Raw genomic sequence first — 57,671 nt, 5'->3', positions numbered from 1 at the left:
TTTCATGGCCCTTACGTACTCCTTCGACGACTTCGCCGTAACCTTTTTTGTCACTGGGGGCGGTTTTTCCACCTTGCCCGTGGAGATCTACTCGCGCGCCCGCCGCGGAGTGTCTCTAGAGCTCAACGCCCTGTCCGCCCTTCTCTTCCTTCTGAGCTTTGCCTTTGCGTTCGGCTACTACTGGATTCAACGTCGGGAGATGCGTCCCCGGAGCGAGGCACGCCGCTAGTTCGCGCGCGATTGCCGCTTCCAGCACTCGGGTTTACGCGTTTTTGGCAGAAGTGCGAAGGGAAGTGAAGCCATGCGGACGCTCGTTCGCTTTTTTGCCTTCGTGGGGCTCCTCCTCGCCCTCGTCGTTTCCGCCCGCGCCGCCGTTACGGCAAAGTACCGAGCATACGGGGAAAACGTCCTCCACGTCTACAACTGGGGCGACTACATCGACCCTGCGCTCCTCGAACGCTTTCAGGAGGAGACAGGGATCCGAGTCGTTTACGAGACGTTCGATTCCAACGAAGAGATGCTGGCGAAGCTCCGCCAGGGCGGGACCTCGTACGACGTCGCCGTGCCCAGCGACTACGCGATCCAGCGCCTGATCCGCGAAGGTCTCCTCCTCCCCCTCGACCACGACCGACTTCCCAATTTGCGATACATCGATCCCCGGTTTCTCGACCTTCCTTTCGACCCGGGGAATCGGTACTCCGTTCCCTACTTCTGGGGGACGCTCGGCATCGCCTACCGCCCCGATCGGGTTCCTTTCGAGATTCGGAGTTGGCGGGACCTTTGGTCTTTGGACCTTCGGGGGCAGGTACTCCTCGTCGACGGCCCGCGGGAAGTGGTTGGCATAGGGCTTCAGACGTTGGGCTATTCTTTAAACGACGCGGATCCCGCCCACCTCGAGGAAGCCAAGGCGCTTTTGGACACCTTGGTGCCCAACGTAAAGGCCATCGTAGGCGACGAGATCCGCGTGCTTTTGGCGCAGGATGAGGCAAGCGTGGGCGTGATCTGGTCGGGCGACGCCAAGAGCGTCCTCGAGCACAACCCGTCCTTCGAGTACGTGATTCCCGAGGAAGGTTCGAACATCTGGTTTGACAACTTCGTCATCCCCAAGACGGCGCGCAACGTGGAGGGGGCGTACAAGTTCATCAACTTCTTCCTCGATCCGGAGGTCGCAGCCCAAAACGCGGAATACGTCGGGTACGCAACACCCAACCGTGAAGCCTTCGCCCTTCTCCCCGAAGAGGTCACCTCCGACGAACGCTTCTATCCTCCGGAGGAGGTACTGCGGCGCCTCGAAGTCTACCTCGACCTAGGGCGGGACGCCGTGGCACGCTACAACGAGCTCTTCCTCGAGTTCAAAATGCACCGGAAGTGATCCCCCGCCCCTTCGGCATGCCCGCCGAGTGCGTGCCGGAACGGTACTGCCGAAGCGATCCCCCCTTGACGCCGCATGTGTTCCGGAGTACAATTGCGTCCGACAAGGAGAGAATGTAACTTCCGCATATAAACGCAAGTGCGAACTTTGAGGAGGCATATTCTCATGTCTCCGCTGTTGAGGCGTGCGCCCATCGCGTGCGTCTCTTTTCCGGCCGCCGGGTCGGCCGGTTTGTCGTCGAGAGGGCGAATGTCCGGACGGCTTTCCGCGAAATCCGTGTCGGGGCGCAGGCGGTGTCCCGTCTCTTTTTTGTCTCTTTTGCCCTTTGCGGCCTTTCCCTGTATCTCTCCGTGCGTCGGAGAAGGACAACCGCGCTTTATGTGTGAACGCGCACCGCCGTCGGCACCCCGAGCGCATACTACGGCCGGGACGGCCGAACGCACCTCGGGCAAAGGGGAAAAGGGGGAAGCGAGTATGGGGGATGTGTGGATGATCCTCCTCACCCTGGCGAGTTTTGCCGCGTTCGTGCTTTGGATTCCGGGGATCGAGTGGATCCTCCGCGACGAAGGAGGGAACGGAAGGTGACGGCCCTCCTCGCGTTGACGGTACTTCTCTTCGTCTACCTCGCCTACGCGCTGCTTTTCGCAGAACGGTTTTAGGAGACTCGAGGATCGCCGCACCCGAAGGGTACAGGGGTTACATGAAGTCGCACCACTCGGGTATGGACAGGGAGGGGAACCCGTGAACGGTCCGGATTTTCTGGAGGTTTTGGTCTTCGTCCTCCTCGTGACGGCTCTCATGGTTCCTACGGGGAACTACCTCTACCGCCTCATGGAGGCAGGAGAAGGTCCGTTCGGTCGTGTGTTTCTCCCCGTGGAGCGGCCGCTCTACCGGCTTATGGGCGTAGATCCCGACGAGGAGATGGACTTTCGCGCCTATGCCAAGGCACTCGTGCTCTCTAACCTCTTCATGATGCTCCTCGGGTACGCCGTCTTCCGCCTTCAGGCGTACCTCCCCCTCAATCCCGACGGGATTCCAAACCAATCGCCGGATTTGGCCTTTAACACGGCGGCTTCCTTCATCACGAACACAAACTGGCAGTCGTACTCCGGCGAAACGGCGATGAGCATCCTCGGCCAGATGCTCGGCATCACCTTTCTCATGACCGTGTCCGCCGCCACGGGGATCGTGGCCGCCTTTGCCGCCATCCGGGGAATTCGCGGGGACCGCACCCTTGGGAATTTCTACCGCGACTTTACCCGCGTCGTGGTGCGCTTCCTCCTTCCCCTTTCCTTCGTCGTGGCGCTCCTCTACGTCGCCGAAGGCATGCCCCAAACCCTACTCGGGCGCGTAACCGTTACTACGCTCGACGGCGCCCAACAGGTAATTGCCCGTGGCCCCATAGCCACCCTCGAGGTAATCAAGCACTTGGGGACGAACGGGGGCGGGTACTTCGGGGCAAACGCCGCCCACCCATACGAAAACCCTACGCCCTTTACCAACCTCCTCCACATGCTCCTCATGATGCTCGTTCCCACCGCACTTCTCGTCACCTTCGGCCGGGCCACGGGGAGGATGCGGCTCGCCTGGCTCCTCTATGCGGGTGTGTTTGCGATCTTTCTCACCCATTTCGCCGTCGTCTACGCCGCGGAAACCTGGGGGACACCGGCGCTCCGCGAACTCGGAGTTCAGGGCGGCAACTTCGAGGGCAAGGAGTGGCGTTTCGGCATCGTCGGTGCCAGCCTCTTTACCACGGTGACGACGGCGGCCACGACCGGTTCTGTGGACAACATGCACGACTCCCTTACGCCCCTCGGAGGGATGATCCCGCTGTTTCAAATGATGCTCAACACCGTCTTCGGGGGCGTAGGGGCGGGGTTTCTCAACATCCTCATGTACGTCCTTCTCACCGTTTTCCTCTCGGGTCTGCTCGTGGGACGGACGCCCGAGTTTCTCGGCCGCAAGATCGAGCCTAAGGAAATGAAGCTCCTCGTGATCGCCTTGCTCATGCACCCGCTCCTCATCCTCTTCCCCACGGCCCTCGCCCTTTCCCTGCCCGGGCCGCGGGAATCCATCCTCAACCCCTTCTTCCACGGAATCTCCGAAGTTGCCTATGCCTATGCCTCCGGGGCGGCCAACAACGGATCCGCCTTTGCGGGGCTCAACGCCGACACGCCCTTTTACAACGTCTCCATCGGGCTCGTCATGCTCTTCGGCCGCTTTGTGTCCCTCCTCGCGCTCGTCGCCGTCGCCGCGTCGTTGGGCCAAAAGCGCGTGGTCCCCGAGTCTACGGGGACGCTCAAGGTAGACACCCCGCTCTTCGCTTCCCTCGTCGTCTTCGTGATTTGGGTGGTCGGGGGTCTCACGTTCTTTCCGGTCCTCGCGCTGGGGCCCTTGGCGGAGCACTTTACAATGCTCGTACAGGGCGTAGCCCCGTAAGAATCCGGTTTGCGGCCGGGACCGGGAAGCGACGGAGGACACCGGTGCGCCTTCCGACAAGCATCCCCTACGGGGGTAGGTGCGCGAAGGAGGTTTAGGTCGTGGTCGAACGCAAAGCGGTGCAACCCTACAGCCGGGAACTCTTAGGGGAAGCCGTCCGCATGAGCTTTGTCAAGCTCGACCCCCGCCAGATGGTAAAGAATCCCGTGATGTTCCTCGTGGAGGTTGGCGCCTTCCTCACCCTCCTCCTCACGATTTGGCCCGATCTCTTCGGGGCTTCCGAAGCCGGTCGTGGGTACAACTTCGCCATGTTCCTCATCCTCTTCTTCACCGTCCTCTTCGCGAACTTCGCCGAAGCCGTAGCAGAGGGGCGCGGAAAGGCGCAGGCCGCGGCGCTCCGCAAGACCCGTGGAGAGACGATGGCGCGCCGGCTGAAGAAGGACGGCGAGTTCGAATGGGTTCCGGCTTCCGCCTTGCGAAAGGGCGACGTCGTTCGAGTAGAGGAAGGGGAGATCATCCCCGCCGACGGAGAGATCGTTGAAGGTCTCGCCGCCATCGACGAGTCGGTAATCACCGGGGAGTCCGCTCCGGTGATCAAAGAGGCGGGCGGCGACTTCTCCTCCGTAACCGCAGGTACGCGCGTGATTTCCGACTGGATCGTCGTCCGCGTCACCCACGACCCGGGGGAAACGTTTCTCGACCGAATGATCGCCCTCGTGGAAGGGGCGAAGCGGAAAAAAACGCCGAACGAGGTGGCGCTTACCATCCTCCTCGTGGCGCTTACGCTCATCTTCCTCCTCGTCGTCGCCACCCTCGTCCCCGTTGCCGGCTATCTGGGGATCTCCTTTGACGCCGTAAACCTCATCGCCCTTCTCGTGGCGCTTATTCCCACGACAATCGGCGGTCTACTTTCGGCGATCGGCATCGCGGGGATGGACCGCCTGGCCCAGGCCAACGTGATCGCCATGAGCGGTCGGGCAATCGAGGCGGCCGGCGACATCGACGTGATCGTCCTCGACAAAACGGGAACCATTACCTACGGACACCGCATGGCCGCGGAGTTCATCCCTGTGGGTACGCACTCGGAGAGCGAGGTTGCGGAGGCCGCCTACCGCGCTTCGGTGCGCGACGAGACGCCGGAAGGGCGTTCGATTGTCGATCTTGCCCGACGCAAGGGCGTAGTTTGGGCCGAAGAGGCCCAAGCCCTCGAAGGGGCGACGGTGATCGAGTTTTCGGCGGAGACACGGAAATCCGGCCTCCGCCTCGCTTCGGGGGAGACGTTTGTGAAAGGCGCCGTCGACGTGATCCGCCGCGAAGCCGAGGCTAAGGGCTTGCCCGTGCCGCCCGACCTCGCTCCTAAGACGGAACGCATCGCGCGCGAGGGTGGGACGCCGCTTGCCGTGGCGGTAAACGGGGAGATCCTCGGGCTCATCTACCTCAAGGACACCGTCAAACCCGGGCTTAAGGAGCGTTTTGCCGAGCTTCGCGCCATGGGGATCAAGACGATCATGCTCACGGGCGACAACCCGCTTACGGCGGCGACGATCGCCCAGGAGGCGGGGGTCGACGAGTTCGTCGCCGAGGCGCACCCGGAGGACAAGATCCGTATCATCGAGCGCGAACAGCGCCAAGGGAAGCTCGTGGCGATGACCGGTGACGGGACGAACGACGCGCCGGCCCTCGCCCAGGCAGATGTGGGCCTCGCCATGAATTCGGGGACCCAGGCGGCCAAGGAAGCGGCAAACATGGTGGATCTGGACAGCGACCCGACCAAGCTCTTGACCGTGATCGCCATAGGAAAGCAGCTTCTCATCACCCGCGGAGCCCTCACCGCCTTTTCCGTGGCAAACGACGTCGCGAAGTACTTCACGATCTTTCCGGCGATTGTCGTAAGCGGGATTCCCGCCCTCGACGCGCTCAACGTCCTTCACCTTACGTCGCCTCGGACGGCGATCCTCTCGGCGATGATCTTCAACGCGATCATCATCCCCCTCCTCATCCCCTTGGCCCTTCGGGGTGTGCGCTACCGGCCGGCCACCGCCGACCAGCTCCTCGCCCGCAACATCCTGATCTACGGCTTGGGCGGGGTGATCGCTCCCTTTGTCGGGATCAAGCTCATCGACGTGTTCCTTACGTTCTTAGGCGTTCGCTAGGTCCGCACCTTTGCGGGTAAAGGAGTGGTGCACCGTGATTCCCGCTCTTCGGGCGGCGGTCGTCTTTGCCCTTCTCACGGGACTGGTCTACCCCCTCGTGACCGTGGGAGCCGCCGAACTCTTCTTCCCGTGGCAAGCCCGAGGAAGCCTCGTCGAGCGAAACGGCGAGGTCCTCGGCTCGCCGCTCGTAGGTCAGACGTATGCTTGGCCGGAGTTCTTTCACCCTCGGCCAAGTGCGGGGGGCTATGATCCCCTGGGTACGGGGGGTACGAACCTCGCGGTCGCGAGCCCGAAGTACAAAGAAAGTTTGGCCCAACGGGTCGCCGAAGTCCGACGAGAGGAGGGCGTTTCGGGACCGCTTCCCGCGGACTACGTGACGGCTTCCGGTTCGGGGCTCGACCCCCACATTTCCGTTGCCGCCGCCGAGCTCCAAATCCCCCGCATCGCTCGCGTGACGGGGATTTCCGAGGCAGAACTTCGGGAGATGGTGGCCCGGCACACGCTAGGGAAAAGTTTCGGGATTTGGGGAGAGCCACGCGTAGAACTCTTTTCCCTGAACGCCGAAATCGCCGAGCGTCTGGGCCGCCTTCCGCAATCCGGTACTTCTTCGCCCTGACGTGAAGGTGCCAGGTGCGTTGGGGATCCTCGCCCGGAATTTCCAGAAAACGATTTTGGGCTCCGGCTCTTCCGGAGCCCTTGTTTTTGGCGCGTCTTCTTTTGTACACCGCGGTGTTTCCGCGTTACGATAAACGAAGGACGTACCTCTTTGGGGTGGGTGGGAACTACATGGGGTTCGAAAATGGAGGTCGACGGCGTACCCCTCAGGAAATCCTCGAGGAAATTCAAAGGAGCAACCGCGGGTACCTGAAGATCTTTCTCGGTGCCGCCCCCGGCGTCGGCAAAACGGTGGCCATGCTCCGGGAAGCGAACGAGATGCTCCGTCAGGGGATCGACATCGTCGTCGGCATCGTGGAAACCCACGGCCGCAAGGGGACGGAGGAGGCAATTGGCAACCTCCCCGTACTTCCTTTGAAGCCGATCGAGTACAAGGGGCGCACCTTTTATGAATTGGACGTAGAAGGGGTGCTTCGTCGGCGGCCACAATTCGTCGTCGTCGACGAGCTCGCCCACACGAACGTCCCCGGCAGCAAAAACCGCAAGCGGTACGAGGACGTCCTCGAGATCCTCGAGGCGGGGATCAGCGTCCTCACGACGATGAACGTCCAACACCTGGAAAGCCTGCACAATACGGTCGAAGAACTCACGGGCGTTACCGTAAACGAACGGGTTCCTGACTGGATTCTCGACGTCGCGAACGAGGTCCAAATCGTCGACATCTCGCCGGAAAAGCTCATCGAACGCCTCAAGGCAGGCCAGGTGTACCCCGATCCGCGAAAAATCGAGCAGGCCCTGCGAAACTACTTCCGGCCGGAAAACCTCACGATCCTGCGCGAGCTCGCGTTGCGGGAACTGGCCGACGACGTCGACGAACGCCTGGAGCAGCTCACGGGGCGCACGGGGGAAGAAGGTGAGGAAGAACACGCCCCCGTATGCCACCGAATTCTCGTGGCGGTAGACAACGACAAGAACGCCGAACGCCTCATCCGCCGCGGTTGGCGCGTGGCCAAGCGGCTCAAGGGGGACCTCCTCGTACTTCACGTGATCACCCGTTCGAATCGCCGCCACGCGGAGGAGGAGAGGCGGAAGCTCCGGAAGATCGAGGAAATCGCCAAAGACCTCGGCGCGAAGTTTTACGTGGAGTACAGTTTGGGGAAAAGACCTGTAGACGTCATCGTCGACTTCGTGAAAAAGCACGGAGTGACGCAGGTGATCCTGGGCGAGAGCGCGCGTTCGCGCCTCAAGGAAATCCTCTTCGGTTCGATCGCCACGCACATCCTGCGCAAGACGAAATACGTGGATGTGCTCATCGTCGCCGACGTCCCCGAAGAAGAACGCGAACGCGAAGCGCCGTAGAGCCGAAAAAAAATGCCCAGCGGGGTTCCCCGGACTGGGCGGTAGGTGGAGATGGGTGAAGGTGGTACCCATGGGCGCCGGCGCGCCCGAGGAAGGTCACCGGAGGACGACGCCCCCTGCAAGGGATTTTTCGGGGGTGAGTTTTCTGCGGTGGCCTTCTTCGCGCGTGCCCTCGCGTTTGTCTGACTGTAGTAGCAAAGGTTGAGTCTGTTATACAAAAAAGGGGGAACGGTTGTCAAGAGGGAAGGGATGGCGCCTACGGGATTTCTTCCGAGGCCCGCGGGGGCAAGAAACGTTCGGAGTTTGGGCAAATTCCTCCGGAAAAGGTTTGTGTTCTCTCCCGGAGCTGCTGTACAATTAGGAGCGGATTTCGGCACTTTGAATCTTTTTGTTCGGCAGGGGTGAGGGCGATGGCGAACGTGGGGACGGACGTCCGGTCTTTGGGTGAAGCGGAAGCTTACGTGGAGCGCGTCCTCGAGGACGTCAAACGTCGCAATCCGGGGGAACCAGAATTTCACCAGGCGGCCGAGGAGGTTCTCACCTCGCTCGTACCCGTCCTCGCGCGACGTCCCGAGTTTCGCCGTTGGGGGATCCTCGAGCGCCTCGTCGAACCCGAGAGGCTCATCGTGTTTCAGGTGCCCTGGATCGACGACGGCGGCGCAGTTCGCGTGAACCGCGGGTTTCGCGTGCAGTTTTCGAGCGCCCTCGGCCCCTATAAGGGTGGACTTCGCTTTCACCCCTCCGTAAACGCCGGCGTGATCAAGTTCCTCGGCTTCGAGCAGATCTTTAAGAATGCCCTTACGGGACTTCCGATCGGCGGCGGGAAGGGCGGATCCGACTTCGATCCGAAGGGAAAGTCGGACGCGGAGGTCATGCGCTTCGTACAGAGCTTCATGACGGAGCTTTATCGCCACATCGGTCCCGACGTAGACGTCCCCGCCGGAGACAACGGCGTGGGGGGCGCGGGAAATCGGGTACATGTTCGGTTGGTATCGCCGCGTAACGGGGCGGTACGAAGCGGGCGTCCTTACGGGCAAGGCCCTCGGGTATTGGGGGAGCTACGCGCGTAAGGAAGCTACGGGATACGGCTGCGTGTACTTCGTAGCCGAAATCCTCCGGGAACGAGGCGAGGACTTCCGTGGGAAGCGCGTGATCGTTTCCGGTTCGGGGAACGTAGCGATTTACGCCGCGGAGAAGGCCGCGGAGCTCGGGGCGACCGTGGTGGCGATGAGCGATTCTTCCGGGTATGTGTACGACCCCGAGGGCATCGACCTCGAGGTGATGAAGACGATCAAAGAAGTCGAGCGGGGGAGGATATCCGCCTATGCGGAACGCGTTCCCAGGGCCCGCTTTGTACCCGATCCCCGCGGGATTTGGGGGGTAGGCGGAGAAATCGCGCTTCCGAGCGCCACGCAAAACGAAATCGACGTCCCTGAGGCGGAAGCGCTTCTCGCGGGTGGAGCGATCGTCGTCGGGGAGTGCGCGAACATGCCCACCACGCTCGCTGCCCTCCGGATCTTGCGCGAGCGGGGCGTCGTCGTCGCCCCTGCCAAGGCGGCAAACGCAGGGGGGGTGGCGGTTTCGGCGCTGGAGATGGCGCAAAACAGCATGCGCCTTCAGTGGACCTTCGCCGAGGTAGACGCAAAGCTTCGGGAGATCATGGTCCGCATCTACCGCACCGCCCGAGAGACCGCGGAGGCCTACGGCGCACCGGGAGATCTCCTCTTGGGGGCGAATACGGCGGGGTTCCTTCGCGTTGCCGAGGCGATGCTCGCCCAAGGGGTGTAGGCCGAAAAACCGATAGAACGTTCACCCTTTCTACCGCCCGGGAATCTCCCGGGCGGTTTTGTGCTGGGAAGGAGACCCGTGATGCCTAAACCGCCCTGAGAATCCGGCCGATGCAAAGAGAGAAAAGAGGATTGGCCGTGCTTTCCCGGGTAGGCGTCGCGGGCCAAGGAGTGCGGGCCGCGCGTCTCTCTGCGGGGACCCCTGGGTCGAAGGAGGCTTTGGGCATTTCGAAGGAGGAGTCCATTCTTCCCAGAACCAGATCTTCGTAGGAAAGGGTGAGTTCCGCGATGGAGCCGACTTCCGGGCGTGTGACGCAGGAGGGAAAGGGCTTTCGCCTCATGAGCCTCGAGGTCAAGGTCTTTTTCTTCATCCTCGCGAGCCTCATTGTAAGCGCTATCCTCACGTTTTTCCTCATGTCCCAGTTGCACGGGTTTATTTCTCGACTCGGACTCGGGTACGCAGAGACCATCATCAACACGTTGGTCAACCTCGTCGTGATGATGGTCATGATCCAGATCTTCATCCAGTGGCTTGTGATCAATCCGCTGAAGCGTGCGGTGTACGCCCTGGAAGAGGTCGCCCGAGGCAACCTCGATGCGACGTTTCAACACGCTTCGCGGGACGAGCTCGGCCTTTTGTCCGTAGCTTTCGAAGACATGCGGGGGAACCTACGGGAAATCATCGAGAACCTCCTCGCGCGGACACGCGAAGCGGAGGAACTCGGCGAGATGGTAGAACATGCGTCGCGGGAAAACGCCGAAGCTTCGGAGAGCATCGCCCGCGAGGCGGAAGGAGTTGCGATGGCCGCGAAGGCCGACCGCGAACGTCTTGCGTCTGCTGCTCAGGAGGGGGAGATGGTACTCCGCGCCGTGGGACACATGCGGGAGGCGCTGGCCGGTGTCGAACGGGCGACGCGAAGCGTAGAAGAGGCGGTCGCTGGCGGACGGGAGGATATCGCCAAAGTCCTGCAGGAACTCGAACACCTTAAGGAGAAGGTACAAAGTTGGACCTCTCTCGTCGGGCGCCTGGGTCAGGAAATGGCTTCCGTGGACGACATCGTGCGCTTCATCACGGACCTCGCCGAACAGACCAACCTGCTCGCATTGAATGCCGCGATCGAAGCGGCGCGCGCGGGCGAGCAGGGCCGCGGATTCGCCGTCGTCGCCCAGGAGATTCGCAAGCTCGCCGAAGCTTCGGGGCGGTCCGCCCAGGAGATCGGAGATCGTCTAGCCCTCCTCCGTCGGCAGGCCGACGACGTGGTAGGCGCGATCACCCGGGGCGTAGAAGAACTCATACAGACATTTGGCGGGATATCGGAAGCCGAAGAGGCGTTCGTGCGTATCGCCGATACCGTGAAGGACATGGCCGACGAGGTTCGCTCGGCGGGGGCGGCCCTCGAGGATGTAGAAGACAAGTCCCAGGAATTCATCACGGTGTTTCGCGAAATCGAAGCTTCCCTCGCGAAATCTATGGGAGCGATGGAGGCTATCGCGGGCCTCACCGAAGAACAGACGGGAAAGGCGGAGGAAATGCTTGCGGCCCTCGAGCACATGCGCAAGGCGATCAGCAAACTTGGCGAGGAGGCACACCGTTTCGTCCTCAGCGACTCCGAATTCGCGAAAGGGAAACGCTTGAGACCCGCAGTGGCGGCGTAGGGAGATTTCTCGACCGTTTCGAATGGGGATCCATCGCGGACGGCACACTGCCGGCCCGGAAAGGGCCGGCAGTTTTCTTTCTCTCGCAAGATCGTCACACACCTTGCCGTCCTCCGTGGTATACTACCTCCGTGCGGGTGGCAGAAACGAAGGAACATAAACAAAAAAACACAAGAGAAACTTCGTAAAAAAGTGCGGTGCGGTGGATTGCCGAGCGGGAGGGAAGGAAATGACATCCCTCGAACGAAGGGATGCAGTTGCTGCAGGGGTTGGGGAAGAGGGACTTTCCCGGCCCTTTTGGGGTGTTGTGGGACGTAAGGCCTCGAGGTTCCCTCTCAACTTTGCGTCGTTCGTCTCCGGAAATCGCCCCCCTCACCGCGAGGGCGGGGAAAGGTACCTCTTGTGGTTTACCGGGGAACTCGAAAATGCAGGAGTTCTGCGGAAAAGGGCAAACGTCGAACCTCTTCCCGCTTCGCCCTCGGACGAAGGAGGGCAGGAGAGGCTCTTTCTCTCGGTGTGGAAGACCCTGGGAAAGGAAGGTCTCTCTCTCCTCTCGGGTTCCTTTGCGTTTGCGCTCGTCGACCTCGAGGAGGGGCTTGTCTACCTCGGCGGCGATCCGTTCGGACTTCAGACGCTCTATTACGCTCCCACGCCGGATGGACTTTTTTTCGCCACCGAGATCCTCCATATTTTGGAAAATTCCGATATCAAGCGGCGTGCAAATCCGGATCTCCTCTACGTCTACCTTCGGTGGGGGCTCATCCCCGCTCCCGGAGAGACGTTTTTCCGAGGGATCTACCGGGTTCCTCCCGGTTTCGTCTACGTAGCCCGTATAGATCATCCCGAGAACGGACGCCTCGAGCGTTTCGTCTCGCCTTCCCTCGAAGAGCCAGAGCGCCTTTCCTTTCAGGAGGCGAAGGAACGCGTCCGCGAACTCTTTTTCCGCGCCCTTGCCGAGGTGGGCGGGAAGGAAGAACGGTTGGGTGCCTTTCTTTCGGGGGGGATCGATTCTTCGGCCATTGTCTTGGGCCTCCACCATCTGTTTCCCCGTCGCGACGTGTACGCCGTGAGCTTTGTCGCGGACGACGAATTGGTCGGGGAAGAGCGGTTTATCGACCTCGCCGCCCGGGCGGGTAACGTCCGCACGTATAAGTTCCGCATCCACCCGGACGAACTCGTCGCCGACGTTGAGGACCTCGTCCGTGTGCAAGAAGAACCCTTTGGAAGTACGAGCGTGTACGCCCAGTTTCGTGGATTTCGCGCGGCCCGAGCCCTGGGCTTACCCGTGCTGTTCAGCGGACAAGGTGCGGACGAACTTCTCGGGGGGTACTTGTACCTCCGCGGTTTGCGCCTCGCGTCCCTCTGGCGCGGGGGGAGGCGGGTGGAAGCCCTCGATTTTCTCCTGCGAAATTACCGCGCCCTCACGGGTGGGAAGAACATCTTCGTTTATGTCCTTCCTCAGTTTTTACCATTTTTAATAAAGAAAAGTTCAAGAGAAAGTTTATGGCTGAACACAGACTGGTTTGAAGAACGCGGCGCCTCGACCGTAGAATTGAGCAAAAAAGTTGTGCTTAGAAATTACTCAAAAGATCACGTAAGAAATGAAAATCATCTAAACTTGTTTGCGAAAAGCCTACCGACTCTTTTGAGATATGAATCGAGAAATGCGGGTTATTTTGGGATCAAAAAGAGAAATCCATTTTTAAACAAAGAATTTGCGGATTTTATCTTTCGCCTTCCCGAAGAATATTTGATTTCTCGCGATGGTACGACAAAGTGGGTGTTTCGCGAAGCGATGCGGGGAATCGTTCCCGATGAAATTCTCGATCGAAGGGACAAGATTGGTTTTGCCACGCCGGAACACCGATGGTTGTTGGATCTTGCGCCCTGGGTGTCTTCCCTTTTGGAAGGGATTGACGAAGAACGCTTCCCATTTTTCCGCCGCAAAGCCCTCCTGAGTGAGTGGGAACGGATTCGCCGGGAAAAGGTCCTTTTTGACTTTCGTGTATGGCGGTGGATCAACGTGATCCTCTGGGCGAGAACGTTCGACGTGATCTTCGAATAGCCCGGAACTCGCCGGTCTAGGTTCTTCTTTCGCTCTCTTTTGCTCAAGGTCTCCTATCGGGAGAAAGGGAGGAGGACGCGTTTCCGGTGCTTGAATGGTTTGCCCGCTACGGGTACGCCTTTTTGTTTTTCGGCCTTCTTGGGGAGTACGTCGCCCTCCCCTTTCCCGGCGACCTCACGCTCGCCCTCGCGGGGGTGCTCTCGTACCACGGCAGGATGAACTTCGCCCTTGCAGCTGCCGTGGGCTTTGCGGGTACGGCGCTCGGGATGACGATCACCTACTGGGTCGGGCGGGGGTTGGGCAAACCCTTCCTCCTTCGCTACGGGAGATACGTCGCGCTTTCCCCGGAACGCGTGGAACGCGGAATGCGCTGGATCGATCAATTCGGCCTCCCGCTCCTCGCCGTAGGCTACTTTCTCCCCGGCGTACGTCATGTCACGGGGTACCTATCGGGGGCCATGGGAATTCCGTTTCGGCACTTTGCCGTCGCCGCGTACGCCGGTGCCTTCTTATGGGTCATGCTCTTCCTCACTTTGGGAAGGCTGTTAGGACCGAGGTGGGAGGCCTACGCCCCCCTCCTGGAGAAATACGCCTTTCCTCTGGGGCTTGCGCTTCTCGCCGGCACGGTTACCTTCGTCTTGATGCGCTCCCTGTGGAAACCCGCGATGGATCGGTGGATGCGCTTTTTGCGCGAAGCAAACGCGACGTGGCGATCTGTCCGCCGCTTTCGCCTCCTCCTCTACACCTCCGGATCGGTCCTCGCGGGCATGTTCGTCCTCGTCGTTAAGCTCGTCGTAGATCTTTTGTCCCGAGACGTACGGGAAACCGACGCCCTCCTCTCCGTCCTCGTGCAAGGGGCTTTGGAGGAGTTTCCCGACCTGACTTTGCTTTCCCGCCTGGAAGACCTAAGTCGTCCGGAGTTTCTCTTTTTCGCCTTGGTCGCGGCTTCGGCCTGCGTCGTTTGGCGAGGGAAGGAAAAGGATTTGGAGCTCGCTCTCCTTTTGGGCACGTTTGCAGGGACGCTTGTCGGGTTGTGGGTGTTTCCTCGCCTCTTTGCTTCCGTTTTCGCCTCCTTAGATCCCCCGGTAGGGTTTGCGGCGCCCTCATATGTCGTCTTGGGGTTTCTGTCCTTCGCCACCTACCTTTCGGTGAGTTTTTCCCCGGCGTATTTCCTGCGGGCGCTCATTGGCACGGCATTTGCGTTCTTGGTCGGCGGGGCGGCGTTTGCCGACCTCGCCTTTTCCTCTGCCTCCTGGAGCGGCGTCGTAGTAAGCGGAATGTTGGGCGCCGTGTGGGGTGGAGTTCACGTCGTCTTCTACGAAGCTGCACGAATTTGGCGGGCGGAAAGGCGGGGGAAGATCCTCCGGGCGATGAGAGAGGTCTTCTGAGGGCATTCGCCGGATGTTTCTCGCACTTAGCTCGTAATCTTTCATTCCTAGTAACTAAAAAAAAAAAAAAAAAAAAAAAAAAAAACAGTGGCCGTGGCTAAAACCCTAGGGCGGTTTTGTCGATACAGGAAGGAGGAAGGAATCCTAGGCTCGAAGGGAGTCCTTTTTCCTTCCTTTTTGGCCGTCTCCCTAGTATAATGAGAGCAGGCCGTCCGGCGGGAGAGGCGTTCTCCCAAAATTCTCGGGTTTGTCACCGTGATAATGTCGAACCTAGGTGAAACTCCAAGGAGACGGTCGAAGACGAGACACGGAACGTCGCCCGGCGGAGGAGGGCGTGCCATGTCTTCCGAAGGAGGCGAAGCCCGGGGTAGGGGAGACGAGGGGAAGGCAAACCCTCCGGAAGGGGACTTTCGAAACGGGGGCATCCGTGAATCGAACGGCCTAAGCCAAACGGAGAAGGCTCGAGCAGAGGAGGTACGGAGAAACATGGAACACGTGGCCGTGGAGCGCGAAGCCAAGATCGTGGAAGCGCTGGAACGCCTGAAGGAATACCTGGAGCGGGAGGCGGAAGAGGTTCCGGAGGTGCGCGAGACCCTCCTCCTTCTCGAAGAGTACGTGCGGAGTCGTGCCCGCGAAGAGAGGCCCTTTTTCCGCCGCGGGAGGCTTTCGGTTCGGCGGGAACCGGTAGTGCGCTTCGACCCCTCCGTTCTCAAGCGGCGCGTGGAGATGCTCGACGTGCTTACGGCGCGGGAGCGCGAGGTAGTATACCTGATCGGACAAGGGTACAGAAACCGAGACATCGCCCAGGCCTTGGTGATCAGCGAGCACACGGTGAAGAACCACATCTCCAACATCTTTCAGAAGCTCGGCGTAGCCGACCGGTACGAACTTTTGACGCTGCTCTACGGTTCGGAGACAGAAGAAAGGTAATCGGGTACGACACCGAGACGTGTCGGCGGCGCGGTGCTCCCCGGCGGCGTTTTGCACAGGCAACATCTTTGGCACGGGGATCGTGCGAAAGGGTGAGGCCTATGCCCGTCGTATCCGGCCGGGGGTACGTATTGGACATTGAAGACTTCCACGTTATCCTCCACCTCCAAGAGGCGGATGTATCCCGCGAAGAGATCGTCGAAACGCTCCGCCGACGCGGCATATCCGAAGAAAGGATTTTTCCCGCCCTCGAAGAAGCGCTCAGGCAAGGCCCTGGTACCTACGTCCTGGTTCAAGGTACCCCGCCTCAGCCCGGGAAGGCGGGGGGAATTCGGTGGCTCGTCCCGTTTCCGGAGCTGAACACGTCTCGCGGGGACGAATCGCGGGTTGACTATCGGGAGAGGACTTCCTATCTCGCCGTACGGCGTGGGCAGAAAATCGCAGAAGTTCTCCTGCCTATTCCGGGAACGCCGGGTCTTACGGTGTTTGGGAAGGTCGTACCGGCTCTCACGCCGCCCGCCCCGCGCATTCGCCCGGGGAAAGGCGTACGCATGGACGAGGCGAACGGAGTCCTCTACGCCGAAAAGGACGGAGCCCTCTTCGTGGAGGAGCGGTCCGGAGAGGTGCAGGTCGCCGTTCGCGAGCTTCTCGAGCATCGGGGAGACGTCGACCTCGCTTCCGGCAACATCCATTTTCCGGGGAGTGTGGTCATCCGCGGAAACGTTGCCGAAGGCATGCTCGTGGAGGCGGGGGAGGACCTCGTGATCACGGGGCAAGTGGAGGGTGCGACCGTACGGGCGCGCGGCTCTGTGGAGATTTATGGACCGCTTCTCCGCAGCACGGCGGTGTCGGGATGGGAAAAAGTGCGTTTTCCCGCCCTCCTCGCACTTCACTCTCTCGCCCGCGACCTCATGCGCTTTCGCGGCGCCGTGGAACAACTTCGCGCGCACTCCCCGGACGCGACAAGTTCGCCCGAGGTAGAACGTACGCTCGCCCTCCGGATTCTCGAGAAGCATTTTCCCGACCTCGGGCAAAGGGTGCTCGCCTCGGCCCCCCTCTTGCGCGAGGTCTTTCCCGAAGAAATGGCGTGGCGGGCGTTTCTCCGGCCTTTTGCCCCCGCATCTCGTGGAAACGCCACGTGGACGTGGGCGTCCTGGTTGGAAGCGCTTTCTACCCTACTTGCCGTTCTCGAAAGGTATCCCCCCGAACTTCGCGAGCGATCCCGCGTCCGTGTGGCAAGCGTACACATGGCTGCCGTATACGCGTGGGGAGACGTGGAGGTTCTCCGCCGCGGAAGCTATCGTGCGGAAATCGTCGCCGACGGAGAAATTCGCATACCGGGACCCGTACGCGGGGGCCGTTACTCGGCTTCGCAGATGGTCCTCGGCGTCGTGGGAAGCGAGGCCGGAATTTCGACGACGTTGGAAGTTCCCGAGACGGGGTGGATCGAGCTGCGCGAGGTCTTTGCGGAGACCGAACTCGTCTTCGGGAAGCGACACTTCGTCCTCACGCGGCCGTATCGGCTCGTCCGCTTTCGCCTGCGGGAAGACGGGGAACTCGACGCGGTTCCCCTTCGCTGACAGGAAAGTCGCCTTTTCTCGTTTTAGACATTGCGCGCAAACGAACGAGACCCCGCCGCGGCGGGGTCTTGCGGTTTCGGATGCTCGGGTTTCTTTATGCAAACCTTAGCCTTGCGGACGGGGGATTTCGCGCCCTTCCGGGTCGGGCCAAGAGGTGTGGAAGTTTCCCTCGCGGTCGATCCGTCGGTACGTATGGGCACCGAAGGCGTCCCGCGCTGCCTGAATGAGGTTGGCAGGGAGCCGGCGCCTGCGCAAGCCGTCGAGGTCGGCAAGGGCGGCGAGGTGCGCAGGTGCGGGAAGCCCCGTGCGAACCGCCCAGGCGGCAAAATTCCTGAGGGCGCCCTCGCGTTCCCGCACGAGTTGCCAGATCTCTGGAAAGAGAAGGGGATGGGGGATTTCGGGGGTTTGTCGCAGGTGACGTTCGAGGTCCGCGAGGAGGCGAATGCGTACGATGGCCCCGCTCTGCCAAACCCGAGCTACGTTGGCCAAATCTACGGCAAAGTCGTAGGTTTCCGGGGCTCGCCGGAGGAGGGCAAAGCCTTCGGCGTAGGCGACGAGTACCGCTGCATGCAAGGCGTCGCGCCACGTTTCGTACGCGAGAACCGCTTCCGGTCGACGCCAAGGCTCGCCGCACGCTTCTGCACAGGCGAGACGGAGGTCCCGTTCTCGCGAGAGGTTGCGGGCATGCACCGCCGCCCCGAAGGTACTCCCTCCCGTTCCGAGCCTCAAGGCCTCTTCTGCCGTCCATAGCCCCGTTCCCTTTCCCTCGGCGACGTCGAGGATTTGCTCGACGAGGGGTTGGGAGGTTTCGGGGTCGGGAACGGTGAGGATTTCCCGGACGAGGCCGATGAGGTAGCTTTCCCAAGGTCCTTGGTTTGCCCGGGCAAAGGCGTCGGCGAGTTCGACGCTCGTGTAGCCGTAAACGTTTCGCAAGGCGTCGTACGCCTCCGCGAGAAGCTGAAGAAAGACGTACTCAATCCCGTTGTGCACCATCTTCACGTAATGTCCGGCGGCGCCTTTTCCTACAAGGGCAACGGCTGGCCTCCCGTCGGGTAAGCGGGCGGCGAGGGCTTCGAGTCGAGGGGCGATCCGGGCATACGCTTCCGCATCACCGCCTGGCATGAGCGCCGGCCCCGTACGCGCCCCCAATTCTCCGCCAGAAATCCCCATTCCTATGTAGGCGACGCGGGCTTCTCGCGCCCGTGCTTCTCGGCGCAAGGTGTCCTCGTAGTGGGCATTCCCTCCGTCGACCAAGACGTCCCCCTCCTCCAAAAAGGGGAGGACCGCTTCGAACGCCGCGTCCGTCGCCGGACCTGCGGTGACCATGAGGAGGAGAAGGCGAGGTCGCCGGAGGGAAGCGACCAAGGACGCGGGGTCGGCAAACGCTTGAAATCGTGGGCTTCCCACGCGGGCGGCAAGGGCAAACGCCTTGTCCTTCGTGCGGTTGAATACGGCGACGGAAAGGCCAACGTCGTGGGCGCGTAGGGCGAGGTTTTCCCCCATGACGCCGAGTCCGTAAATTCCGATGTCGTGCATCGTCTGGTTGTCCTCCCTCGTTGGTTTCCGTACGCGTTCTTCACGATTCAGTGTACCTCACCCGGAGGCAAGTAGGGGATCTCCTCGTATGGAGTTGCCGCGGAAGGCCGGTTCGCAGCCCACCCCGCCTTGTCACAGAACGTTCTCGACTAGTTCACAAACTTGTCACATCTGCCTCTCGCTTTCCACTCAATCAAGATTAAGTAGTGTGCTATAGTGGAAAATGCGCAGAGGCGGAGGAGCGAGCCGGGCTTTGCATGCCGCGTTTTCTCCTACCGCGTCCGTACGGCGGCAGGGGAAGGCGGCCGCAGATCGTACGGCAACGAGAGAGAGACCCCTTTTGGCCCAATTTTTGTAAACGCTTGCGACAAAGGGGATCGGGTTCTCCGCCTCTGTGCGGGCGCGCAGACGGCGCATGTGGGGACAGAACACCGCACACCCGATGGAGGGGGGCTAGACGATGCCCAACCAACTCGTAGTGGACCTGAGCCGCCTGCAGTTTGGACTTACGGCGGCGTTCCACTTTATCTTCGTTCCCCTCACGATCGGCCTCATCATCCTCGTCGCGGTCATGGAGACGTTGTACCGGCGGACCAAGGACGAGATGTATCGCGAGATGGCCGATTTCTGGGGGAAGTTGTACGCGATCAACTTCGTGCTCGGCGTCGTCACCGGGATCACGATGGAGTTTCAGTTCGGTACGAACTGGTCGGAGTACTCCAAGTTCATGGGCGACATCTTCGGGATCCCGCTGGCGATCGAGGCACTCCTTGCGTTCTTCCTCGAATCGACCTTCTTTGGCATTTGGTTCTTCGGACGGGAGCGTTGGCCTCAGCTTCGGGCGCTTTCCGCCTGGATGGTCGCCCTAGGTACAAACCTTTCCGCCCTTTGGATCATCACGGCCAACGGCTTCATGCAGCATCCGGTAGGGTACAAGATCGTGGAAATTGACGGGCGTAAGCTCATCCACCTGGAGAACTTCTGGGAGGTCTTCTTCAACCCGAACGTCTGGTGGATGCTCGTCCACACGATTCTCGCGTCGTACATCGTCGGATCGTTCTTCGTCCTCGGTGTGAGTACCTACCACTTCTTGAAGGGCGTAAGCGGCCGGAAGCGCGAGTTTTTCGAGCGCTCCTTCCGCTTGGCGCTCACGATGGCCGTCCTCGCTACGCTTCTTACGGCCGTTACCGGGCACTTTCAGGGCGTGAACGTCGCCCGGACGCAGCCGGCTACGGCGGCCGCCTTTGAGGGGATCTGGGAAGGCGGCAAGGGAGTTCCCTTCCACCTCTTCAGCATTCCCGTTCCTTCCCAGGAAAAGAACATTCTCGAGTGCTGCCCGATTCCTTACCTCGGAAGCCTCCTCTACACGAACAACCCCTTTGGCGAAGTCAAGGGGCTCAAGGACTTCCCTGCGGAGGACCGGCCGCCGGTTGCCGTGGTCACCTGGACCTTCCGCCTCATGGTCGGCCTCGGGCTCTACTTCCTCGCCGTAGCCGTCTACGCTTGGTGGAAGTACCGTAAGGGCGGATTGGAGGCACTCGAGCGTTCGCCGAAGCTCCTTAAGGCCCTTCTCTACACGATCCCTCTTCCCTACATCGCTGCCTGGCTTGGGTGGGGAGCGGCAGAGTTCGGTCGTCAGCCGTGGGCGGTATACGGCCTCATGCGGACGAGCGAGGCCGTCTCTCCGGTGAGCGTCGGCGACGTGGTCTTCTCCCTCGTGGGGCTCACCTTCTTCTACGGCGTGCTCATCGTGGCGGACATCTACCTCCTCTCCAAGTTCGCGAAGGAAGGTCCGCACCTCGAAGAGGCTCCTGGCAAGGGCATCTCCGGCCGTCCGGTGGAAGCGTGAGGAAGGGGTGAACGCGCGATGCCCGAACAAGCACTCCCCGTGATCTGGTACGTCCTTTGGGTGGTCCTCTGGGTCGTGTACTTCGTCCTGGATTCCAAGACGCTTGGCCTGGGAACGCTCTTTCCCTTCCTTGCGCGGAACGAGCGCGAGGAAGCGGCCCTGCAGGAGGCCGTGGGCCCGTTTTGGGACGGCGACGAAGTGTGGCTCATCACGGCCGGCGGCGCGACCTTTGCCGCCTTTCCCCTCACGTACGCGGTGATGTTTAGCGCCCTGTACGTCCCCTTCTTCCTCCTCCTCTTCGCCCTCTTCTACCGCGCCGTAGGTCTCGAGTTCATGTCCAAGGTCAAGGATCCCGGGTGGCACAACGCCTGGCGCTGGGCGTTCACCGTGGCGAGCTTTCTCGTGATCCTCCTCTTGGGCGTGGCCTTTGCCAACCTCTTCTACGGCCTCGACTTTGACGCCTCGGGGAACAAGACGACGCTCTTTACGCTCCTCAACCCGTACGGAATTCTGGGCGGGCTCACGTTTGTGACCTTGGCCCTCCTCTCGGGAACGATCTGGGGGGCGTTTAAGGTTTCGGGTGAACTCGAAAAGCGCCTCGAAGGGTACGCCCACACGCTTTGGGTGGTCGCCCTCGCCCTCTTCTCCATCTACATGGTGGCGACGGCGAATCGGGCAAGCCACCTCCTCGCGAACTACAACCAAGTTCCCGTCCTCTACGTCATTCCCGCCCTTGCCCTCCTTCTCCTCCTCCTCGTCAAGCCGCTCCTCTCCCGCGGCGCCCAGCTCGGGGCCTGGCTCGCCACGTCGGGAACGATCGCCCTCCTTCTCGTGACGGGGTTCGTGGGGCTCTTCCCGAACATGCTCTACTCCCGCACGGCGCCCGAGGCGAGCATCACGGCCTATCAGGCGGCGGCGAGCCCGCTCACGCAGACCGTCATGCTCGGCGTAGCCCTCGCCCTCGTGCCGGTCGTGATCGGGTACCAGTTCTGGGCGTACAAGAAGTTTAGCGAACGCAAGATCGACGTGGAGGAAGCCAAGGGGTACGGCGCGTAACGCGACACCCCGACCGCAAAGCCGACTGCGCCGCGTTGCGTGCCCGCAAAGGATGCGAGCGCTCCGGGAGACCACCGGAGCGCTCTTTTTTTGTATAAATGCGGATTCCCCGACCACCCTACGGGAAGGAACGGAGGAGGGATGGGACGTGTGGGATCCGCTCACCGCGAGCCGCATCCTCACGGCGCTCACGCTCAGCTTCCACATCCTCTTCGCCACGATCGGCGTCGGGGTTCCCCTGTACATCGCCTTGGCGGAGTGGAGAGCGATGCGCATCGGCGACCGTGACCTGAGCCGCTCGGCCTACCGGTGGGGGAAGGGGTACGCCGTAACCGTCGCCCTCGGCGTCGTAACGGGGACGTCCATCGGCCTCTTCTTAAACCTCCTCTGGCCGCCGTTCATGGCACTTGCGGGGCAGACGATCGCCCTTCCTCTGTTTCTCGAAACCTTTGCGTTCTTTCTCGAGGCGATCTTCCTCGGGCTCTACCTCTACACGTGGCGCGAAGACGGCCCGCCCCTGCGCAACACCCTGTACGCCGCCGTGATCGCCCTAGGGGCGAGCGCTTCGGCGTTTTTCATCACCTCCGTCAACGCGTTCATGAACACCCCTGCCGGTGCGCGGATTACGGCGGAGGGTACGTTGGACGTCCATCCCGTACAGGCGATGTTTTCTCCCGCCACGGCGACGAAGACGGTGCACGTCCTCCTTTCCGCGTACTTCGCCTCGGCCTTCGTCCTCGCGGCGCTTTCTGCGTACGAACTCCGTCGGGATCCGCGCGACACGCGGGCGGCGAAGGCGTTGCGCCTTGCGATGCAGGGGGCTCTCCTCTTTGGCGTCGGAACCGTATTGAGCGGTGACTTTTCCGGAAAGTTTCTCGCCGCATACCAACCGGAAAAGCTCGCCGCCGCCGAATGGCACTTCACCACCCAAGGAGCCGCACCTCTGCGCCTCTTCGGCCTCTGGGAGGACGGAACCGTGCGCTATGCCCTAACGATCCCCTATGGGCTCTCCGTCTTGGCGAAGGGAACGCCCAGTGCCGTGGTCACGGGGCTGGACGCCTTCCCTCCCGAAGATCGCCCGCCGCTCGTCGTGCACTACTTTTTCGACCTCATGGTGGTCTTCGGCTTTCTCCTCCTGGCCCTCGCCGCCTACTACTGGTGGCGCGTTTGGCGGACGCGGTCCGTGGGACAGGCGGAGGAGGTTGCGACCGGCCGTCTTCCCGCTTGGTTTTTCCCCGCGCTCGTCGTCGCCGCCCCCCTTTCTCTCATGACCGTAGAGCTCGGATGGTACTTCGCCGAAATGGGACGCCTTCCTTGGATCGTCCGCGGCATCGCCCGCGTGGGCGAAACGGCGACGGAAAACCCTGCGGTGTCGTGGCTCGTTTACGTCTTCCTCGCCCTCTACGTGCTCCTCACCGCCATAGCCGTGCGCGTGCTTGCGGCGATCTACGGGTCGGAGGGACCCGAAACGGCGTTCCGCCGTCTCTTCGGCGGACTTCGGGGAGGGGAAAGCCGTGGATCTTGAGACGCTCGCCGCCCTCATCCTCTGGACCTTTCTCTTCGGCTACGTGCTCTTCGGCGCGGTAGATTTCGGCACGGGGTTTTTTTCCGCTTGGAGTGCCGTGCGCGACCGAAACCCTCGCCTGCACGATGCCGCCCAGCGGCTCATGGCCCCCCTGTGGGAGGTGACGAACGTCTTCCTCGTCTTTTTTGTCGTGGGGATCGTCGGGTTCTTCCCCCTCACGGCGTACTACTACGGAGCGGCGCTCCTCGTCCCTCTGGGGGCAGGGCTCGTCCTCCTCGGGCTCCGGGGTGCATACTACGCCTTTCACACGTACAGCCCGGAAAAGAGGCCCGTCTTTACGTACGTCTATGGCCTTACCGGCCTCGCCATTCCCGCCGCCCTCGCCGCCGTACTCACCGTATCCGAAGGGGGATTCATCGCCACCGACGGCTTCCCCACGCTCGACCTCGCGGCCTTCCTCGGGAGCGCGTACACGTGGGCGATGTTTGCCGTTGGCCTTTTGGGGACCGTCGTCCTCGCCGCGGCGTTTCTCTCCTGGTACCTCGAGCGAAGTGAGGAAAGGGATCTCGCGGAAAAGATGCGCCATACGGCCATTGCCGTCTTTCCCTACGCCTTCCTTGCGGACCTCTTCGCCCTCGCCCTCATGGTTCGGGAAAGTCCGATGCGTCCCCTTCTCGTGGAGCGGGGTGCCGCAGGTTACGTCGTCTCCGCGGTTCTCGCCGTGGCCGCCTACGCCCTTTTGCGCACCCGGCGGCCGGCGTGGGCCTTCCTTGCGGCGGCAGGGCAGTACGCCGCGGCGTTTTACGCCTACGGAGTGGTGCACTACCCCTACCTCCTTTACCCCTACCTCACGGTGTACGACGGCTTTACCCCCCTTCCTATGGCCCACGCCCTGCTCGTAGGTTTCGTCCTGGGGCTTTTCGTCCTCGTCCCCGCCCTGGTTCTTTTGCTTCGCACGTTTCTCTTTCCCCCTTCTCCCGGGATCTCCCGTAGAGGGGAGGTCTCGTAGTCCGTCGGCATCCCAGGCTTTCGCAACAACCGGAAACGGGAGGTCGATGTGGTGTCCGGGAGCCGTATGGTCTTCGTTCGTCCTCCCGCCGCTTCTCTGGGCCTTGCTCGTCTTTACCGCGGTTTGGTGGGCGGCGCGTTGAAGGGAGAACGGATCCGAAATTCCAGATCTTTCCTTGACGGCCTTTTGTCTTCCGGACTATGATGGAAGTACAGGGTCTATGAGTTTTGCGCTTTTGCAGGAGGTGGCGGATCGCCGGGCGACCGGCGAGGCAAAGTTGGACGATCCGGTCAGGAGTCTGTCAGCCGTCGGTGGGTCCCTCGGGTGGATCCTCCTCTTTCTTTTCCTCAACGCCTTCTTCGTGAGTGCGGAGTTTTCCTTCGTCAAGGTACGTCCCTACCGCGTGTCCGAACTCGTCGAGCGGGGGGATCCTCGGGCCAAAGTCCTCGCGCGCATCGTTTCCGACATCAACCGCGCACTCTCAGGGTCGCAGCTCGGGATCACGATCGCCTCTCTGGGGCTCGGTTGGCTCGGGGAACCTTTTGCCCGCGAACTCTTGGCCCCTCTCTTTGCCTGGGCGCGCGTACCTGAAGCGTGGCAAGGGTCCCTCGCGGTGGGGGCGGCCTTCGTCCTCATCACGTCTTTTCACATCGTGCTGGGGGAACAGGCGCCCAAGGTGATCGGGATCCGCCATGCGGAGTCGATCGCCCTGTGGGTCGCCTTTCCGTTTTACGCGTTTACCTGGGTGATGCGCCCGTTCATTTACCTCCTCGACCGGGCGACGGACGGTGTCCTCTTTCTCTTCCGGATTTCCCCCGACCAATCCCAGGAGATCGCCCACTCTGAGGATGAACTCCTCTCGCTCATGAAGAGGAGCGAGGAGCAAGGGATCCTCGAGGCGGAAGAGGTCGCCCTCGTAGACAAGGTGTTCACCTTTACGGAACGCACGGCGCGGGAGGTGATGATCCCCCGCACGGACATGGTCTGCCTCTACACCTCGCTCCCGTATGAAGAAAACGTGGAGATCATCCGCGGGACGATGCACACCCGATATCCTTTGTGCGCTCCGGACAAAGACCACATCGTGGGGTTCGTCCACATCAAGGACTTTTGGCGCCATCCGGAGGAGCGCGACCTGTTGCGCCTGGCGCGTCCCGTACTCAAGGTTCCCGAGACCATCCCCTTGCACCGGCTTCTCAAGCGCATGCAGGAGGAACACGTGGGGATCGCCATCCTCCTGGACGAGTTCGGCGGGACGAGTGGCCTCGTCACGCTGGAAGACATCCTCGAGGAGATCGTTGGCGAGATTCAGGACGAGTTCGACCAAGAGCGTCCGGAAATCGAGCCCCTCGGGGAGGGACGCTACTCCCTCGACGCCCGACTTCTCGTGGACGAGTTCAACGAGCGCTTTGGCGCCTCCTTGCCCAACGAAGACTACGACACGATCGGCGGATTCGTTTACGCCCACCTGGAGGCCGTGCCCACCGTCGGGCAAACGGTCGAATACGGGGGCTTCCGCTTTCGCGTGTCTGAGATCGACGGAGAGCGCATCGTCCGCGTAGAGGTCGAGTCCGTCCTCGGCCCGGAGGACGCGGTAGGGGAACGGAACGGGCGAGAAGAAGGGGCGGAGGGTGAGCTCTCCCCTTCGCCGCGCCCCGCGGATCACGCGTAGGAGTTTCGGACGAAGTTTTGCGCGACGCGGCGGGAGGGCGGGTCGTTGAGCGGTTGGATGCAGGCAGTACTCGATTTCCTCGCGGCTTTCGGACCTTGGGGGCTTCTTTTCGCCCTTACGATCGAGGTGATTCCGAGCGAGATCGTCCTTGCGGTCTTCGGGGTCCTCGTAGCCCAGGGTAGGATTTCCTTCCCCGAGGCCATGTGTGCGGGAATTCTCGGCGGGATCACCTCCCAGCTTCTTCTCTACCTTGCAGGTAGGTACGGGGGCCGGCCTTTTGTCGAACGCTACGGCCGCTACGTCTTTCTCTTCCCCCACCACATCGAGCGGGCAGAGCGTTGGTTTGCGCACTTCGGCCCCGGCGCGGTGTTTTCCGGGCGTTTCGTTCCCGTCCTCCGGCATGCGATCTCCATTCCCGCGGGGATCGTGCGCATGCCCCTCGGGAAGTTCGTCCTGTATACCGGCCTCGCCGCGATCCCGTGGACCTGGTTTTTCCTGCAACTCGGGATGGCCTTTGTCCAGGACCGCGTCCTGCTCGAACGGGAGGTCCACCGGTACACGCTTCCCTTTCTCGCACTCGCCCTCGTAACGTTCGTTGCTTACGTCGCGTTCGTGAAGTATACGCGAGCCGCTTCCCGGCGAAAATAGAGAGAGAAAAGCTTGGAAGCGGAGGTGCCCTACGTGGCCCAAAGGCAAGATGCGTGGAGCGAAGAGGAGGACGCCCTCCTCGCCGAGCTCGTCCTCAAGTTCATTCGCGAGGGCGGGACGCAGCTCGAGGCGTTCCGCGAGGCAGCTCGGCGCCTGGGGCGCACGCCGGCGGCTTGCGGCTTCCGTTGGAACGCCGTGCTCCGGCGACGCTATGCCGAAGACATCCGCCTGGCCAAGATGGCGCGCCGTTCGCGCCGTTTGGAACTCGCCCGCAGCTGGACCGAAGGGGATTCCGTCCCCGAGGCGAAGTCCGGTCTGGGCGCCGCCCCTTCGGCGCGCGATGCGACGGACGCGTCCGTGTCCGTGGAAGGATCCGAAGGGCATGGGGATCGGACGGGTACGCGCGAACTTCTTCCGAACGCTCAGAGTTCGGTAGACGTAGGCGACCTTTGGTACCTCACCTACCGAGCCCTCGAGCTCGGCCGTACGTATGTGCGTCAGTTGGAACGGCGTCTGAATTTCATGGAGGAGAGGATCGTCCGCTTGGAGGCGGAACGTGCGGCCGCCCACAGCCGCGCCCTCTTCGAAGCGGGGGAGGGAACGCGCAACTTCCTCCGCTTCTTGGAGCAAGTTCGGCGCCTCACCGAGGAAAAGAAGGCGGAACCTTACGAAGAGGCGCGCGGGGGGTCTTCCTGAGGAGCGCGGGAGGCGGCCAGCGTGGGGGAGAGGGAAGTGCCCGCAGGTCGCGTCGAAACGTACGTCTCGGGGATTGTCGTACGGCGTAGGGGGACAGGCCCGCTCTCCCCGGAGGAAGCGCTCGCTTTTGCGCCCTTTGGGCAGGCGTTCCCCGATCCCCGATCGCCGACGCTTTCGGGAATCGCCGTCGTCTTTTCTCCTGCGGAGGTCTGTGCGCTCCTCGGAAGTGCCTTTTCCTCCGTGTCCCAATGGCTCCTCGCTGGTCCCCTCCCGTTTGGCTACGCTGCATGGCTTGCGGAGCATCTCCGGGATCGCGTCGAAGCCCTCGGGGAAGTTTCCTTCCGTTCGGGAGAGTTCCTTGCCCGCCTCCGCTCCGAGGCGGCACAAGCCTTACGCTCCCTCCTTTGGCGCCACGGCCTTTTCGCCGCGGACGGAGAAGAAAGCCCTTCCGCGGTTTCCTTCCGCGGAGACGTGTGCGCAGAACTTCCGCGCGACGGAGATTTTGCCGTGCACGGGCCGTACGACTTTCTTTTGCCCTACCTCGCGGGGCGGCGGGTGACGTGGGAAGAGCTGTCCGCGTACGCCCTCGACCTTTCGCCCGTTTTTGGACTCGACCGTGCGGCGCTCCGCCGGGTCCTCGCCCGGCCCGGCCCCCTCCTCGAACGTTGGCGGGCAGGACGTCACGTATTTCTCATCCCTTCCGTAGAACCCAGCCGTGCGGGAACGACCTTCGTGTGCAACCGATGCGGCGCGCGTTTCCTTCCGGAGTCGGAGCGATTTCTCGCACCTTTCGGAGTGGAGGAGCCTGTGTGCCCTGTGTGCCGAGTTCTGGGAGACAGCCGTCCAGGGAAGGTCCTCGTAGAAGGAGCTCGGCCGTTTCTTTCTCCGCGGATCCCGCCATCTTTTCTCCTTCCTTTGGATGCGGCGGGTTCTGTTTTTCCTCCCCTTGAGTCAGGGACGTCGGCTCCTTTTCCCGCCCCCTCGCCTGCGCGATCTCGTGGCGAGGGGATTTTCCGTTTTCGCCCTACGCTTGTTCGGGCGTCGTTTCCGGAGGATGCCCTCACTCCCGCACAGCGCCGCATCGCGGAGGCCCTACGGGGGCGCGTCATTGCTCCGAGGGCGGAGGCGGAGGAAAGGGGCGCGGAGTTTCTCCTCTGGGCGGTGACGGGGGCGGGGAAGACCGAAGTCCTCTTTCCCCTCCTGGCCGACGTCTTGCGGGCCGGAGGGCGCGTCCTTTGGGCGACGCCGCGCCGCGACGTCGTGGACGAGCTCGCCCCTCGCCTTGCCGCCGCCTTTCCCGAAGTCCCCCTCGGCGCCTATCGGGGCGGCCGTCCCGGTTCTCTTGCGTTGCCTCCCCTCGTCCTCGCCACCGTACACCAGACGCTGCGGATGTCTGCGGCCTTTTCCCTCGTCGTCGTAGACGAAGCGGACGCATTTCCCCTGAGCGCGGAACCCTTTCTCTGGCGAAGCATCTGGCGGGTCGCAGGGAGTTCCCCCGTCGTCTACCTTACGGCCACCCCTCCCGTACCCCTTCTGCGCAGGCTCCTCGTTCGAGACGCCGTGTTTCTCCTGCCGCGGAGATTTCACGGCCGTCCTCTCCCCGTCCCGCGTCCGGTTCGCGTTCCGCAGCTCGCCGCCGCGCTCGAGCGCGGGCGCCTGCCCCAAGAGCTCGTCTCGTGGCTCGAAGGCCGCCTCCGCCGCGGCCGCCGCGTCTACCTCTTCGGTCCCTACGTGGATACGGCGGAGGCGTTGGCGGAGCTCCTCCGCCGTGCGGGTGTTAAGGCCGCGGGAGTTTCGGCCCGGACGAACAACCGCGACGCGCACGTCATGGGTTTCCGTGAGGGACGAATCTCGGTCCTCGCGACGACGACGGTCCTCGAGCGTGGGATCACCGTACCTTCCGCCGATGTCGGCGTCGTAGGGGCGTGCGCCGAACACTTTGACGCCGCTGCACTCGTGCAGATGGCGGGGCGCGGGGGCCGCAAGGCAGAGGACGAGGACGCAGAGGTGCTCTTTTTTATGGAGCACCCGACCTCCGAAGTCGAGCGCGCCGTTCGCATCGTCCGGGAACTCAACGCCCTTGCCGCGGAGGAAGACTCCGATTCGCAGGGGGAGACGGGCTTCGCCGCGGCGGCAACGTCGAGGCATGCCGACGGTCCTTCGGCAGCGCGCGCTTCGCTTTTCGCCTTGTTTGCCGGAAATGGCTCCAAACCTACGGAAGCGGGGCCGATCTTGTCGCCCTCGGAACCGGCCACGACCCACCCGCGCTGCCTTTCCTGCGGGCGTCCCTTGTCCCGCCCGCGGACTTCCTTCCTTCCCCGTCCCCTGCACGAACTCGAGTCCCTCGTTTGCCGTACGTGCCTGGAGCAAATCGAAGTTCCTTCCGGACATCAGTGCGCGCACTGTGGGCTTCCCCTCGGGGGGAGAGAAGGGAATACCTGTGCGGATTGCGCGCGGTTTTGGCTTCGCCCGAGGAGCCTCTCCGCTACCAACGAAGTGCCCTCCTCTACGTAGGGATCGTCCGAGAGCTCGTCCACGCCTGGAAGGGAGGGAGGAATCCCGACCTCCTCCGTCTCTTCCTCGCCTTCCTCCTTCGGACGTACCGCGAGGAAGGGTTGGCGCGCGAAGACGTACATGCCCTTGTCCCCGTTCCCTCGTCGCCGGAAGGGGAGATTGTGCGCGGGTTTTCCCCCGCCCTTCAGCTCGCCCGTGGGCTCGGCGGGTACCTCGAACTTCCCGTGTTCGACGTCCTCTCTCTGGAAGATCCAGGAGGGCGCCAAAGCGCCCGAAGCCGCACGGATCGCCGCCGCGCCGAGCGTGTCTTCTCCTACACAGGCCCTCCCGGTCTCGTACGGGGGCTTCGTCTCCTCCTCGTCGACGACGTGTACACCACGGGGGAGACGCTTCACCGGGCCGCACGCGCGCTCGCCGAGGAGGGTGCGGAAGCGATCTTCGGCCTCACGCTTTCCCGCGCGGTCCCGCACACAAAGGGGCAATGCTCGGGAGGGCCGCGGCCGAACGAGGGATGAGTCCCGCGGGCAAAGGGGAAATGCTCGCGAAGGCCGCGGCGTTTCTGCTAAAGTTTTTTCGACGTCGGGCGATACACGAAAGGGGGGACGGCCATGGAGGGTGAACTCGTCCAGTGCGCCCGCTGCGGGAAGCTCTTTGTGCGTCCTCCGGGAAGCCGGGTGCGGTTTTGTCCGGACTGCCTGCGGGAGGTAGAGGCCGAATTTCGCCGGGTGTACGACTACCTCCGGAAGCAACGTGGGCGAAAGGCTTCGCTGCGCGAAATCAGCGGGGCGACCGGGGTGAGCGTCCGGCAGATCCGCGAGTTCATCCTCGAGGGCCGTCTGCGCCTTCTCGAGTTTCCGGAACTCAAGGACGAGGTCTTTCCCGTCCCCCTCGACGCAGAAGAGGGGCGTTCTTCGCCTCTTCCGAAGGGCGACGAGGACTTCGAAGAGGTAGACCGACAAAGAAAGCGCAAGCCGCCGGAGGACGAGGGTCGCGGGTACTTCGTCCGCCGTCTGGAATAAACAGGGAGGGGTGACGGGACGATGCGCATCGAACGACCGGATCCTCTCCGTGAGCCGCATCTGCCCGAGATTCGTCCCGTGGGAACGGGCGACACGCGGGTTCCGCCGGAGAAGTCGGGGAGAGGGCATCTTTCAGGAGGCACCGGGAGGACTTCGTTCGATCGGCTCGAGCTATCCGAGGCGGCGGAAGCCCTCTTCCGCCGGGGGGAAGGTGCCGTTTCTGGGGCGCAAGGGGAAACCCGCATAGAGGCTTTACGCCGGGCGCTGCGGGAGGGCACGTACCGCGTGCCCGCACACCGCGTCGCCGACGCGATCCTCGCCTACCTTGAAGCTTCCCGGGCGAAGGTGCGGGACGTCCGCGAAGGGGGCGGTGATGGCCGTGGGGGCGAGGAGCGAAGGGTGTGAGGCGGACCGGAAGAAGATCGCGGAAGCGTGGATCGCGTGGTTTCAAGGCCTTGCGGCGCTTTTCCGCGAGGCTTCGCGGGAGGCCGCCCGTCTTACCGAGGCGTTGCATGCGTATGCGTTGGCGGAAGCGGAAAGCGCTCTGAGGGCTCTTTCCGAGCTCGAGGGACGCCTGCTCGCCCATGCCCGCGAGGGAGAAGCGCTCAGGGAGGCGAGTCAGAAGGCGTTTGCCCGCGAAGGTCCCGCGTCCCCTTCGACGTACGCGAAACTCCTCTTCTCTGCCGGCGGCGAAGAACGCCGACTTGCCGAGATCCTCGAAGACCGCATACGGGCGGCAACCGAAGCGGCTCGCGAATTCGCGCGGGCCCGAGCCCGTCTTCAGGGCGTAGCGGAAGCCGGGATCCGCGAGGCGGAACTCGCCCGCGCCCTTCTTGTCCCCCGGGTCTTCGGGGCACCGCCAGCGGGAGAGGGAAGGTTGCCCCCGCGCGTCTTCGACGGGCGGGCGTAGCCGATTCGGCGGAGGGCGGCTCGGGTGAGGTTTTCCGGGTGGGGGGAGACAGATGACGTCTACATTTTCCGGTATGGAGATTGCCTTGCGCGGGCTCACGGCGGCGCGCCTGAGCATGGGGGTCGTCTCGCACAACGTGGCGAACGCGGAAGTACCCGGGTATTCGCGCCAGCGGGTCGACCTGCGCGCCGCGGCGCCTTGGGCCTACCCGGGCCTGGGCATAGGAGCCAATCCCGCCCAGGTGGGCCAGGGGGTCGAGGTTCGCTCGATTTCCCGGGTGCGCGACCTCCTTCTCGACCGGCAGTACCGGACGGAGGTCGGCTACCGCTCGGCATGCGACGTACGCCGGACCTTTCTCGAAAAGTTGGAAACGGCGCTCGCCGACACGGAAGGTTCGGGTCTTGCCCTCGCCCTCGACCGTTTCTTGCACGCCTGGCAAGACCTTTCTCTCGACGCGGAGAGCCTGAGCGTTCGGCAGGAGGTTCTCGGATACGCAGAACAGCTCGTCGACCTCTTCCACCACGTAGGAGACACCTTTTCCGCTCTGCGCCAGGACGCCCGGGACCTCCTCCGGTTTCGCGTCGAGGAGGTCAATGCCCTCGTTCGGGAAATCGCCGACCTCAACCGGGAGATCGCACGGATCACGCCGCACGGCTACACGCCCAACGACCTCTATGACGAGCGCGACCGCCTCCTGGACCGTCTCGCCCAACTTGTGGACGCCGAAGTCGAATGGGGGAGCAACGGTACGGTTCGCGTGCGCTTTGCCGGCGGGATCCTCCTCGTCGAGGGAGAAAACCACGGGACGCTCACCGTGGACGGGGAGGACGTGTACGCGACGGATGCCCGCGGCGTTCCTTTTGCGAACGCGGCGGGCACCCCCCTTCCCCTGCGGGCGGGAAGTTCTTCCGTGCCGGGGGTTCTCGCACGCGGCGAAGTCGCCGAAGCCCTCCAACTTTTGGGAGAAGTGCTTCCGGCGTACGCGGCGCGCTACGAGTCCCTCCTTCGGGGGTTGGCCGATGCGGTGAACGCCGCCCACCGCTCCGGGTTCGATCTAGCGGGGAATCCGGGGGAGGACCTTTTCGTCTTCGCACCGGCCGGGGGTTCCGGCGACCTACACGCCATTCTCGTAAACCCGAGCATCGCCGCCCATCCCGAACGGTTGGCGGCAGCACGGGAGGCGGGGGGCGCGGGGGACGGACGCAACGCACGGGCGATCGCCGAACTTGCGGATCGTCCCATCCCGTTCGCTGCACCGGACGGCACCGTATCGGAGATGCGCGTACGAGACGCCTACGCGGCGATTTTTGGCGAACTGGCCACGGACGTCCAACGCTCGCAACTTCTCGCGGAGACCAAGGCGAGCATCGTCCGCTTCGTCGACGAAAGAAGGCAGTCCGCCTCAGGGGTTTCGTTGGACGAGGAGATGGCCCGCCTTCTTTCGTTCCAGCACATGTACACCGCCGCCGCGCGGGCGCTTACCGCGATGGACGAGGCCATCGATACCATAATCCACCGCCTCGGACTCGTAGGGCGCTGACGCCGCGGCGCAAGCCGCCGAAAAGGGGGAAGGTGCCCGTGCGGATCACCCAGTCCATGCTCAGCGAGCGCTTCCTGGCCGACTACCAAGCCGCCCTGCGGCGCATCGCCCGGGCGGAAGAACAGCTCGCCACGGGGCGGAAGGTGGTGCGGCCTTCGGACGACCCCGTCATCGCCCTTCGCGCCCTGCGGACGGAAAGCCTGCTTCGCGACGTCGCCCAATTTCGCCGCAACGCCGACTACGCGAGAAGCTTTCTCGACGCCCAGGAACGTTCCCTCGCAGAAGGAGAAGACCTCCTCAAGCGCGTCCGCGAACTTCTCGTCCAAGGGGCGAACACGGCGCTTTCCGCGGAGGCGCGGGATGCGGTTGCGTCCGAACTCCGCGCGGTGCGCGAGCAGTTCGCCGCGGTGGCGAACACGAATCTCGGAGGACGGTACGTGTTTTCGGGCGAGGCGACGACAGAGCCGGCCTACGGGCCTTCGGGGCTACTCGACATCCCGCCCGCGCAGCGTCCGCTCGTTGCCGCCTTGAGCCCCGGGGTTTCCCTCCCGCTCGGGGTCACGGCGGTCGAACTCTTCCGTCCCGCCCCTGGAGGAGAAGACCTCTTCCGCTTCCTCGAACGCGCCGAAGACGTGATCCGCACCGGAGGGGACGTAGGCGCCGTCCTCGGGGACTTCGAAGCCTTTGAAGACAACTGGCTCCGCCGGCACACGTACGTCGGTTCGCTGCAAAATCGCCTCGAACTCATGGCGTCCCGCCTCGAGTCCCAGGCGGTCTCCGGAGAAAAGCTCCTTTCGGAGACGGCGGACACCGATCTCGCGGAAGCCGTGACGCGCCTTACGACGGCGCAGAACGTCTACCAGGCGGCGCTCGGAGTCGGAGCGCGAATCCTCCTTCCGAGCCTTGCGGACTTCCTGCGATAGGGGTGGCGAACGTGCACGCGTGGCTCGGAACGTACGAATTTCCGCACGGACTCCCCGGTTTTCCCGGGTCGACCCGCTGGCGCCTCGAATTCTTGGAGGCGCCCTTTTTTCTCCTCGTCGCCGAGGAAGACGAGAGGATCGCCCTTCCCCTCGTCGCGCCCGAGTTGGTCGTAAATCCGTACCGCCTGCATGTCTCCCCCGAAACCTGGGCGTACGCCTTTGGCGACCCTCCCCGACCGGAAGACGTCCTCGTCTTGGCCGTCGTCGCGGTGCGCGACTCCGTCGCCGCGTCCACCGTGAACCTCCTCGCGCCGATCGTCTTCGACGTGCGGCGGCGGCGGGCGGCCCAGATCCTCCAAGAATCGGGCGAATACCCGCTGCGCGCCCCGCTCTTCCGAGAGGGGGATGGCCGTGCTCGTCCTCGCGCGCAAGGTCGGTGAGGCGATCGTCCTTGGCGACGACGTGGAAGTCGTCGTCTTGGGCGTCGAAGGGGACACCGTACGCCTCGGGATCCGAGCCCCCCGCCACGTTCCTGTTTGGCGCAAGGAGCTCCTCGAGGCTGTGGCGGAAGAAAACCGGGCGGCCACCGCGGATCCGGCGGAGCTCCGCGGTCTTTTCTGCGAACCCAGGGTTCTGCCGTTTTCTGCGCCGCCCTCGGACGTTTCGCCGGAGGCGGAGAAAAAACCTCCCCCGCAAGGCTAAACGGATGGCGCGAACGTCCGATACACGGTAGTGGCAGGGGAAATACCCTGCCCCCGCACGGAAGCGGGGATAATTCCTCACGGAGGAGGATGCAGGATGCGCATCTACCACAACATTCCCGCGATCAACGCCCACCGGATGTACATGGCGAACAACGAAGCCGTCTCCAAGTCGCTCGAGAAGCTGTCTTCGGGGCTTCGGATCAACCGCGCGGGCGACGACGCCGCCGGCCTCGCGATTTCGGAGAAGATGCGGGGGCAGATTCGCGGGCTCAACATGGCGGTCAAGAACGCCCAGGACGGGATCTCTCTCATCCAGACGGCAGAAGGTGCGCTGAACGAGACGCACGCCATTCTCCAGCGCATGCGCGAACTCGCCGTCCAGGCGGCAAACGACACGAACACGGACGCCGACCGGAACGCCCTGAACAACGAGCTGCAGCAGCTCCTCCAGGAAATCGACCGTATTGCGAAAAACACGGAATTCAACACGAAGAAGCTCCTCGACGGCACCTTCCAAGGTAAGTTCCAGATCGGGGCCAACGAAAACCAAAACATCGAACTCAAGATCAGCGACATGTCCACGGTCGGCCTTGGCCTCGGGACGGTGAACGCCACCACCGGAACGACGACCTACTCCGTGGACATCACGACGCAGGCCGGCGCAAACGCGGCGATCACGACGATCCAAACGGCCATCGACACGGTTTCTGCGGAACGTTCCAAGCTCGGTGCCGTGCAAAACCGCCTCGAACACACGATCAACAACTTGGGCACGGCGGTGGAAAACCTCACGGCCGCCGAATCGCGGATCCGCGATGTGGACATGGCCAAGGAGATGATGGAGTTCACGAAGAACACGATCCTCTCCCAGGCCGCTCAGGCGATGCTCGCCCAGGCGAACCAGTTCCCGCAGGCGGTCCTCCAGCTCCTTCGCTAATCGCCGCGCTACCTTCCGCTTTCGATTTGGGGGGCTCCGGCCCCCCTTTTTCCTAGAGAAAGGTGCTCTTTTCCCCCGAAACACACGTGCGCGTTTTCGCCTCTCCTGTGTGACGAAGGACGACACTATCGGGGTCCCTCGGAATGGGGGTGTTCGACGTGGTGGACGTACAAGGCGCAACATCCCTTGCGCGCACTCCCCCCCTTCCTCTTTCGTTTGCCCGCGTCCCGGAAGGGCGAAGGGCGCAGGCGGTCGCCCTTACCCGCCCGGGCCAAAAGATCCTCGGGGCGGAAGACGACGGGAAGTCAAAACCCGGAGAAGACGGGCGCATCCTCCGCCGCGTCCATCTGTGGGGGCAAAGCGAGGGGCATACCTTTGAGACCCGACGGACGCACTTGCGCTTCGTCTGGCACGAGGAACTTCGGGAGTACTACGTGCGCGTGGTCGACGACGCGACGAACGAGGTCATTCGTGAGATTCCCCCGAAGAAGTGGCTCGATCTCGTAGCCCACATGCTCGAACATCTCGGACTTCTCGTAGACGCGCGCGTGTGAAGGAGGAGAGACGGATGGTCTTTCCCACGGGGGGCGCTCGGGGAGGTGACGCCCCACCCCGCATGCTCGGGCTCGTCTCCGGCCTCGACGTCGAGGGGATGGTGCAGAAGCTCGTCCGCGCGGCGGAGGAGCCGCTCCGGAATCTCGAGCGCCAGAAGCTCCTCCTCACCTGGAAGCGGGACGCGGTGCAGGCGGTAAACCGGTTTTTCTACGACGTATACCGCGCCTTGGAACCGCTTCGTCTGCAGAGCTTCTACCGCACCCAACGCGTAGACGTGAGCCGTCCCGAAGTTCTGCGGGCGGAGAGTTTGGGAGGGGCGGCGCCTACCGTCGAAATTTCCGTAGACCGCCTCGCCTCGCCGGCGGCACTCGTCGGCGACTCCGTGCGGGTGAACGGTTCTCCGCCGGCGCGAAACGCGACCCTCGAAACCCTCGGCCTTCTTTCCCCGGTGACGTGGACCGTGGAGATTTCCGGCCCCACCTCCCAGGGGAAAAGCGTAGACGTCTTGCCCACGGACACCTTGGCCGATTTAGAAGGAAAACTCCGCGGTGCGGGGCTCGTGGCGCGGTACGACGAAGGGACCGGGCGCCTCTCCCTCGCCACTTCTGCGACGGGGGCTTCGGCGGCCTTTTCCCTCCGCGAAGCCGCGGCAGGGAACCCCTCTTTGCTCGAACTTCTGGGATTTCCCCCGAACCGGGATCCTGCGACGGGGGAAGCGTTCGTGCGCGCTTCCGGGGAAGACGCTCAGGTCACCGTTCGCACGTCCACCGGGACTTTGGCGGTGACCTCGGCGACGAACTCCTTAGAAATCTTCGGGTACCGGCTTACCTTGCTTCAGCCATCCGGTGCGACGCCCGTGACCGTAAGGAGTTCTCTTGACGTCGACGCGGTCGTGGAACGCATGCGCGGGTTCGTGGACACCTACAACAAGCTCCTCGCCGAAGTGCAGCAGCGTCTGAGTGAACCCGTCTACCGCGACGTCCGTCCCGTCCTCGCCGAGGAGGCCAAGGAACTCGGCGAAGCGGAGGCGAGCGAGCGCAACGCGAAGGCGAAGAGCGGCCTTCTCGCCCGCGATTTTCAACTGCAGAGTCTCTTGGGGAAACTCCGCGCGCGCCTGGCGGAGCAACGCGCCGGAGGTCCCTATACGAGCCTCGCACAGATCGGAATCACGACGGGTTCGTGGCAGGAGAGGGGAATTCTCCACTTCGACGAGGCGGCCTTCCGCGAGGCCTTTGCCCGGGACGCGGACGGAGTCGTTCGCCTTCTCGCCGGGTACACGGAGAAACTCCCCGATGGGACGGAGGTTTCGCATCCGGGTATCTTGTCCGATTTGTACCGGGACGTGTACGGGGCGATGAGCGATCTTACGCGACGGGCGGGCGGGGGATTTGGCCTCTTTTACGAACCTCGCGGAGGAGAGCTCGGACGCGCGCTCCAAGACCTTAACGAACGCATTCAGGCTAAGGCCCGGCACGTGCGGTCCTTGGAAGAACGCTACGTCCGCCAGTTTACGCTCTTAGAACAGGCCGTGGCCCGCGCCAACGCCCAGACCGCTTGGCTCTCCTCGCTCTTTTTGGGGAAGGGACCGTAGGCGGGGGAAAGCTCGGGTCAGTGGGAGGGGAAGAGCGATGGCCGTCGGAGAACCAGAATACCCTCGGGCAGCGGCGCAGGCGTACGAGGTACAGCGCGTCTACAGCGCTCCGCCAGAGGAACTCGTCCTCCTCCTCTACGAAGCGGGGGCGAGACACGGGAGGCGCGCGATTGCCGCGCTCGAACGTCGGAATTTCGAAGAGGCGCACCTGCGCATCGTAAAGATGCAGGACGTCCTCGACTCGCTTTTGGCGGGGCTACGAGAAGATCTCCCTCTCGGCCGCGAACTCGCCGCTCTGTACCGCTTCTACAAGGACCATCTCGTCGCGGCCAACGTCCGCAAAGACCCCGTCCGCGTGCGCGAGGCGGTGGAGTTTTTCGAGGAAATGGCCGCTACGTGGAGGGAAGCCGTGCGTCGGGCCCGTTCCGCCCAGGGGGCTGCAGCTGAGCGGAGCGTCTGAGGAGGTGTGCGGATGCGACGACCGGAGGGTTCGACGGATCCGGAGGCGATCCTCGCCACCTGGCGAAAGCTTACGGAGGACGTGCGGGAGTCGCTGGAGCAAGACGACATTTCGCGGGTTCTTGCGGCCTTGGATGCCCGCGACCGATGGATCTCCGCGTACGGGGAAGCCCTTTCCCGGGCGTTGGCCGAATCCCCTGCGGTTTCTCTTTCTCTTCAGGAACGACTTCTCGCAGAAGAAGAGGCGCTTCGAAACGCACTTGAGGAGCGAAGGCGCGCGCTTTTTTCCGCGCTGGAGGACGTGCGAACCCTCATGCGCGCGGAGCAAAGCTACGCCGCAGAGTCCCGAGAAGAAGGAGGACCGTTTTCGGGAGGCCTCGTAGACCGCAGAGGATGAACGGGGTGAGAGCGTGGAGACGCGGCCGGTGGAACGCCGGACGGTGGGGCGGACGCCCGATCGACGTTTACGACCCCATGCGGAAGAACTCGGGGGGACCTTCTTCGACCTCTTTGCGGAGGTCGTTGCCGCCGATTCGCCCGAAAGGGGCAAAGGCGGCGGTGCGACCTCCCCAATCGAGGCGCGCGCACCGGAGGCCCCCGTATGCGGGACCGAAAGCGCTCCGGCGCAGCTTTGGGAAGAGTACGAGGAAGTACGGCGGGCGGGGCACCTCCTGCGCCGGTCCCCCGATCCGCAGGCCGTGCGCCGCTATCGGGAGCGCGTTCGCCGCTTCCTCGCCCGGGCGGCGTCGGCGCTGGAGGTCGACGAAGGCGTATACCCCGGGCGCGCGGGGTGGCTCAAGGTGCGCATCCTGCGCCGCGCCGAGGAGGTGTACGCCGCGTTGGCGCGGTGGGAGGTCGAAGAGGAGGACCTGAGGCGCCTGCTCTCCCTGGTGGGCGAACTCGAGGGCTTGCTTTTCGACCTCCTTCTGTAGGGAACCTCTTGGTACCCCGCATAAAATTTTTGCCGGAAGGGCGCGTGTATACTTGTGGCGAGAAGCGGCGTATGCTACACTTAGCCCATAAGCCTGCGGGGCGGGCTTATGAATTTCCAGGGTAGAAGGGATGTTTGTACGTGTACCAAGGACGTGTGAAGTGGTTTAACGCCGCGAAGGGGTACGGGTTCATCGAGCGCGAAGACGGAGAGGACGTCTTCGTCCACTACACGGCCATCAACGGGGAAGGGTACCGCACGCTCGAGGAAGGTCAGCTCGTGACCTTCGACATCGTGCAAGGCGCCCGCGGCCCGCAGGCGGCGAATGTGACGAAGGTTTCGCGGTAAGGCGAAACGACTTTCCGGGGAAATGAACCCTCCGCCACGGCGGAGGGTTTTCCTTTTGGGCGGGAGATGTCTTGTGGTATAGTGAGATTACCTCTCGAGAGGGTTATGCCAGAAGGAGGGAACGGCATGCGCACGGTCGTACGGGGAGAAAACGTCGAGGTCACCCCAGCCATTCGGGACTACGCGGAGAAACGATTGAAGAAGATCGAAAAGTACTTTCACAATATCGACGAGGTTACGGCCTACGTAAACCTCAAGGTGTACCGCGACGGGCAGCGCGCCGAGGTGACTATCCCCTTGAACTCGCTCATCCTCCGCGCGGAGGACAAGACCCACGACGTGTACGCCGCCTTGGACAACGTGGTCGACAAGCTCGTGCGGCAGATCCACAAGTACAAGACGCGCATCAACCGCAAGGCGCGGGAACAAGGTGCGATCCTCGTGGAAACCGTTTCGGAAGCGGAAGCGGAGGTAGGGGAAGGCGAAAAGGAAGAAGAGGTGGGCATCGCCCGCCGGAAGCGCGTTCCCTTGAAGCCCATGACGGCGGAGGAGGCCATCCTTCAGATGAACCTCCTCGGGCACGACTTTTACGTATACCGCGACGCCGAGACGGAAGAGGTGCACGTCGTGTACCGGCGGAAGGATGGGACGTACGGCCTCATCGAACCTACCTCCGCCACCGAGTAAGGAGCCTCGACGCGCGGGCATTCAGCCGGGCGGGGGAGTTCCCCGCCCGGTTGTCTTTGCATTGTAGGAGGAAAGGGGGATTTGGTACAATGAACGCGGCGCCGCAGGCGTCGTGGAGGGATGAAAAATGATCGGAATACTCAGGAAAATTTTGCCGGATCCGAACGAACGCGAGCTTCGCCGCTATCGCCGGAAGGTCGAAGCGATAAATGCCTTAGAGCCGGAGATGGAGCGCCTTTCCGATGCCGAACTTCGGGCCAAGACGGACGAGTTTCGCGAACGGCTGGCGCGAGGAGAGACGCTCGACGACCTTCTCGTCGAGGCGTTTGCCGTGGTGCGCGAGGCGGCGAAGCGGACGATCGGTCTCCGCCACTTCGACGTCCAGCTCATCGGTGGAATGGTCTTGCACGAAGGCCGGATCGCGGAGATGAAGACCGGGGAAGGGAAGACGCTCGTCGCCACCCTGGCGGCGTACCTCAACGCCCTGCCCGGTAAGGGCGTCCACGTCGTCACGGTGAACGACTACCTCGCACGCCGCGACCGGACCGACATGGGGCCGATTTACGAGTTTCTCGGTCTGAGCGTCGGGCTCATCCACCCCAACCAGAGCTTTGAAGAGAAGCGGGCCGCCTACGCTGCGGACATCACGTACGGGACGAACAGCGAGTTCGGCTTCGATTACCTGCGGGACAACATGGCGGTGTACAAGGAGCACATCGTGCAGCGGCCGCTTCACTACGCGATCGTCGACGAGGTGGACTCGATCCTCATCGACGAGGCGCGGACGCCGCTCATCATCTCGGGGAGCCCGAAGCGTCCGAGCGAGATGTACGCGCGCGTCGACCGCTTCGTGCGCACGCTCGTTCCCGAGGAGGACTTCAAGGTAGACGTCAAGGCCCACGCCGTGACGCTCACGGAAGCGGGTGCGGAAAAGGCGGAGCGCGCCTTCCGCATCGACAACCTCTTCAACCCCGAACACATGGAACTCCACCACATGATCCTGCAGGCGCTCAAGGCGCACCACCTCATGCGCCGCGACGTAGACTACGTCGTGCAGGACGGAGAAGTGCTCATCGTAGACGAATTCACGGGGCGAATCATGTACGGCAGGCGGTATTCGGACGGCCTGCACCAGGCGATTGAGGCCAAGGAAGGGCTTCGCGTGCGCGAGGAGACGATGACCCTCGCGACGATTACGATTCAAAACTACTTCCGCCTCTACCAGAAGCTCGCGGGGATGACGGGCACGGCCAAGACGGAAGAAGAGGAATTCCGCACGATTTACGGCATGGACGTCGTCGTCATCCCTACGCACAAGCCGATGATCCGGCAGGACCTGCCGGACGTCGTGTACAAGACGCGCGAAGCGAAATTTCGCGCCGTCGTCGAAGAAATCGAACGGCGCCACCGGACGGGACAACCCGTCCTCGTGGGGACGACGTCGATCGAGACGTCCGAGTACCTTTCCCGCCTCCTCAAGCGAAAGGGCATTCCCCACAACGTCCTAAACGCCAAACACCACGCGCGCGAGGCGGAGATCGTCGCCCAGGCGGGACAAAGGGGCGCCGTCACGATTGCCACGAACATGGCGGGCCGGGGTACGGACATCAAGCTGGGCCCGGGAGTCGCCGAACTCGGCGGTCTCGCGATCATCGGTACGGAGCGGCACGAAGCCCGGCGCATCGACAACCAGCTCCGCGGCCGGAGCGGCCGACAGGGGGACCCCGGTGTATCCCAATTTTTCCTGTCCCTGGAAGACGAACTCCTCCAGAAGTTTGGCGGCGAGCAGATCAAGCAGCTCATGGAACGTCTCGGGCTACCCGACGACGAACCGATCGAAAGCGGCCTCGTCACGCGGGCCATCGAGCAGGCGCAGCGCAAGGTGGAGGCCATGAACTTCGAGCGCCGCCGTTGGGTGCTGCAGTACGACAATGTGATCAACGAGCAGCGGGAGATCATCTACCGGGAACGCCGAGAAATCCTCTTTCGGGACGACATCGGCGACATCGTCGGCAAGATGATCGAGCGGCACATTCGCCGCCTCGTGGAGGAGCACCTTTCCGACGTCGATCCCTACGCTTGGGACCGGGCCGAGGAAGCGCAGGGGGCGGACCCGGTGGCCTCCTCCCTCGATGCCCTCCTCGGAGCGCTCCGGGCGGGCGTCTTCGACGACGAGGTGTCCTTCGAGGACTTGCGCCGCGCCTGGGAAAGCGGAGGACGCGAAGGCGTGACGGAGCTTCTCCTGGAGCGGGCGCGGGAGCGTTACGAAGCCCGGAGGCAGGCGCTCACGCCGGAGTTCTTCCGCGAATTTGAAAAGGTCGTCGTCCTTAAGACGATCGACGCAAAGTGGATGGACCACATCGACGCCATGGACCAGCTACGGCAGGGGATCCACCTCCGCGCCTACGGCCAGCGGGACCCCTTGCGCGAGTACCAGATGGAAGGGTACGAGATGTTCCAGGCGATGGTCCGAAGCGTGGACGCGGAGGTGACGGCGTACGTCCTCAAAGCGCAAGTGGGGATCGCACCTCCCGTGCGCGTTTCCGTCGCGGAGGGGAAGCCGGTTCGGGAGGGCGAAGAACCCAAGGCGACGGGAGGGCGCCGCAAGGGGAAAGGCGCCTGGAAGCCCGGAAAGGGAAAGGGCGGCGGCTCCCCCGAACCCTCTTCGGGCGATGCGGAGGGCTTTTCCCTCGAGTACAAGCCGCAACAGCCGAAGGCCCAGCCGTAAAGGTCTTCGGGGCGCCGCCTTTCTCGTACGGCAAGCCAGAATCGTCCATCCCCTTGCCAATTGCCGACCTTGTTGTACAATGATGTGTTGGAGGGTGAAGGACGTGGACCTGTTTACCGCGCGCCAAATCCTCGAATCCGCCGCCGAGCGGATCGAGGCAATCCGGAGGTCTCTTTGACCACACCGGGAAACGAAAGTTGCTCGCCGAATTGGAGGCCGAGGCGTCGCGCCCCGACCTCTGGGAGGATCCCGCCCGGGCGCAGCGCCTTCTTTCCGAGCTGGGGGATCTCCGGGAGACGTTAGAGACGGTGGACGAGTTGGGGCGGAAGTTGGAAGACGCGGAGACCCTGCTCGAGCTCCTAAGGGAAGAGGAAGATCCGGAGCTCGCTGCGGAGTTCGAACGGACCGTTCGCTCCCTCGAGGAGGCGCTCGAGCGCTTCGAACTTCGTCTCCTCCTCTCCGGGCCGTACGACGCGCGCAACGCGATCGTGGAAATCCACCCCGGAGCCGGCGGCACCGAGGCGCAGGATTGGGCGGAGATGCTCTACCGGATGTACACCCGCTGGGCCGAGGACCACGGGTACGGCGTGGAAGTCCTCGACCTCCTTCCGGGAGACGAGGCGGGAATCAAGAGCGTCACGTTTCTCGTGAAGGGACGATACGCCTATGGCCGCCTTCGCTCCGAGCGCGGTGTGCATCGCCTCGTGCGCATATCTCCGTTTGACGCTTCCGGACGGCGGCACACGTCGTTCGCCTCTGTGAACGTCCTCCCCGAGATCGAGGAGGATGTGGAGGTACACATCCGCCCCGAAGACCTGCGCATCGAGACGTTTCGCGCGAGCGGAGCAGGTGGACAGTACGTGAACATGACGGACTCCGCCGTGCGGATCACGCACATCCCCACGGGGATCGTCGTGAGTGTACAGACGGAGCGCTCGCAGATTCAAAACCGCGAGCGGGCGATGAAGATCTTGCGCGCGCGCCTGTACGAGCTCGAACTGCAAAAACGGGAGGAAGAGCTCCGGCGCCTCCAAGGAGAGCAGAAGGAGATCGCCTGGGGGAGCCAGATCCGCTCCTACGTTTTCCAGCCGTACCGCCTCGTGAAAGACCACCGAACGGGCGTCGAGTCCACGGACGTGGAGGCCGTAATGGACGGCGCGATCGACGCCTTCATCGACGCCTACCTCCGCCAGGAGGCGTTGGGAGGCCAGCCGGCCAGCGCGTCGGGCGGGACTCCCGAAGGCGGAGAGGCGTAAGTCGTCCGCCTACCGCGCGAGGGCGCCGGCGTACGCCCAAAGAAGCGAGCGGGAGGGACGAGCGGCTGAGGACGCCGCGGGTTCCCCGCACCCTACAACCACCACGGCAGGAGGGTTTGCGTTGAGCGGACAGGTGTTGTCGGAACCCGAGCGGCTTGGGCTGAACGCCCTCCGGGTACTCGCCATCGACATGATCGAAGCGGCGCGCTCTGGACATCCGGGGATGCCTATGGGCGCCGCTCCTATGGCGTACGTGCTCTTTACGCGCGTGATGCGCTACGACCCGCGGGCACCGAAGTGGTGGAACCGCGACCGCTTTGTCCTTTCGGGAGGTCACGCGTCGGCGCTCCTCTACGCCGCCCTCCACATGGCCGGGTTCGACCTGCCCATGGAAGAGCTCAAGCGCTTCCGCCAGTTCGGAAGCCGCACCCCGGGGCATCCCGAGTACGGCCTTACTCCCGGCGTCGAGGCGACGACGGGCCCCCTCGGACAGGGCTTCGCCACGGCTGTGGGCCTCGCCCTTGCGGAGGCGCACCTCGCCGCTCGGTACAACCGGCCGGGCTTTCCCGTCGTGGACCACTACACGTACGTGCTCGCCTCCGACGGCGACCTCATGGAGGGCATCAGCTACGAGGCGGCTTCTCTCGCCGGCCATCTCGGTTTGGGGAAGCTCATCGTCCTCTACGACTCCAACGACGTTTCCCTAGACGGCCCCCTCGCCCGCGCCTTTAGCGAAGACATTCGCGGCCGATTCGTCGCGCAAGGGTGGCAGTACCTACGCGTAGAGGACGGGGAGGACGTCGCCGCCATCGAAGCCGCCATCCGGGAAGCCCAGGCGGAAACGCGGCGGCCCTCGCTCATCGAGGTGAAGACGGTGATCGGCCGGGGGGCCCCCAAGCTGCAGGGAACGCACAAGGTGCACGGCGCTCCCCTCGGCCCCGAAGAGGCCGCGCGGGCCAAGGAGTTTTACGGTTGGACGTGGCCCCCGTTTGAAGTTCCTGAGGCGGCCTATGCGCCTTACCGGGAAGCCGCTGCCCGCGGAGCGGAAGCCCGCCGCGCCTGGGAAGAGCTCTTGGAACGCTACCGCGCCGAACACCCCACCCTCTACGAGGCCTTCGTCGAGCAGATGGAGGGACGCCTTCCTTCGGGGTGGGAGGAAGCCCTTCCCCGGTTCACGCCGGGAGAGGGCCTCGCCACCCGCCAGGCTTCCGGCACCGTCCTCAACGCCTTGGCGGCGCGCATTCCGGCGATCGTCGGCGGTTCGGCCGACCTCTCCTCGTCCAACAACACATACCTCAAGGACCAAGGCGACGTGACGCGGGAAAACGCCGCCGGACGAAACATCTGGTTCGGCGTACGCGAACACGCCATGGGCGCCGCGCTGAACGGCCTCGCGCTCCACGGCGGGATCCGCCCCTTCGGCGGAACGTTCCTCGTGTTTTCCGACTACCTGCGTCCGGCGATTCGCGTCGCCGCACTTTCCCACCTTCCCGTGCTCTACGTGTTTACCCACGACTCGATTGCCGTGGGGGAGGACGGCCCGACGCACCAGCCCGTGGAACACCTCGCCTCGCTTCGGGCCATGCCGAACCTTGTCGTCATCCGTCCCGCCGATGCGAACGAGGTGCGGGCGGCGTACGCCGTTTGGCTCGCGCGCCGCGAAGGACCGACGGCGCTCATCCTCACCCGCCAAAAGCTCCCCGTCCTTACGGAAACGGAGGAAAAGGCGTGGGAAGGCGTGCCACGCGGCGCATACGTCCTCTACGAAAGCGCCCCCGGCGAGCTCCCCGAACTCCTCTTTTTGGCCACGGGTTCGGAGGTTGCGCTCGCCCTGGAGGCGGCCAAGGCTCTTGCCTCGCGCGGGTTGCGCGTTCGCGTGGTGAGCATGCCGAGCCGCGAACTCTTCCTCGCCCAAGACGAAGCCTACCGCGAAACGGTACTCCCCACGTCGGTGAAGAAGCGCATCGCCGTGGAGATGGCCGCAACTTTGGGTTGGGGGGACTTCGTCGGCCCCGAAGGTCGGGTGATCGGCATCGACCGCTTCGGCGCTTCGGCCCCCGGGGAGGTCGTCGTCCGGGAATACGGGTTCACCGTCGATCGCCTCGTCGCCGAGGCGGAGTCGCTCCTCGAAGCCTGAGGGTTCCCGAAGGGCGCGGGGTCCCGGAAGGATTTCCGGGGCCCCTGTTCCTTGTCTTGCCGCAAAAAAAAGCAGGCGGTAGGTGTACCGCCCGGCAGGGACGTGACGAAAGGGGGCACGAACATGGGGGCTTGCTCGGCGCTTCCGCAACCCATCGTAGCACAAGGAGCCGCGAAAAGGGTTAAGAATACGTAAAATCTTTGTGAATGTTGAGTAAAGCGTCGTCGAGTCGAGATTGCCGAGCCGAGATGGGAGGAGATCGCATGCGCGGATTTCGCGTCCTCGCCCTTTTGGCGCTGGTCGTTTGGGTGCTCGCCCTCGGTACGGGGTGCAGCCAAGGAAAGCCTTCCGCCGAAGCCCCCAAGAAGGTGGGCCTTACGCAGTTCGTCGCCCACCCCGCCCTCGACGCCCTGCGAGAGGGGATCGTAGAGGGACTCACCCAAGAAGGATTCGTACAAGGGAAAAACCTCGTTCTCGACGTGACGAACGCCCAGGGAAGCACGGATACGGCAGCTTCGATAGGGCAGAAGTACGCTTCCGGGTACGATCTCGTGATCGCCATTGCCACGCCGTCTGCCCAGGCTGCCGCCAAGGCGATCGGCAAAACGCCGCTCGTCTTTGCGGCGGTCACGGATCCCGTGGCGGCCGGTCTTGTGGCTTCGCTCGAGCACCCCGGCGGAACGATCACGGGAACGAGTGACGTCCACCCCTCGCGTAAGTCCCTAGAACTCATCCGCGCCTTTCTCCCGAACGCCCGATCCGTCGGCGTGGTGTACTCTTCGGGAGAGGTCAACGCGGTGAAGCAGCTCGAGGCCCTGAAGTCCGCGGCGCCGGAGTTCGGCATCGAGGTTCGTGCGAAGGCCGTAGCCCAGGAGAACGAGATTCAGGCCGCCGCCCAGTCCCTCGCCAACCAAGGCGTAGACGCTTTCCTCGTCCTCGTAGACAACGGCGTCGTCGCCGCCATCGAATCCCTTGCCAAAGTTGCCGAGGAACGCCGGATTCCCCTCTTCGCTTCGGACGTAGATTCCGTGGCCCGAGGGGCTGTCGCCGCCTACGGCATCGATTACCGCGCGATGGGCGTACAGACCGGGAAGCTCGCCGCCCGCGTACTTCGCGGGACGCCTCCCGGAGACATTCCCGTCGAGGTCGTACACGACGTCGAACTCGTGGTAAACGATACCGCCCTCGCAAACTACGGACTTCCGCTTCCCCCGGCCCTTGCAGGGGAGGCCAAGCACGTCCGACGGTGAGGGACTTCCCGCCCCCGAACGGGGGCGGTTTTTTGCGGAAGGATTTCCCACGCCGCTCCTACTCTCGTTCGCAGTCGGAGTTGATATAATGAAACACGAGACGCCGCGCACGATTTCCCGGGAAATACTGCCAACGTTCGACTCCGAGGGGAGGTAGCGTGGTTGATCGAGCTGAAGTCCGTCTGGAAATCGTACGGGAAGATCCACGCCCTCCGCAACGTTTCGCTCACCGTGGAACCCGGGGAGTTCGTCTATTTGATCGGACCCAGCGGTGCGGGAAAGACGACCCTTCTTAAGCTCCTCTACGGAGAGGAGACGCCGACGGACGGGGAAATGCGCATCGCAGGGTTCACGATCGGGCGCAGGCGGCCGCGCCACCTGCCCTTCCTTCGGCGGAAGGTAGGCGTCGTGTTTCAAGACTTTCGCCTTCTCGATCACCTAACCGTAGAAGAAAACGTCGCCTTTGCCTTAGAGGTTTTGGAATATCCTCCCGACGAAGTGCGTCGCCGCGTACGCGACGTCCTCCACCTCGTGGGGATTCCGCACCTTCTCCGACGCTTTCCCGCCCAACTGTCGGGCGGGGAAAAGCAGCGCGTGGCGATCGCCCGAGCCATCGCCCCGAAACCGGAGATCCTCCTTGCGGACGAGCCTACGGGGAACCTCGATCCGGACAACGCACGGCGCATTCTCCAAATCTTGGACGAGATCAACCTCACGGGGACGACCGTCATCATGGCGACGCACAACCGGGAGCTTGTCGAGCGTTTTCGACGTCGGACCCTCCTCCTCATGGAAGGACGCATCCTCAGGGATTCCGCGGCGGGGGTGATCCCGCATGAAGCCTAGAACGCTGTTTCGGCACCTCCGCGAAACGGGGAAAAACCTCTGGCGCCATCGCTTCCACACCCTCGCTACCTTGAGCACGTTGGCCGTGACGCTCTTTCTCGTCGGCGCGGTTTACCTCCTCGTGCAAAATGTCGACAACTTGAGCCGCGAAGTAGAGGGAGAGGTCGTCATCCGCGTGTTCGCTCCCGTGGGGGCAAAGGCGGAGGAAGTCGAACGGCTCGAAGCCGCCCTCAAGGCGCTCCCCGGCGTCGCTTCCGTTGCGTACATTTCGCCGCAAGAGGGTCTCGAACGCCTCTCCGAGCGGTACGGCCCGGAGCTCAAGGACATCTTCGTTCAGGACATCCGCGCCGAGGAGACCCTGCCGCCGAGCTTCGTCGTTCGGGCGTCCGAGCCGCGCGAGGTTCCCGAACTTGCCGCGGCGATCGAAGGCCTTCCCGGCGTGGACGCCGTGCGCTACGGAGCGGAATGGGTGGATAAGCTCTTTGTGTGGACGAGCATCCTCCGGTCGACGGCCTTCGTCCTCCTGGCCCTCCTCGCCTTTACGGCCGTCTACCTGATCATGAACACGGTACGCCTCACGATCTACATGCGCCGGGAGGAAGTCGAGCTCATGCGCCTCGTGGGCGCAACGGGGCTCTACATTCGCCTCCCCTTCTTCTTCGAGGGTCTCATTTTAGGCACCTTGGGTGCGCTCGTTCCCTTTTTCCTGCTCGCGGAGGGGTACCGCGCGCTCGTGCGCTACGTGCAGGAAAACTTCGCCTTCATCCCGCTCCTTACGCCGGAAGCCGTACAGGGAACCCTCCTTTTCCTCCTCCTCGGCGTAGGCGTTGGGATCGGGGCAGGGGGAAGCCTTCTTTCGATCCGCCGCTACCTACACGTCTGAGCCAAACGTACCTCGTTTCTTGCCGAAGGTCGGGGGGTCATCTCCGGACGGGCGTTTCCCCGGAACGGAAGGGTACACGCATCCCGGGGAACGGCCGATCCAGACAAGAGAGAGAACCAGACAAGAGAGAAAGAGAGGGCCGCGCATCGGCGGTTCGTGCGGGAGAAGAGACCGGAGGTGAGAAGGTGGGAAAGGCACCGAACCGGGAGAAGGGGGACGGTAGGCGCCGGATTCACGCCGTCTTGGGCGGAATCCTCGCAGCGCTTCTCGTCCTCGGATTTCTCCCCGCGGGAAACCCCACGGCACGGGCGGCGAGCGAGGCGGACCTGAAGCAGAAGATCCGCAGCCTGGACACCGAGCTCCGCTCGAAGGAGGGGGAGAAGTCCCAGGCGCAAAAGGATCTCAATCAGCTCAGGGCGGATAAAGAACGGCTGAAGCAGGAGATTTCCGCCCTCGACTCGCAAATTGCGGAAACGAACGCGCGGGTGGAAAACCTCAAGGCAAAGATCGAGGAAAACACGAAAAAGAAGGAAGAGCGGGAAGCCGCCCTCAAAGCGGCAACGGAGCGCCTCGAGACGCACAGGGAAGAACTGCAAAAGCGTCTCTATCGCCTCTACGTGCAGGGAGACATGACCTATGGGGAGGTCCTCTTCGGCGCCCGAGACTTCGCCGACTTTGTGGGTCGCGTGGAAATCCTCTCGGCGGCGGTCGAGGCGGACAAACGCCTTCTCGTGGAGTACAAACGCGCCAAGGATGAGGTCGAGCGGCAAAAGCGGGCGCTCGAGAGCCTGATCGCGAGTTTGGAAACCGACCGCCGGGCTCTGCAGGAGGAGCTTTCGCGCCTCGCCTTGCGCAAAGAAGAGCACACGGCTAAGCTCAGCACGTACGAGGAGACGGAAAGGCAAATCGCCCAGAAGCTCGAGGAAATCGACGCAGAGCTTGCGCGGATCGCCGCCGAGCGCAGCCGCGCCTCGGCCGAGCTCGAGCGCATCATTCAGGAACGGCGCGCCCAAGAGGCGCAACGCGCCCGGGCGGGGCAGTCTACGGTCCCTGAAGGCATCTTTACCTGGCCGGTCCCCGGGTACTACGCGATTTCCTCACCCTACGGGTACAGGATTCACCCGATCTTTGGTACGCGTCAGTTCCACAACGGGATCGACATCCCCGCCCCGATGCGCACGCCGATCGTGGCGGCGGACACCGGGGTGGTGACCTACGCCCGCTGGATGAGCGGCTTCGGAAACACGGTGATCATCGCCCACGGCAACGGCGTGAGCACCCTCTACGGGCACATCGACTACGGGGGGATCCTCGTCTCCGAGGGACAAGTGGTTAGCCGTGGGCAGCAAATCGCCCTCGTCGGAACGACAGGGTATTCCACGGGCCCCCACCTCCACTTTTCCGTGATCGAAAACGGAAGCTACGTGCCTCCTTGCAACTACGTGCGCTGTCCGTGAGGGGTTTCCTTTGCGCGGCATTTCGCTTCCATGCCGCCCTTTCGGGTGTAAACCGCGATTCCCCTGCTCTATAATGAAACAAGGCAGGTTGGACGTGGAGAAAGGGCGGATGCTTCATGTGGCGTGCTTCGGGCCGGAGATGGGCCCTTCTTTTGTTCGTGTTCCTTCTCGGCGTAGGCATCGGCCGCCTCTCCCTTCCCGGGGACGGGGGGACGAATCCGTCCCTCCTCGCCGGCCCCTTTTTCGGCGGTAAGCAAGAGGTGAGGCTGCCGGGGGCCTTTGCCCCCCTCGCCGAGGCTTACGGCACCCTACGGGCAAAGTACTACGACCCTTCCAAGCTCGACGACGAAGCCCTCGCCCGCGGTGCGGTGAAGGGAATGCTCGAGGCTCTTGGGGATCCCTATACCGCGTACATGACGCGGGAAGAACTCGCGCGCTTTCAGGAGAGCCTCTCCACGTCCATCGAGGGCATCGGGGCCGAGGTGATGCTCCTCGGGGGCCGGGTTACGGTCATTTCGCCCATCGAGGGATCGCCGGCGGAGCGTGCGGGCATTCGCCCCAACGACCAGATCGTCGAGGTCAACGGCGAGAGCCTCGAGGGGTTGGACCTCACCACCGCGGTCAACAAGATCCGTGGTCCTAAGGGTACGAAGGCCGTGCTCAAAGTCATCCGTCCCGGACACGAAGAGCCGATCGTTTTGGAGATCGTCCGCGACCGGATCCCCCTCGAAACGGTGCGGACGAAGCTGCTCGAACGGGAAGGCAAGGCCTACGCCTGGATCCGCGTGACTTCGTTCAACGAAGACACGGCGGAGCGCTTTCTCGCTGCGATGCGGCAAGCGGAAAAGGACGGGGCGGCGGGGCTCCTCGTGGATCTCCGCGGGAATCCCGGTGGATACCTCGAGGCGGCGAAGAAGATCCTCGAGGCCCTCGTACCCCGAGAGGGCGTCATGTACATGATCGAAGGTCGGGACGGCAAGCGCGAGGTGGCCCACTCCAAGCTCAAGGGGACGCCGCCACCGCTCGTCGTCCTCATAGACGAGGGCAGCGCGAGCGCTTCCGAAATTGTCGCCGCCTCGCTCAAGGCCCACGGATACCCCGTCGTAGGTGTCCGCTCCTTCGGCAAGGGGACGGTGCAGGCCACGGCGGACCTCGCCTCCGGCGGGGCCTTGAAGCTCACAATCGCCAAGTGGCTCGATCCGAACGGCGAGTGGATCCACGGGAAAGGTGTCGAACCTACCGTTGTCGTCGAACCGGCGCCATACGCGAAGCTTCCCCCCGTCTCCAGCGACAAACCGCTCAAGCAGGGGCAGGCGGGGAAACAGGTCGAGGTCTTGCAAAAGACGCTTGCCGCCCTCGGGTACGCCCCGGGCCGTGAGGATGGGTACTTCGACGACGCTACGGCGGCGGCGCTCCGGAAGTTTCAGGCGGATCGCGGTTTGCCCGCGAGCGGCGAGGCCGATCCGGCGACGCAGGGGGTACTCTGGGACGCTCTGTACCAAAAGATCCGAAATCCCAACGACGATCCTCAGCTGCAGAAGGCCCTCGAAGTTCTTTCCCGGGAACCTGTGCCGGCACGCTGAGAGCGCTTCGTCGGCGCCTTGGGGCCAAGAGAGCCCTCGGTTTCGGCGAGTCTTCGGGGGAGAAAGAGGGAAGGGGAGAGGCCGGTGGAGGGCGTTCTTTGGCCGACGCTTTCCGTTCTCGTCTGGATCGCCGTAGGCTGGCTCGTGTGCGCACGGGCCGTCGAAGGCGAGCGGCGCATAGCCGGCGTCCGCCTCCGCCGCGCAAGACCGCGCCTGTGGTGGGGGATCTTTGGCTCGCTTTTCGGTGGGGCGGCCGTCGCCGCCCTTCTCTTTGCCGGACATGCCTTGGGCTTTTCCGAACGCCTCCCGGCCTCCGGCACCTTTGTCCCTCCCTCGCCTTCCCCGACCGTCTCGACGTTTTTCGGTACACTCGTCGTCGCCCTCTTCTTGTTCCTGTTGCGCCTGCGTTGGCTTCGCCCTTCCGCCGTGTGGACGATCTCCGCGGCCCTTTCCGCCTTCGGCGTCCTTCCCCCGCTCTTGCGCACGGGGGGTACGGAGGTACTTGTGCTTTCCGCTCTCCTCTTCGCGGAGGCGGGGCTCCTTTTCGCATACCCCGAAGGCGCGTCGCGCCCGTACGTGTTTCGGAATTCGCGGGGCGGGGCGGTTACCGCCTTTGTCGCCGAGGGCGTTCTCGCCCTGCCCCTTTTGCTTCCTGCGGCGTGGGCTTCCCTTTCTCCCCCCGTGGGGCGTTTCGGAGAAGGCCCGTGGGTTCTCTGGCCGGCGCTACTCCCTTGGGTGCTCCAGGTGCGCAGCGCGCGCGGCCCCATCGGGGCAGAACTCCGGATCCGGGCCGCCGTAACTGCCGTGGGGGCGCTCGTCTCGCCGCTTCTCGTCCTCTTTCCCACGGGCGAGACGAGGGCGACGGCCATGCTCGTTCTCGTGGCGGTTCTCCTGGCCGCCGAGGAATTTCGGGAGCGCGCCGCCGCGCGGGCGATGACCTCGCCGTGGCAGGAGGGAGGGGAGGCGACGATCGTCGCCGTCGTCGAGGGTTCCCCTGCGGCAGAACTCGGCATCCGACCGGGGATGCGCCTCGTGAGCGTCAACGGTACGCCCGTTCGCGACCCGCAGGACGCCTACGCCGCCCTTCAGGGACGTCCGGCCTACGTAAAACTCGAACTCAAGGATGTGGACGGAGAAATCCTCTACCGCGAGCGCGGGCGCTACGAAGGAGATCCCCCGCTCCTCGGCCTCGTGTTTGCCCCCCGCCGCTTCGATCCGCGGCGTTCGGCCCCGCCGCCGCAGCACGGGATCGCCCTTTTGCGCGGGTATGCTCCCGTCCCCCGTGCGGAAGCCGTGGACGGCGAAACCTCGTCTGAGGCAAAGCCGTCCGCACACCCTACGTCGGGTGGTATAATTTCGGAGGAATGGAGGGGGTGAGCATGTCCCAGGGATTTCGCCTCCGCGCCCCTTACGAACCCCGGGGAGATCAGCCGCAGGCGATCGAGGCTCTCGTCCGCGGGATCGAAGAGGGCAAGCGATTTCAAACGCTCCTCGGTGCCACCGGTACGGGGAAGACGTTTACGATCGCCAACGTGATCGCCCGCGTGCAGCGCCCCACGCTCGTCATTGCCCACAACAAGACGCTTGCGGGGCAGTTGGCGAGCGAGTTGAAGTCGTTTTTTCCCGAAAATGCGGTGGAGTTCTTCATCAGCTACTACGACTACTACCAACCGGAAGCCTACGTTCCGGAGACCGATACGTACATCGAAAAGGACGCGACGATCAACGACGAGATCGATAAGCTTCGCCACTCGGCGACGAGCGCCTTGTTCGAGCGCCGTGACGTGATCGTCGTGGCAAGCGTTTCCGCAATCTACGGATTGGGGGACCCGCGGGAGTACCGCGACCTCGTGCTCTCCCTCCGCGTAGGGATGGTGCGCCCGATCGAACAGGTCCTGCGCAAGCTCGTGGACATCCAGTACGTGCGCAACGACTACGAGTTTGTCCGGGGGACCTTTCGCCTGCGCGGCGACGTGCTCGAAATTTTCCCCGCTTCCCGAAGCGAACAGGCCATTCGGGTGGAGTTCTTCGGCGACGAGGTGGAGCGAATCACGGAGATCGACGTCCTTACGGGGGAGGTCCTCGCGGAGCGCGACCACGTGGCGATCTTTCCCGCCTCCCACTACGTGACCACCCCGGAGAACCTCGCGCGGGCGATTCGCGACATCGAGCGCGAGCTCGAAGAACGTCTGGCCGAACTTCGGGCCCAGGGGAAGCTCCTCGAGGCGCAACGCCTCGAGCAGCGGACGCGCTACGACATCGAAATGCTCAGGGAAATGGGGTACTGTCCGGGCATCGAGAACTACGCCCGCCACATCACCGGTCGTCCGCCGGGGGCCCCGCCCTACACCTTGCTCGACTACTTCCCAGAGGACTTCCTCCTCATCGTCGACGAGTCGCACGTGACCATCCCGCAGATTCGCGGGATGTACAACGGCGACATTTCGCGGAAGCAGACGCTCGTGGAGTACGGATTTCGCCTACCCTCCGCCCTCGACAACCGGCCGCTCCGCTTTGACGAGTTCGAGGAGCGGATCCACCAGGCGATCTTCGTTTCGGCGACGCCGGGCCCCTACGAAATCGAGAAGTCCGGCGGTGTGGTCGTCGAACAGATCATCCGGCCTACGGGCCTCCTCGATCCGGAGGTATTCGTGCGGCCGACGAAGGGGCAGATCGACGACCTTGTAGGGGAAATTCGGCGACGCATCGAACGGGACGAACGCGTCTTCGTCACCACACTCACGAAACGCATGGCCGAAGACCTTACGGACTACCTGAACGACTTGGGGATCCGCGCCCGCTACCTTCACTCGGACATCGACGCGATCGAACGCCTTCAGCTCATCCGCGACCTGCGGCTGGGCGAGTTCGACGTCCTCGTGGGCATCAACCTCCTCCGCGAAGGGCTCGACGTGCCGGAGGTCTCCCTCGTGGCCATTCTCGACGCGGACAAAGAGGGCTTCCTCCGGAGCGAGACTTCGCTCATCCAGACGATCGGCCGTGCGGCGCGCAACGCGAACGGGACCGTGATCCTCTACGCGGACACGGTCACGGAAGCAATGCGTCGGGCGATCGATGAGACCTACCGCCGGCGGCGGATTCAGGAAGCGTACAACCGCGAGCACGGGATCACGCCGGAAACCGTGCGCAAGGCCGTCCACGAGTTCACACGGGCGACGCGCCCCAGCGACGCGGGACGCTCGCGCGCCTGGGAGAAGCTGCGCCGGCGCTACGGCGTGGGTTCGGGGCCGGTGGACGACGAGACCATCGCCCTCCTGGAGCAGGAAATGCGGGAGGCGGCTGAGCATCTGGACTTCGAACGGGCGGCGGAGATTCGGGATTTGCTCATCGAGCTCAAGGGGGATCGTGCATGGCTGAAGAAGCGGCGTTCCGGGGCGAGGCACGGCGGGACGTCATCGCCATCCGCGGAGCGCGCGTCCACAACCTAAAGGGGATCGACCTCGACCTCCCTAAGAACCGCCTCATCGTGTTCACGGGACTGTCGGGTTCGGGGAAGAGCTCCCTCGCCTTCGACACCTTGTACGCGGAAGGGCAGCGGCGCTATGTGGAGTCCCTTTCCGCGTACGCGCGGCAATTCCTCGGGCTCATGGATAAGCCGGACGTAGACGCCATCGACGGCCTCTCCCCCGCCATCGCCATCGACCAAAAGGGCCACAGCCACAACCCACGCTCCACCGTGGGGACGGTCACGGAAATTTACGACTACCTGCGCCTCCTCTTTGCCCGCGCGGGCACGCCGACCTGTCCCGTGCACGGAATTCCCATTGCCGCCCAAACCGTTGAACAGATGGTCGAAAGAATTCTCGCCCTGCCGGAAGGCACCCGCTTTCTCCTCCTCGCCCCCGTCGTACGGGATCGGAAGGGTGAGCACGTACGCGTCTTCGAAGAACTGCGGCGCCAGGGGTTTGTGCGCGTAAAGGTGGACGGCGAGCTCCGCGAGCTCGGCGAGGACATCGTTCTCGACAAAAACCGTCGCCACACGATCGAGGTGGTGGTCGACCGGCTCGTGCGGCGAGAGGGGATCGAGCGTCGGCTTGCCGATTCCCTCGAGACGGCCATCGCCCTCGGCGACGGCCTCGTCACCGTCGAGGTCGTGGGCGGGGAGAGCTTCACCTTGAGCGCGAAGTACGCGTGTCCGATCTGCGGGTTTACGATCGGCGAGCTCACTCCCCGCCTGTTTTCCTTCAACAGTCCCCACGGGGCGTGTCCCGTATGCCACGGGCTCGGAGCGACCCTTCGCGTCGATCCCGACCTCGTCGTTCCCGATCCGGGGAAATCGCTGTCCGAAGGGGCGATCGCCCCCGTGGCCGAATCCCGCGGTACGTACTACGAGCAGCTCCTCGAAGCCGTGGCCGCCCACTACGGGATCGACACCCGTACTCCGTTCCGGGACCTTCCCGATGAGGCGCGGCACGTCCTCCTCTACGGAGGCGAGGACGTCGTCCGTTTTCGGTACCAAAACGAATTCGGGTCTACCCGCGATGTCGCCGTGCGCTTCGAGGGGTTCGTCCCCCTGCTCGAGCGCCGCTACCGGGAGACCGACTCCGAAGCCGTGCGCGAGTGGATCGAGGGATACATGACGGAAGAGGTGTGCGGTGCCTGCGGTGGGACGCGGCTTCGCCCCGAAGCCCTCGCCGTCAAGGTAGCGGGAAAATCCATCGCCGAGGTAAGCGCCCTCACGGTGCGGGAGGCGCTGGAGTTTTTCCGCACCTTGGAGTTTCCCCCTCGAGAGGCGCAGATCGCCCGCCCGATCCTCAAGGAAATCCTCGCCCGTCTGAGTTTCCTCCAAGAGGTGGGGCTCGACTACCTCACGCTCGACCGGCCGACGCGCACCCTCTCCGGTGGGGAGGCACAGCGGATTCGCCTCGCCACCCAGATCGGTTCCGGCCTCACGGGCGTCCTCTACGTCCTCGACGAGCCGAGCATCGGCCTGCACCCGCGGGACACGGCGCGGCTCATCCGCGCGCTCCAGAAGCTGCGCGACCTCGGGAACACGGTGGTGGTCGTCGAGCACGACGAAGAGACGATCCGGGCTGCCGACTACGTCGTGGACATCG

Annotated in this window: 48 protein-coding genes and 2 pseudogenes (2 of these 50 running past the window's edge); 49 read left to right on the top strand and 1 reads right to left on the bottom strand. The window is 63.5% G+C overall.

All coding sequences use genetic code 11. The annotated features are described in order from the left end of the window. The 13 genes and pseudogenes from C7438_RS04530 to C7438_RS04465 all read left to right on the top strand — a co-directional run. Positions 1-229 carry the final stretch of an ABC transporter permease gene (locus C7438_RS04530; RefSeq protein ID WP_121444181.1) on the top strand. 578 nt of this gene lie to the left of the window's left edge, so only the last 229 of its 807 coding nucleotides appear in the window; the start codon falls outside the window, past its left edge; it ends in the stop codon at positions 227-229. A gap of 72 nt (positions 230-301) precedes the next feature. Continuing rightward, entirely contained in the window at positions 302-1,372 is a 1,071-nt protein-coding gene (locus C7438_RS04525; RefSeq protein WP_121444180.1) for an ABC transporter substrate-binding protein, read from the top strand. 548 nt (positions 1,373-1,920) lie between these two features. Further along, positions 1,921-2,031 carry a K(+)-transporting ATPase subunit F gene (gene kdpF, locus C7438_RS09620; protein ID WP_170143568.1) on the top strand — a complete coding sequence of 37 codons (111 nt, stop codon included), beginning with the start codon at positions 1,921-1,923 and terminating at the stop codon, positions 2,029-2,031. An 82-nt stretch (positions 2,032-2,113) separates the two neighbouring features. Next, a complete protein-coding gene (kdpA, locus tag C7438_RS04510; protein WP_245956493.1) occupies positions 2,114-3,811 on the top strand; it encodes a potassium-transporting ATPase subunit KdpA in 1,698 nt (565 codons plus the stop codon). A gap of 101 nt (positions 3,812-3,912) precedes the next feature. Next, positions 3,913-5,964 carry a potassium-transporting ATPase subunit KdpB gene (gene kdpB, locus C7438_RS04505; protein ID WP_121444177.1) on the top strand — a complete coding sequence of 684 codons (2,052 nt, stop codon included), beginning with the start codon at positions 3,913-3,915 and terminating at the stop codon, positions 5,962-5,964. A gap of 34 nt (positions 5,965-5,998) precedes the next feature. Further along, positions 5,999-6,580 (top strand): potassium-transporting ATPase subunit KdpC, encoded by a 582-nt coding sequence (gene kdpC, locus C7438_RS04500; RefSeq protein ID WP_211322069.1) that lies wholly within the window; start codon positions 5,999-6,001, stop codon positions 6,578-6,580. Positions 6,581-6,750: 170 nt separating this feature from the next. Beyond that, positions 6,751-7,938, top strand: coding sequence for a universal stress protein (locus C7438_RS04495; protein WP_121444317.1), 1,188 nt, complete (start codon positions 6,751-6,753; stop codon positions 7,936-7,938). Positions 7,939-8,348: 410 nt separating this feature from the next. Continuing rightward, positions 8,349-9,726 (top strand): annotated as a pseudogene (gene gdhA, locus C7438_RS09475) (NADP-specific glutamate dehydrogenase). A gap of 287 nt (positions 9,727-10,013) precedes the next feature. Next, positions 10,014-11,381, top strand: a complete 1,368-nt coding sequence (locus C7438_RS04485) for a methyl-accepting chemotaxis protein (RefSeq protein ID WP_121444175.1) — start codon at positions 10,014-10,016, stop codon at positions 11,379-11,381. Between the two features lie 229 nt (positions 11,382-11,610). Next, complete coding sequence (locus tag C7438_RS04480) at positions 11,611-13,446, top strand: asparagine synthetase B family protein (protein WP_121444174.1); 1,836 nt, start codon at positions 11,611-11,613, stop codon at positions 13,444-13,446. A gap of 86 nt (positions 13,447-13,532) precedes the next feature. Beyond that, positions 13,533-14,834 (top strand): DedA family protein, encoded by a 1,302-nt coding sequence (locus tag C7438_RS04475; RefSeq protein ID WP_121444173.1) that lies wholly within the window; start codon positions 13,533-13,535, stop codon positions 14,832-14,834. A 486-nt stretch (positions 14,835-15,320) separates the two neighbouring features. Beyond that, on the top strand, positions 15,321-15,764 hold the full coding sequence (locus tag C7438_RS09545) for a response regulator transcription factor (RefSeq protein ID WP_289626232.1): 444 nt from the start codon (positions 15,321-15,323) through the stop codon (positions 15,762-15,764). A gap of 101 nt (positions 15,765-15,865) precedes the next feature. Further along, entirely contained in the window at positions 15,866-17,344 is a 1,479-nt protein-coding gene (locus C7438_RS04465) for a flagellar assembly protein A (protein ID WP_121444171.1), read from the top strand. A 105-nt stretch (positions 17,345-17,449) separates the two neighbouring features. Here the strand turns inward: C7438_RS04465 and gnd are convergent, their stop codons facing one another. Further along, a complete protein-coding gene (gene gnd / locus C7438_RS04460; protein ID WP_121444170.1) occupies positions 17,450-18,880 on the bottom strand; it encodes an NADP-dependent phosphogluconate dehydrogenase in 1,431 nt (476 codons plus the stop codon). Positions 18,881-19,340: 460 nt separating this feature from the next. Here gnd and C7438_RS04455 point away from each other — a divergent pair, with 460 nt between their 5' ends. The 36 genes and pseudogenes from C7438_RS04455 to uvrA all read left to right on the top strand — a co-directional run. Continuing rightward, on the top strand, positions 19,341-20,729 hold the full coding sequence (locus C7438_RS04455) for a cytochrome ubiquinol oxidase subunit I (protein ID WP_121444169.1): 1,389 nt from the start codon (positions 19,341-19,343) through the stop codon (positions 20,727-20,729). 18 nt (positions 20,730-20,747) lie between these two features. Beyond that, complete coding sequence (gene cydB, locus C7438_RS04450) at positions 20,748-21,785, top strand: cytochrome d ubiquinol oxidase subunit II (protein WP_121444168.1); 1,038 nt, start codon at positions 20,748-20,750, stop codon at positions 21,783-21,785. Between the two features lie 148 nt (positions 21,786-21,933). Continuing rightward, entirely contained in the window at positions 21,934-23,310 is a 1,377-nt protein-coding gene (locus C7438_RS04445) for a cytochrome ubiquinol oxidase subunit I (RefSeq protein ID WP_211322068.1), read from the top strand. Then, entirely contained in the window at positions 23,300-24,319 is a 1,020-nt protein-coding gene (locus C7438_RS04440) for a cytochrome d ubiquinol oxidase subunit II (protein WP_170143567.1), read from the top strand. Before C7438_RS04445 ends, C7438_RS04440 begins: the two co-directional genes overlap by 11 nt. 220 nt (positions 24,320-24,539) lie before the next feature. Further along, positions 24,540-25,991 carry a hemolysin family protein gene (locus C7438_RS04435; RefSeq protein ID WP_121444165.1) on the top strand — a complete coding sequence of 484 codons (1,452 nt, stop codon included), beginning with the start codon at positions 24,540-24,542 and terminating at the stop codon, positions 25,989-25,991. Positions 25,992-26,036: 45 nt separating this feature from the next. After that, positions 26,037-26,639, top strand: coding sequence for a DedA family protein (locus C7438_RS04430; RefSeq protein WP_121444164.1), 603 nt, complete (start codon positions 26,037-26,039; stop codon positions 26,637-26,639). A 33-nt stretch (positions 26,640-26,672) separates the two neighbouring features. Further along, positions 26,673-27,335 (top strand): hypothetical protein, encoded by a 663-nt coding sequence (locus C7438_RS09540; protein WP_121444316.1) that lies wholly within the window; start codon positions 26,673-26,675, stop codon positions 27,333-27,335. A gap of 21 nt (positions 27,336-27,356) precedes the next feature. After that, positions 27,357-29,849, top strand: coding sequence for a helicase-related protein (locus C7438_RS04420; protein WP_121444163.1), 2,493 nt, complete (start codon positions 27,357-27,359; stop codon positions 29,847-29,849). Next, a complete protein-coding gene (locus C7438_RS04415) occupies positions 29,783-30,364 on the top strand; it encodes a ComF family protein (protein ID WP_170143566.1) in 582 nt (193 codons plus the stop codon). The genes C7438_RS04420 and C7438_RS04415 overlap by 67 nt, the downstream gene beginning before the upstream one ends. A gap of 93 nt (positions 30,365-30,457) precedes the next feature. Then, positions 30,458-30,868, top strand: a complete 411-nt coding sequence (locus C7438_RS04410) for a hypothetical protein (protein ID WP_121444161.1) — start codon at positions 30,458-30,460, stop codon at positions 30,866-30,868. Positions 30,869-30,889: 21 nt separating this feature from the next. Then, positions 30,890-31,273 (top strand): flagellar biosynthesis anti-sigma factor FlgM, encoded by a 384-nt coding sequence (locus C7438_RS04405; RefSeq protein ID WP_121444160.1) that lies wholly within the window; start codon positions 30,890-30,892, stop codon positions 31,271-31,273. After that, complete coding sequence (locus tag C7438_RS04400; RefSeq protein ID WP_147401992.1) at positions 31,248-31,778, top strand: hypothetical protein; 531 nt, start codon at positions 31,248-31,250, stop codon at positions 31,776-31,778. The genes C7438_RS04405 and C7438_RS04400 overlap by 26 nt, the downstream gene beginning before the upstream one ends. Before the next feature lie 52 nt (positions 31,779-31,830). After that, entirely contained in the window at positions 31,831-33,318 is a 1,488-nt protein-coding gene (gene flgK / locus C7438_RS04395; protein WP_121444158.1) for a flagellar hook-associated protein FlgK, read from the top strand. 38 nt (positions 33,319-33,356) lie between these two features. After that, entirely contained in the window at positions 33,357-34,241 is an 885-nt protein-coding gene (flgL, locus tag C7438_RS04390) for a flagellar hook-associated protein FlgL (RefSeq protein WP_147401991.1), read from the top strand. Between the two features lie 11 nt (positions 34,242-34,252). Then, positions 34,253-34,681: a flagellar assembly protein FliW gene (gene fliW, locus C7438_RS04385; RefSeq protein ID WP_170143565.1), complete on the top strand. Its 429-nt coding sequence runs from the start codon at positions 34,253-34,255 to the stop codon at positions 34,679-34,681. After that, positions 34,647-34,943 carry a carbon storage regulator CsrA gene (csrA, locus tag C7438_RS04380; RefSeq protein ID WP_245956489.1) on the top strand — a complete coding sequence of 99 codons (297 nt, stop codon included), beginning with the start codon at positions 34,647-34,649 and terminating at the stop codon, positions 34,941-34,943. The genes fliW and csrA overlap by 35 nt, the downstream gene beginning before the upstream one ends. A gap of 96 nt (positions 34,944-35,039) precedes the next feature. Further along, a complete protein-coding gene (gene hag, locus C7438_RS04375) occupies positions 35,040-35,882 on the top strand; it encodes a flagellin Hag (RefSeq protein WP_121444154.1) in 843 nt (280 codons plus the stop codon). A 143-nt stretch (positions 35,883-36,025) separates the two neighbouring features. Next, positions 36,026-36,436, top strand: a complete 411-nt coding sequence (locus C7438_RS04370; RefSeq protein ID WP_121444153.1) for a flagellar protein FlaG — start codon at positions 36,026-36,028, stop codon at positions 36,434-36,436. A gap of 14 nt (positions 36,437-36,450) precedes the next feature. Beyond that, positions 36,451-38,028: a flagellar filament capping protein FliD gene (fliD, locus tag C7438_RS04365; protein ID WP_121444152.1), complete on the top strand. Its 1,578-nt coding sequence runs from the start codon at positions 36,451-36,453 to the stop codon at positions 38,026-38,028. A 37-nt stretch (positions 38,029-38,065) separates the two neighbouring features. Beyond that, complete coding sequence (gene fliS, locus C7438_RS04360; protein ID WP_121444151.1) at positions 38,066-38,488, top strand: flagellar export chaperone FliS; 423 nt, start codon at positions 38,066-38,068, stop codon at positions 38,486-38,488. A gap of 12 nt (positions 38,489-38,500) precedes the next feature. After that, entirely contained in the window at positions 38,501-38,884 is a 384-nt protein-coding gene (locus C7438_RS04355) for a hypothetical protein (protein ID WP_121444150.1), read from the top strand. Positions 38,885-38,897: 13 nt separating this feature from the next. Beyond that, positions 38,898-39,419 carry a DUF327 family protein gene (locus C7438_RS04350; RefSeq protein ID WP_121444149.1) on the top strand — a complete coding sequence of 174 codons (522 nt, stop codon included), beginning with the start codon at positions 38,898-38,900 and terminating at the stop codon, positions 39,417-39,419. A gap of 140 nt (positions 39,420-39,559) precedes the next feature. Next, entirely contained in the window at positions 39,560-39,766 is a 207-nt protein-coding gene (locus C7438_RS04345) for a cold shock domain-containing protein (protein ID WP_121444148.1), read from the top strand. 126 nt (positions 39,767-39,892) lie between these two features. After that, positions 39,893-40,453, top strand: a complete 561-nt coding sequence (gene hpf, locus C7438_RS04340) for a ribosome hibernation-promoting factor, HPF/YfiA family (RefSeq protein WP_121444147.1) — start codon at positions 39,893-39,895, stop codon at positions 40,451-40,453. 127 nt (positions 40,454-40,580) lie between these two features. Further along, positions 40,581-43,181 carry a preprotein translocase subunit SecA gene (gene secA / locus C7438_RS04335; protein WP_121444146.1) on the top strand — a complete coding sequence of 867 codons (2,601 nt, stop codon included), beginning with the start codon at positions 40,581-40,583 and terminating at the stop codon, positions 43,179-43,181. Positions 43,182-43,263: 82 nt separating this feature from the next. Beyond that, positions 43,264-44,437 (top strand): peptide chain release factor 2 gene (gene prfB / locus C7438_RS04330; RefSeq protein WP_147401990.1). Its coding sequence is split into 2 segments (ribosomal slippage): positions 43,264-43,356 and positions 43,358-44,437, totalling 1,173 coding nucleotides; the frame shifts between segments, so codons are not numbered across the junction. Between the two features lie 133 nt (positions 44,438-44,570). Beyond that, a complete protein-coding gene (gene tkt, locus C7438_RS04325) occupies positions 44,571-46,574 on the top strand; it encodes a transketolase (RefSeq protein WP_121444315.1) in 2,004 nt (667 codons plus the stop codon). A 263-nt stretch (positions 46,575-46,837) separates the two neighbouring features. Then, positions 46,838-47,824, top strand: a complete 987-nt coding sequence (locus tag C7438_RS04320) for an ABC transporter substrate-binding protein (protein ID WP_121444144.1) — start codon at positions 46,838-46,840, stop codon at positions 47,822-47,824. 162 nt (positions 47,825-47,986) lie between these two features. Beyond that, positions 47,987-48,670, top strand: coding sequence for a cell division ATP-binding protein FtsE (gene ftsE / locus C7438_RS04315; protein ID WP_121444143.1), 684 nt, complete (start codon positions 47,987-47,989; stop codon positions 48,668-48,670). Continuing rightward, positions 48,660-49,553 (top strand): permease-like cell division protein FtsX, encoded by an 894-nt coding sequence (ftsX, locus tag C7438_RS04310; protein ID WP_121444142.1) that lies wholly within the window; start codon positions 48,660-48,662, stop codon positions 49,551-49,553. The genes ftsE and ftsX overlap by 11 nt, the downstream gene beginning before the upstream one ends. Positions 49,554-49,738: 185 nt before the next feature. Further along, positions 49,739-51,010 carry a murein hydrolase activator EnvC family protein gene (locus C7438_RS04305; protein ID WP_121444141.1) on the top strand — a complete coding sequence of 424 codons (1,272 nt, stop codon included), beginning with the start codon at positions 49,739-49,741 and terminating at the stop codon, positions 51,008-51,010. A gap of 116 nt (positions 51,011-51,126) precedes the next feature. Continuing rightward, a complete protein-coding gene (locus C7438_RS04300; RefSeq protein WP_121444140.1) occupies positions 51,127-52,593 on the top strand; it encodes a S41 family peptidase in 1,467 nt (488 codons plus the stop codon). An 84-nt stretch (positions 52,594-52,677) separates the two neighbouring features. Beyond that, on the top strand, positions 52,678-53,970 hold the full coding sequence (locus C7438_RS04295; RefSeq protein WP_121444139.1) for a PDZ domain-containing protein: 1,293 nt from the start codon (positions 52,678-52,680) through the stop codon (positions 53,968-53,970). A gap of 2 nt (positions 53,971-53,972) precedes the next feature. Beyond that, positions 53,973-55,892 (top strand): annotated as a pseudogene (gene uvrB / locus C7438_RS04290) (excinuclease ABC subunit UvrB); the annotation flags it as partial. Next, positions 55,869-56,042: a UvrB/UvrC motif-containing protein gene (locus C7438_RS09700; RefSeq protein ID WP_434963943.1), complete on the top strand. Its 174-nt coding sequence runs from the start codon at positions 55,869-55,871 to the stop codon at positions 56,040-56,042. The pseudogene uvrB and the gene C7438_RS09700, both read left to right, overlap by 24 nt. Beyond that, positions 55,964-57,671, top strand: the 5' portion of a protein-coding gene (uvrA, locus tag C7438_RS04285; protein ID WP_121444137.1) for an excinuclease ABC subunit UvrA. Its footprint extends 1,184 nt past the window's final position; the window shows 1,708 of its 2,892 coding nt (coding positions 1-1,708); the start codon lies at positions 55,964-55,966; its stop codon lies off the right edge, out of view. Before C7438_RS09700 ends, uvrA begins: the two co-directional genes overlap by 79 nt.

It is taken from the genome of Brockia lithotrophica (genome assembly GCF_003633725.1).
Classification (GTDB): domain Bacteria; phylum Bacillota; class Bacilli; order Thermicanales; family DSM-22653; genus Brockia; species Brockia lithotrophica.
This window is presented reverse-complemented; position numbering and strand designations above follow the sequence as displayed.

What these genes read in the sequence shown, in the direction of transcription:
- flgK (WP_121444158.1), top strand. Translation starts at nt 31,831, where the DNA reads ATGACGTCTACATTTTCCGGTATGGAGATTGCCTTGCGCGGGCTCACG.
- C7438_RS04300 (WP_121444140.1), top strand. Translation starts at nt 51,127, where the DNA reads ATGTGGCGTGCTTCGGGCCGGAGATGGGCCCTTCTTTTGTTCGTGTTC.
- C7438_RS04320 (WP_121444144.1), top strand. Translation starts at nt 46,838, where the DNA reads ATGCGCGGATTTCGCGTCCTCGCCCTTTTGGCGCTGGTCGTTTGGGTG.
- fliD (WP_121444152.1), top strand. Translation starts at nt 36,451, where the DNA reads ATGGTCTTTCCCACGGGGGGCGCTCGGGGAGGTGACGCCCCACCCCGC.
- hag (WP_121444154.1), top strand. Translation starts at nt 35,040, where the DNA reads ATGCGCATCTACCACAACATTCCCGCGATCAACGCCCACCGGATGTAC.
- hpf (WP_121444147.1), top strand. Translation starts at nt 39,893, where the DNA reads ATGCGCACGGTCGTACGGGGAGAAAACGTCGAGGTCACCCCAGCCATT.
- C7438_RS04355 (WP_121444150.1), top strand. Translation starts at nt 38,501, where the DNA reads ATGCGACGACCGGAGGGTTCGACGGATCCGGAGGCGATCCTCGCCACC.
- C7438_RS04525 (WP_121444180.1), top strand. Translation starts at nt 302, where the DNA reads ATGCGGACGCTCGTTCGCTTTTTTGCCTTCGTGGGGCTCCTCCTCGCC.
- fliS (WP_121444151.1), top strand. Translation starts at nt 38,066, where the DNA reads ATGGCCGTCGGAGAACCAGAATACCCTCGGGCAGCGGCGCAGGCGTAC.
- C7438_RS04465 (WP_121444171.1), top strand. Translation starts at nt 15,866, where the DNA reads ATGCCCGTCGTATCCGGCCGGGGGTACGTATTGGACATTGAAGACTTC.
- C7438_RS04410 (WP_121444161.1), top strand. Translation starts at nt 30,458, where the DNA reads ATGGAGGGTGAACTCGTCCAGTGCGCCCGCTGCGGGAAGCTCTTTGTG.
- C7438_RS04495 (WP_121444317.1), top strand. Translation starts at nt 6,751, where the DNA reads ATGGGGTTCGAAAATGGAGGTCGACGGCGTACCCCTCAGGAAATCCTC.
- C7438_RS09545 (WP_289626232.1), top strand. Translation starts at nt 15,321, where the DNA reads ATGGAACACGTGGCCGTGGAGCGCGAAGCCAAGATCGTGGAAGCGCTG.
- C7438_RS04480 (WP_121444174.1), top strand. Translation starts at nt 11,611, where the DNA reads ATGACATCCCTCGAACGAAGGGATGCAGTTGCTGCAGGGGTTGGGGAA.
- csrA (WP_245956489.1), top strand. Translation starts at nt 34,647, where the DNA reads ATGGCCGTGCTCGTCCTCGCGCGCAAGGTCGGTGAGGCGATCGTCCTT.
- gnd (WP_121444170.1), bottom strand. Translation starts at nt 18,880, where the DNA reads ATGCACGACATCGGAATTTACGGACTCGGCGTCATGGGGGAAAACCTC.
- C7438_RS04485 (WP_121444175.1), top strand. Translation starts at nt 10,014, where the DNA reads ATGGAGCCGACTTCCGGGCGTGTGACGCAGGAGGGAAAGGGCTTTCGC.
- C7438_RS04405 (WP_121444160.1), top strand. Translation starts at nt 30,890, where the DNA reads ATGCGCATCGAACGACCGGATCCTCTCCGTGAGCCGCATCTGCCCGAG.
- secA (WP_121444146.1), top strand. Translation starts at nt 40,581, where the DNA reads ATGATCGGAATACTCAGGAAAATTTTGCCGGATCCGAACGAACGCGAG.
- C7438_RS04435 (WP_121444165.1), top strand. Translation starts at nt 24,540, where the DNA reads ATGAGTTTTGCGCTTTTGCAGGAGGTGGCGGATCGCCGGGCGACCGGC.
- C7438_RS04370 (WP_121444153.1), top strand. Translation starts at nt 36,026, where the DNA reads ATGGGGGTGTTCGACGTGGTGGACGTACAAGGCGCAACATCCCTTGCG.
- ftsX (WP_121444142.1), top strand. Translation starts at nt 48,660, where the DNA reads ATGAAGCCTAGAACGCTGTTTCGGCACCTCCGCGAAACGGGGAAAAAC.
- C7438_RS04455 (WP_121444169.1), top strand. Translation starts at nt 19,341, where the DNA reads ATGCCCAACCAACTCGTAGTGGACCTGAGCCGCCTGCAGTTTGGACTT.
- cydB (WP_121444168.1), top strand. Translation starts at nt 20,748, where the DNA reads ATGCCCGAACAAGCACTCCCCGTGATCTGGTACGTCCTTTGGGTGGTC.